This is a genomic window from Paenibacillus sp. fava2, from assembly GCF_058313675.1.
The window spans coordinates 6,785,687-6,843,357 of record NZ_CM177755.1 but is presented as its reverse complement, the minus strand read 5'-3'; the positions used below and the strand labels follow the sequence as shown (position 1 = coordinate 6,843,357).

General features: G+C 52.2%; 54 protein-coding genes and 1 riboswitch (2 of these 55 running past the window's edge). All 54 genes read left to right on the top strand.

The features are described 5' to 3' along the window. A protein-coding gene (locus AC4G46_RS30235; protein WP_491125875.1) for a phytoene desaturase family protein crosses the window boundary here: on the top strand, positions 1-442 show its 3' end. The gene continues 1,106 nt to the left of window position 1, outside the view; the window shows 442 of its 1,548 coding nt (coding positions 1,107-1,548); its start codon lies off the left edge, out of view; the stop codon is at positions 440-442. Further along, positions 439-1,950 carry a phytoene desaturase family protein gene (locus AC4G46_RS30230; RefSeq protein ID WP_491125874.1) on the top strand — a complete coding sequence of 504 codons (1,512 nt, stop codon included), beginning with the start codon at positions 439-441 and terminating at the stop codon, positions 1,948-1,950. Before AC4G46_RS30235 ends, AC4G46_RS30230 begins: the two co-directional genes overlap by 4 nt. Further along, positions 1,950-2,828: a phytoene/squalene synthase family protein gene (locus tag AC4G46_RS30225; RefSeq protein WP_491125873.1), complete on the top strand. Its 879-nt coding sequence runs from the start codon at positions 1,950-1,952 to the stop codon at positions 2,826-2,828. The genes AC4G46_RS30230 and AC4G46_RS30225 overlap by 1 nt, the downstream gene beginning before the upstream one ends. After that, positions 2,829-3,614 (top strand): carotenoid biosynthesis protein, encoded by a 786-nt coding sequence (locus AC4G46_RS30220; RefSeq protein ID WP_491125872.1) that lies wholly within the window; start codon positions 2,829-2,831, stop codon positions 3,612-3,614. Beyond that, positions 3,583-4,314 (top strand): lysophospholipid acyltransferase family protein, encoded by a 732-nt coding sequence (locus AC4G46_RS30215; RefSeq protein WP_491125871.1) that lies wholly within the window; start codon positions 3,583-3,585, stop codon positions 4,312-4,314. The genes AC4G46_RS30220 and AC4G46_RS30215 overlap by 32 nt, the downstream gene beginning before the upstream one ends. Further along, the gene (locus AC4G46_RS30210; RefSeq protein ID WP_491125870.1) at positions 4,314-5,531 is read left to right on the top strand and encodes a glycosyltransferase family 2 protein; all 1,218 of its coding nucleotides are present in this window, start codon (positions 4,314-4,316) and stop codon (positions 5,529-5,531) included. Before AC4G46_RS30215 ends, AC4G46_RS30210 begins: the two co-directional genes overlap by 1 nt. Then, positions 5,507-7,003: a phytoene desaturase family protein gene (locus tag AC4G46_RS30205; RefSeq protein ID WP_491125869.1), complete on the top strand. Its 1,497-nt coding sequence runs from the start codon at positions 5,507-5,509 to the stop codon at positions 7,001-7,003. The genes AC4G46_RS30210 and AC4G46_RS30205 overlap by 25 nt, the downstream gene beginning before the upstream one ends. Positions 7,004-7,225: 222 nt before the next feature. After that, on the top strand, positions 7,226-8,257 hold the full coding sequence (fni, locus tag AC4G46_RS30200) for a type 2 isopentenyl-diphosphate Delta-isomerase (protein ID WP_491129013.1): 1,032 nt from the start codon (positions 7,226-7,228) through the stop codon (positions 8,255-8,257). Between the two features lie 33 nt (positions 8,258-8,290). After that, positions 8,291-8,761, top strand: coding sequence for a GNAT family N-acetyltransferase (locus AC4G46_RS30195; RefSeq protein ID WP_491125868.1), 471 nt, complete (start codon positions 8,291-8,293; stop codon positions 8,759-8,761). A 431-nt stretch (positions 8,762-9,192) separates the two neighbouring features. Next, on the top strand, positions 9,193-10,437 hold the full coding sequence (locus AC4G46_RS30190; RefSeq protein ID WP_491125867.1) for a S41 family peptidase: 1,245 nt from the start codon (positions 9,193-9,195) through the stop codon (positions 10,435-10,437). A gap of 232 nt (positions 10,438-10,669) precedes the next feature. Continuing rightward, positions 10,670-11,770, top strand: a complete 1,101-nt coding sequence (gene ychF / locus AC4G46_RS30185) for a redox-regulated ATPase YchF (protein ID WP_491125866.1) — start codon at positions 10,670-10,672, stop codon at positions 11,768-11,770. Positions 11,771-12,055: 285 nt separating this feature from the next. Next, on the top strand, positions 12,056-13,123 hold the full coding sequence (gene prfA, locus AC4G46_RS30180) for a peptide chain release factor 1 (RefSeq protein ID WP_491125865.1): 1,068 nt from the start codon (positions 12,056-12,058) through the stop codon (positions 13,121-13,123). 25 nt (positions 13,124-13,148) lie between these two features. Continuing rightward, a complete protein-coding gene (prmC, locus tag AC4G46_RS30175; protein ID WP_491129012.1) occupies positions 13,149-14,105 on the top strand; it encodes a peptide chain release factor N(5)-glutamine methyltransferase in 957 nt (318 codons plus the stop codon). A gap of 249 nt (positions 14,106-14,354) precedes the next feature. Beyond that, a complete protein-coding gene (locus AC4G46_RS30170) occupies positions 14,355-15,539 on the top strand; it encodes an FtsW/RodA/SpoVE family cell cycle protein (protein ID WP_491125864.1) in 1,185 nt (394 codons plus the stop codon). Between the two features lie 201 nt (positions 15,540-15,740). Further along, positions 15,741-16,907 (top strand): FtsW/RodA/SpoVE family cell cycle protein, encoded by a 1,167-nt coding sequence (locus AC4G46_RS30165; protein ID WP_491125863.1) that lies wholly within the window; start codon positions 15,741-15,743, stop codon positions 16,905-16,907. Positions 16,908-17,003: 96 nt separating this feature from the next. Next, on the top strand, positions 17,004-17,753 hold the full coding sequence (gene spoIIR / locus AC4G46_RS30160) for a stage II sporulation protein R (RefSeq protein ID WP_491125862.1): 750 nt from the start codon (positions 17,004-17,006) through the stop codon (positions 17,751-17,753). Between the two features lie 148 nt (positions 17,754-17,901). Continuing rightward, positions 17,902-18,474 carry a manganese efflux pump MntP gene (locus tag AC4G46_RS30155; RefSeq protein ID WP_491125861.1) on the top strand — a complete coding sequence of 191 codons (573 nt, stop codon included), beginning with the start codon at positions 17,902-17,904 and terminating at the stop codon, positions 18,472-18,474. A gap of 51 nt (positions 18,475-18,525) precedes the next feature. After that, positions 18,526-19,113, top strand: coding sequence for a low molecular weight protein arginine phosphatase (locus AC4G46_RS30150; protein WP_491125860.1), 588 nt, complete (start codon positions 18,526-18,528; stop codon positions 19,111-19,113). 50 nt (positions 19,114-19,163) lie between these two features. Next, a riboswitch (ZMP/ZTP riboswitch) is annotated at positions 19,164-19,246 on the top strand. Between the two features lie 73 nt (positions 19,247-19,319). Continuing rightward, the gene (locus AC4G46_RS30145) at positions 19,320-19,973 is read left to right on the top strand and encodes a TIGR01440 family protein (protein ID WP_090713884.1); all 654 of its coding nucleotides are present in this window, start codon (positions 19,320-19,322) and stop codon (positions 19,971-19,973) included. 97 nt (positions 19,974-20,070) lie between these two features. Next, complete coding sequence (gene glyA / locus AC4G46_RS30140) at positions 20,071-21,321, top strand: serine hydroxymethyltransferase (protein ID WP_491129011.1); 1,251 nt, start codon at positions 20,071-20,073, stop codon at positions 21,319-21,321. Between the two features lie 438 nt (positions 21,322-21,759). After that, positions 21,760-22,389 carry a uracil phosphoribosyltransferase gene (upp, locus tag AC4G46_RS30135; protein WP_039877631.1) on the top strand — a complete coding sequence of 210 codons (630 nt, stop codon included), beginning with the start codon at positions 21,760-21,762 and terminating at the stop codon, positions 22,387-22,389. Positions 22,390-22,477: 88 nt separating this feature from the next. Continuing rightward, positions 22,478-23,614 carry a non-hydrolyzing UDP-N-acetylglucosamine 2-epimerase gene (wecB, locus tag AC4G46_RS30130; RefSeq protein ID WP_491129010.1) on the top strand — a complete coding sequence of 379 codons (1,137 nt, stop codon included), beginning with the start codon at positions 22,478-22,480 and terminating at the stop codon, positions 23,612-23,614. A gap of 183 nt (positions 23,615-23,797) precedes the next feature. Continuing rightward, the gene (locus AC4G46_RS30125; protein ID WP_491125859.1) at positions 23,798-24,031 is read left to right on the top strand and encodes an AtpZ/AtpI family protein; all 234 of its coding nucleotides are present in this window, start codon (positions 23,798-23,800) and stop codon (positions 24,029-24,031) included. After that, positions 24,024-24,401, top strand: coding sequence for an ATP synthase subunit I (locus tag AC4G46_RS30120; protein ID WP_491125858.1), 378 nt, complete (start codon positions 24,024-24,026; stop codon positions 24,399-24,401). The genes AC4G46_RS30125 and AC4G46_RS30120 overlap by 8 nt, the downstream gene beginning before the upstream one ends. A 26-nt stretch (positions 24,402-24,427) precedes the next feature. Further along, positions 24,428-25,195, top strand: coding sequence for a F0F1 ATP synthase subunit A (gene atpB, locus AC4G46_RS30115; RefSeq protein WP_491125857.1), 768 nt, complete (start codon positions 24,428-24,430; stop codon positions 25,193-25,195). Between the two features lie 105 nt (positions 25,196-25,300). After that, positions 25,301-25,513 carry a F0F1 ATP synthase subunit C gene (gene atpE, locus AC4G46_RS30110; protein ID WP_039877624.1) on the top strand — a complete coding sequence of 71 codons (213 nt, stop codon included), beginning with the start codon at positions 25,301-25,303 and terminating at the stop codon, positions 25,511-25,513. Positions 25,514-25,610: 97 nt separating this feature from the next. Further along, positions 25,611-26,099, top strand: a complete 489-nt coding sequence (gene atpF, locus AC4G46_RS30105) for a F0F1 ATP synthase subunit B (RefSeq protein WP_068728029.1) — start codon at positions 25,611-25,613, stop codon at positions 26,097-26,099. Beyond that, a complete protein-coding gene (locus tag AC4G46_RS30100; RefSeq protein ID WP_491125856.1) occupies positions 26,096-26,647 on the top strand; it encodes a F0F1 ATP synthase subunit delta in 552 nt (183 codons plus the stop codon). The genes atpF and AC4G46_RS30100 overlap by 4 nt, the downstream gene beginning before the upstream one ends. Positions 26,648-26,658: 11 nt before the next feature. After that, positions 26,659-28,170: a F0F1 ATP synthase subunit alpha gene (gene atpA, locus AC4G46_RS30095; RefSeq protein ID WP_068728027.1), complete on the top strand. Its 1,512-nt coding sequence runs from the start codon at positions 26,659-26,661 to the stop codon at positions 28,168-28,170. Between the two features lie 156 nt (positions 28,171-28,326). Then, positions 28,327-29,193: an ATP synthase F1 subunit gamma gene (atpG, locus tag AC4G46_RS30090; RefSeq protein ID WP_068728026.1), complete on the top strand. Its 867-nt coding sequence runs from the start codon at positions 28,327-28,329 to the stop codon at positions 29,191-29,193. An 87-nt stretch (positions 29,194-29,280) separates the two neighbouring features. After that, positions 29,281-30,681 (top strand): F0F1 ATP synthase subunit beta, encoded by a 1,401-nt coding sequence (atpD, locus tag AC4G46_RS30085; RefSeq protein ID WP_068728025.1) that lies wholly within the window; start codon positions 29,281-29,283, stop codon positions 30,679-30,681. 101 nt (positions 30,682-30,782) lie between these two features. Next, positions 30,783-31,199 (top strand): F0F1 ATP synthase subunit epsilon, encoded by a 417-nt coding sequence (locus tag AC4G46_RS30080; RefSeq protein ID WP_068728024.1) that lies wholly within the window; start codon positions 30,783-30,785, stop codon positions 31,197-31,199. 192 nt (positions 31,200-31,391) lie between these two features. Beyond that, entirely contained in the window at positions 31,392-31,649 is a 258-nt protein-coding gene (locus AC4G46_RS30075; RefSeq protein ID WP_198536636.1) for a DUF1146 family protein, read from the top strand. Positions 31,650-31,847: 198 nt separating this feature from the next. Continuing rightward, positions 31,848-33,215: a UDP-N-acetylglucosamine 1-carboxyvinyltransferase gene (gene murA / locus AC4G46_RS30070; RefSeq protein ID WP_491125855.1), complete on the top strand. Its 1,368-nt coding sequence runs from the start codon at positions 31,848-31,850 to the stop codon at positions 33,213-33,215. A 187-nt stretch (positions 33,216-33,402) separates the two neighbouring features. Then, positions 33,403-34,551, top strand: coding sequence for a stage II sporulation protein D (gene spoIID / locus AC4G46_RS30065; RefSeq protein WP_491125854.1), 1,149 nt, complete (start codon positions 33,403-33,405; stop codon positions 34,549-34,551). Between the two features lie 60 nt (positions 34,552-34,611). Next, on the top strand, positions 34,612-35,352 hold the full coding sequence (spoIIQ, locus tag AC4G46_RS30060; protein ID WP_491125853.1) for a stage II sporulation protein SpoIIQ: 741 nt from the start codon (positions 34,612-34,614) through the stop codon (positions 35,350-35,352). A 238-nt stretch (positions 35,353-35,590) separates the two neighbouring features. Beyond that, entirely contained in the window at positions 35,591-35,878 is a 288-nt protein-coding gene (gene spoIIID, locus AC4G46_RS30055; RefSeq protein ID WP_038597396.1) for a sporulation transcriptional regulator SpoIIID, read from the top strand. Positions 35,879-35,995: 117 nt separating this feature from the next. Beyond that, positions 35,996-36,994: a rod shape-determining protein gene (locus AC4G46_RS30050; RefSeq protein ID WP_491125852.1), complete on the top strand. Its 999-nt coding sequence runs from the start codon at positions 35,996-35,998 to the stop codon at positions 36,992-36,994. A 49-nt stretch (positions 36,995-37,043) separates the two neighbouring features. After that, positions 37,044-37,919, top strand: coding sequence for a flagellar hook-basal body protein (locus AC4G46_RS30045; protein WP_491125851.1), 876 nt, complete (start codon positions 37,044-37,046; stop codon positions 37,917-37,919). Positions 37,920-37,960: 41 nt separating this feature from the next. Beyond that, the gene (locus AC4G46_RS30040) at positions 37,961-38,782 is read left to right on the top strand and encodes a flagellar hook-basal body protein (protein ID WP_491125850.1); all 822 of its coding nucleotides are present in this window, start codon (positions 37,961-37,963) and stop codon (positions 38,780-38,782) included. An 8-nt stretch (positions 38,783-38,790) separates the two neighbouring features. Then, complete coding sequence (locus AC4G46_RS30035; protein ID WP_221796678.1) at positions 38,791-39,021, top strand: DNA-directed RNA polymerase subunit beta; 231 nt, start codon at positions 38,791-38,793, stop codon at positions 39,019-39,021. Between the two features lie 358 nt (positions 39,022-39,379). After that, positions 39,380-39,802 carry a 3-hydroxyacyl-ACP dehydratase FabZ gene (gene fabZ, locus AC4G46_RS30030; protein WP_068728016.1) on the top strand — a complete coding sequence of 141 codons (423 nt, stop codon included), beginning with the start codon at positions 39,380-39,382 and terminating at the stop codon, positions 39,800-39,802. A gap of 47 nt (positions 39,803-39,849) precedes the next feature. Beyond that, positions 39,850-41,568 carry a phospho-sugar mutase gene (locus tag AC4G46_RS30025; RefSeq protein WP_491125849.1) on the top strand — a complete coding sequence of 573 codons (1,719 nt, stop codon included), beginning with the start codon at positions 39,850-39,852 and terminating at the stop codon, positions 41,566-41,568. A gap of 105 nt (positions 41,569-41,673) precedes the next feature. Further along, positions 41,674-43,713: a DUF5693 family protein gene (locus AC4G46_RS30020; protein WP_491125848.1), complete on the top strand. Its 2,040-nt coding sequence runs from the start codon at positions 41,674-41,676 to the stop codon at positions 43,711-43,713. Continuing rightward, positions 43,686-44,825 (top strand): polysaccharide pyruvyl transferase CsaB, encoded by a 1,140-nt coding sequence (gene csaB / locus AC4G46_RS30015; protein WP_491125847.1) that lies wholly within the window; start codon positions 43,686-43,688, stop codon positions 44,823-44,825. The genes AC4G46_RS30020 and csaB overlap by 28 nt, the downstream gene beginning before the upstream one ends. Continuing rightward, entirely contained in the window at positions 44,826-45,587 is a 762-nt protein-coding gene (locus AC4G46_RS30010) for a WecB/TagA/CpsF family glycosyltransferase (protein WP_491125846.1), read from the top strand. A 116-nt stretch (positions 45,588-45,703) separates the two neighbouring features. Continuing rightward, the gene (locus AC4G46_RS30005) at positions 45,704-46,831 is read left to right on the top strand and encodes a glycosyltransferase family 4 protein (protein ID WP_090713900.1); all 1,128 of its coding nucleotides are present in this window, start codon (positions 45,704-45,706) and stop codon (positions 46,829-46,831) included. A 161-nt stretch (positions 46,832-46,992) separates the two neighbouring features. After that, positions 46,993-50,877 carry an S-layer homology domain-containing protein gene (locus AC4G46_RS30000; protein ID WP_491125845.1) on the top strand — a complete coding sequence of 1,295 codons (3,885 nt, stop codon included), beginning with the start codon at positions 46,993-46,995 and terminating at the stop codon, positions 50,875-50,877. A 269-nt stretch (positions 50,878-51,146) separates the two neighbouring features. Then, positions 51,147-51,413 carry a hypothetical protein gene (locus AC4G46_RS29995; protein ID WP_491125844.1) on the top strand — a complete coding sequence of 89 codons (267 nt, stop codon included), beginning with the start codon at positions 51,147-51,149 and terminating at the stop codon, positions 51,411-51,413. Positions 51,414-51,923: 510 nt separating this feature from the next. Next, positions 51,924-54,806 carry an Ig-like domain-containing protein gene (locus AC4G46_RS29990; RefSeq protein WP_491125843.1) on the top strand — a complete coding sequence of 961 codons (2,883 nt, stop codon included), beginning with the start codon at positions 51,924-51,926 and terminating at the stop codon, positions 54,804-54,806. A 74-nt stretch (positions 54,807-54,880) separates the two neighbouring features. After that, a complete protein-coding gene (locus tag AC4G46_RS29985) occupies positions 54,881-55,426 on the top strand; it encodes a hypothetical protein (protein ID WP_491125842.1) in 546 nt (181 codons plus the stop codon). 161 nt (positions 55,427-55,587) lie between these two features. Further along, a complete protein-coding gene (locus AC4G46_RS29980) occupies positions 55,588-55,857 on the top strand; it encodes an alpha/beta-type small acid-soluble spore protein (protein WP_491125841.1) in 270 nt (89 codons plus the stop codon). A 210-nt stretch (positions 55,858-56,067) separates the two neighbouring features. Further along, a complete protein-coding gene (gene metK / locus AC4G46_RS29975) occupies positions 56,068-57,270 on the top strand; it encodes a methionine adenosyltransferase (RefSeq protein WP_491125840.1) in 1,203 nt (400 codons plus the stop codon). Positions 57,271-57,500: 230 nt separating this feature from the next. Next, positions 57,501-57,671, top strand: partial view of an Ig-like domain-containing protein gene (locus AC4G46_RS29970; protein ID WP_491125839.1) — the 5' portion only. It continues 3,846 nt past the right edge of the window; the window shows 171 of its 4,017 coding nt (coding positions 1-171); it begins with the start codon at positions 57,501-57,503; the stop codon falls past the right edge of the window.

Below are 57,671 nucleotides of genomic sequence, written 5' to 3'. Positions count from 1 at the left end.
CGGCAAATCTTCCCTGTATGTGCTGATGCCCGTTCCCAATCTGCAGGCCGGTATTGACTGGCGGCAGGAGGGGCCGGCTGTGAGGGCGCAGATGATGGAGCGGCTGGAGCGTATCCCGCAGCTTGCCGGCCTGTCTTCCCGGGTAGAGGAGAGCAAATTCTTCTCGCCGCTGGACTGGCGGGACAATCTGGATGTATATAACGGCGCAACCTTCAATCTGGCCCATAACCTTGGCCAGATGATGTATCTGCGTCCGCATAATACCTTCCAGGAGGTGTCCGGCATCTGGCTGGTCGGCGGCGGAACGCATCCGGGCAGCGGGCTGCCGACGATCTTTGAGTCGGCGAAGATCAGTGCGCGCCTGCTTGAGGAGCATGACCGCGCCGCCCGCAGCCGGTCCGTTGCCGTAGCAGGCGCAGCGGGCAGCGGGGTGCCGCTGTGAGCCGCGTGGCTATCGTCGGCGGCGGCATCGGCGGGCTGACGGCGGCGCTGCTGCTGAGCCGCCAGGGGCAGCAGGTTGTGATTTATGAGCGCGCCCACCGGGTAGGCGGGCGAGTCGCCTTTGAAGAGGAGGGACCGTACCGGATAGATCAGGGGCCGACCATTGTGCTGCTGCCGGAGATGCTGAACGGCATTCTGGAGGAAGGCGGGCTTCCGCCCGGCAGCCTTGAGCTGCTGCGCTGCGATCCGCTCTGCCGGATTCACTTCCGGAGCGGGCGTGTGCTGACCAAGGTGGCGGGCCTGGAAGAACAGGCAGCGGAGATCGACCGCGAATTCCCCGGAGAAGGCAGCGGCTTCCTCCGGTTTATGAGCGATATGGCCGGGCTGTTCCCCCGGGGCAAGGCCTCCTTCCTGGAGCAGCCGTTCCACCGGCGGCGTGAATTCTTCAGTCCGGCGAATCTGCGGCTGATGAGCCGTCTGCGTGCCTACCGCAGCCTGCGGTCAGCGGTCGGCAGCTATTTCCGCAGTGAGGAGCTGCGGGACGCCTTCTCGCTGCAGAGCCTGTACATCGGCGGTGCCCCGTTCCGCACCCCGGGCATATACACGATGCTGCCGTATGCAGAGAGCGCCTTCGGCATCTGGATGCTGAAGGGCGGCTACGGGCAGCTTCCGCAGATTCTCTCCCGTGAGCTTCTCAGCCGCGGGGTTGAGATTCATACCGGTACAGAGGTTGAGGGCCTGTCCGTTGAAGACGGACGTTGCACCGGCATCACAGCCGGCGGTGTCAAACATTCGTATGATGCTGTGCTCTACAACGGCGAATTCCCGCAGCTGGAGGGGCTTCTGCCGGAGCAGCTGTTCACCGGAAATACAGCTGCCGGTAATACGGCTGTGCAGCGCAATTCAGGTGCAAGAGGCCGGATCAAGCGCGGACGGTACCAGCCCTCCTCGGGCTGTGTGCTAATCTATGCCGGAACGGACCGGCGCTGGCCGGAGTCCGAGACCCATCAGTTTTTTCTGCCGGACAGCCTGAACGACAATCTCCGGGAATTGTTTGACCAAGGCAGAATTTCACAGCTGCCGTCCTATTATGTATTTAACCCCGCTGCGCTTGACGGCACTGCGGCGCCGCCGGGACAAAGTGTGCTCTATTTCCTGATTCCCGTTCCGGCTGATCCGGGGCTGGACTGGGAGGCCATTGCCGGTCCTCTGGCTGAACGTGTCCTGGATGATGCTGAGCAGAGAGGCTTTCCGGGACTGAAGGCCAGTCTCCGGTGGAAGAAGATCCGTACCCCTGCGGATGCGCACAAGGATGGCCTGTATGGCGGCGGCAGCTTCGGTATTGCTCCGGTGCTCAGCCAGCTCGGGGTATTCCGCCCGCAGCCCCGGCCTTATCCGATAAAAGGCCTCTATGCCGCAGGCGCTTCCGTTCATCCGGGCGGGGGCGTGCCGATTGTCATGCAGGGAGCAAGGATGGCTGTCCATGAACTTATGAAGGAGATGAAATAATGATAAATGAGAGCATTATGCGTGAGTGTGAGGAACTGATGAAGAAGGGCTCGACCTCCTTTCATAAAGCGTTTGCCGGGCTGCCGAGCCCGCGCCGGGAAGCGGTGCATGTCATCTACGCCTTCTGCAGGATTATTGACGACAGTGTGGATGAGCCGGACAAGTCACCGTACACGATCCATGAGCTGCGCTGGCATTTTACGCGGCTTGAGGAAGCGGAGGGCCATTTCATCTGGCCGGCGCTGCGCTGGCTGTTCGCCAGCTTTCCGAAGCTTACGCATGAACCGTTCCTGCTGCAGATGCAGGGTCAGCTCGGAGATCTGACGTTCACCCATTATGAGACCATGGAGGAGCTGGAACGCTATTGTTACCTGGTGGCCGGCACTGTGGGCGAAATGCTGCTTCCGGTTCTGCGCGACGATTCGGATGAGGATGTGCAGGCGGCAGGCATAGCACTGGGTATCGGCATGCAGATAGTCAACATTATCCGTGATGTCGGCGAGGATCTGCGGCGGGGCAGGCGTTATGTACCGCTTGCGCTTATGCATAAGCACGGGTACAGCCAGGAGGAGCTGGAGTCGGGGGTAGTCAACCAGCGTTTTATCAATGTCATTGAAGAGCTCCGCCGGGAGGCACTGGGCTGGTTCGAGAAGGGCCTTGCCCACGTGGAGACTTATCCGCCCGAGAGCGGTCTGGCTGTGGAGCTGGCGGCGGCATTTTATGCGGCTATTCTGGATTCGGTGATTGAAGCCGGATACGATGTATTCAACAACAGGGCGTATGTCAGCGATGAAGCCAAGCTGCGGATGCTGGGACGCACAGCAGCGAGATATGCCTCAAGGCTGGGCAGCAGACCCGGTAAAGCGGCGGTACTATAGATGGTCAGGACTGTTTTCTGGGTCTGGTACGCTATTGGGGCAATGCTGCTGATTTTTTTCAGTGTTCCGCAAGGACTGCAGTTTTCAAATGGTCTGTTTCTGGTTTTTTATGCTGTTTATGCCGCTGAACTGTTCATCAAGGGATTTGAGCGCCCCATTGTGGCCGACCAGTCAGTCATTTTTTCGCGGCGGCTCCGCCCGCTCCATCTCCTCGTCTCTGCTGCACTTATCTGGACCGGCGGGATGGCTGTGGAATGGTTCGGCGTTCATACCGGGCATCTGTTCGGCAGCTACGGATATTCCGATATCCTTGGTCCGCTGCTCTACGGTGTGCCTGTAACGCTGGGCTTTGCCTGGATTGCTGTTGTCTGTAATGCTGTCCTGCTATGCCGGGATTTCGGCCAGTCCGGCTGGCGGCTTATGCTGCTGCGGGCGGTGCAGGTGGGCTTCTGGACCGTTTTGCTGGACCTGGTGCTTGATCCGGTTGCCCATGCGCGGGGCTTCTGGACCTGGGGGGACGGAGGCGGCTTCTACGGAGTGCCCGTGAGCAACTTCATAGGCTGGCTGATTGCCGGATCGCTGCTGTCACTCTTCATTCCGGCTGTCCGCCTAACCGGCAGGGCAGTGCGTCGCGGTACTAGGCTCTATCAGGCGGTAATCATCATGTTCGGTCTTGTCGGCCTGCGTGAAGGGCTTCCCCTGTGCATCATTATCGCCGGTATCGGGGCAGTTCTGGCAGAAGGGAGCCTGCGCTATGCTGGAAGCGGCCAAATCCCGAAGCTTTGATGCGCTGTTCAGCCGCTATAATACCTTCTATCTGCTGCGCAGGCACTTTCGCTTCATCGGAATATCAGGTGACCTGCAACCGGGTTCAGCGGGGAACAGGCCGGTGCTGTACATTATGAACCACAGCTCCTGGTGGGACGGTCTGCTGGCCTATCACGCCGCAAGAAGGCTGACCCGCCGCAGGCAGTATTTCATGATGGAGGAGGGGCAGCTGCGCAAATTTCAGTTTTTCCGCCGTTTGGGTGCTTATTCTATCAACCGGGATGAGCCGGCGGATGTCCGTGCCTCGCTGCGTTATACAGCCAGACTGCTTGGTGAAGGCGGCAGCGTGTGGATGTATCCCGAGGGGGAGCTTCTGCCGCTGGAGCGCCGCCCGCTGCAGCTCAAGGAAGGGGCAGCTATCGTGCTCCGCCTTTGTCCGGATGCGGCTGTTGTACCCGTGACCCTGTATCATGGACTGTTCTTCCATCCTAAGCCGGAAGCGACAATTCTGGCGGGGGAACCGCTGATGCAGCGGTGGAAGGAAATGGACAGGAGCAGCATTTCCGCGCTGCTGGCCTCCTGTCTGGAGGAACAGCTGGACAGTCACCGCCAGCTGATTATTGATCATAAGGGGCATATGCCGGCCTGCTTCACACCGCTGATCAAGACCGGAAACTCGGTTCATGAACGATACGATGCCTGGCGGAGGGGAAGCTGATGATTGCTGTTCTTCAGGGAATAACCGGAATGATCCTGCTGCAGCTGGCATTCGCCGTCTGGAATGCTTCACGGCTCCCGGTGCTCGGTGCACAGCATAGCAAGGAAGCGGCAGGTCTAAAGGAAGTAGATTACAGAAAGCTTCTATCAGTTCCCTCAGCTGCAGACCCCCAAAAAAATTTGGCGGAATCTGCGGCTTCACATAGCCCCGTCTTATCCGTGCTGATTCCGGCGCGTGATGAGGCGGCCAATATCGCCGGCTGCCTGAACTCCGTGCTTGCCTGCGGCACTGCTGCGAGCCGCATTGAGATTATCGTGCTGGATGACCGTTCAACAGACGGCACAGCAGAGCTTGCCGCAGCTGCGGGGGGCGCACGGGTGCAGGTGCTTGCAGGAGCCGGGCTGCCGGAAGGCTGGGCAGGCAAATGCCATGCCTGCGCCCAGCTGGCAGAGGCAGCTGGGGGAGAGTGGCTGCTGTTCCTTGATGCTGACATCCGCCTGCAGCCGCAGGCGCTTGAAGCAGCATTAGCCTCAGCAGAGGCACAGGGCAGCGGTCTGATCACCGGCTTTCCGCGGCAGCAGACCGGATCCTGGCTGGAACGCCTGGCGGTTCCGCTAATGGTGTTCACCATTGTCTGCCACCTGCCGGTTCCGCTTGTCCGCCGCTCCAGGGACCCGCGGTTTGTAGCCGCCCACGGCGGGTTTATGCTGATCCACCGGGACAGCTACATCCGCTGCGGCGGGCATGGCGGCATCCGCAACGAGCTGGTGGATGATATGGCACTGGCCAGAGCGGTCAAGCTTGCCGGTGAACCGGTAACCCTGGCAGACATTACAGGGTATACAGAAATGCGGATGTATCACAATGCCCGGGAGGTCTGGAAGGGCTACCGCAAAAATATTTACGCCGGCCTTGGGCGCAAACCGGCGCTGCTGCTGGGTGTACTCCTGTTCTATGCGCTTCTGTACGTATTGCCGGTTATTGCTGCGCTTTGGGCTGTAATTACCGGAGACACGGGCGCCCTGCTGTGGGCGGCAGCCGCCATAGCCGGAGGAGCTGCAGTAAAAAGAACAGCAGACAGGGCAGGCAGGCAGCCCTTCTGGTTCTGCCTGCTGCTGCCGGCAAGTATTGTAAGCCTGATTGCCATTGGAGCCGCATCCTGGCGCGGCAGTGTATCCGGCCAGGGCTATGAATGGAAAGGGAGGCGTTACCGTTGAACAAGCAGGCGGTTATTATCGGTGCCGGCTTCGGCAGCCTGTCCTGTGCAGTCACGCTGGCGGCAAAGGGCTGGAAGGTGACCGTGCTGGAGCGGCAGGATCAGCCCGGCGGCAAGCTGCAGCGGGTAACGGAGCACGGGTACACCTTTGACAGGGGACCCAGCACCATCACCATGCCGCATGTCTTCCGCTCGCTCTATGAGCTTGCCGGTGCCAAGATGGAGGACTATGTCGAGCTGTATGAGCTGGAACCGCGGACACGGAATGTTTTTGCAGATGGACATACGGTTGATTTATCCAGGGATACAGCGTATATGCGTGAACAGATAGCCGCCTACTCTCCTAATGACGCTGGCCGCTATGGGGAATTCATGGCCGAAGCTGAACTTTTGTACCAGCTGAGCGAGAAGCAGTTCCTGAACCGGATCCTGCTCTCCTGGAAAGATAAGCTGTCCCTGCCGCTGGTGCGGGATCTGCTGCGTGTCCGGCCGTTTCTCACCCTGCAGTCACTGCTGGAGCGATATTTCAGGCATCCGAATACTCTTGCTATGCTGGGACGCTACGCCACCTATGTCGGATCCTCCCCCTACCAGTCTCCGGCAATCTTTGCGATGCTCGGTCATGTGGAGGCCAAACTTGGCGTATACGGTGTAAAAGGCGGTACATATAAGCTCGTGGAAGGGCTGGTGGCGCTGGCCCGGAGGCTTGGCGTAGAAATCGTTACCGGAACCGAGGTTACAGGCATCGCCGTGGCGGGAGGGAAGGCTGAAGGGGTGGAGACTTCACGGGGCTTTTACCCTGCGCGGACTGTCATTGCCGGGGGCGATGTACTCAGCGTCAGCCGCCTGCTGCTGCCGGAAGCTTCCCGCCGGACGATGAGTGACCGAAAGATCGAGCGCTATGAGCCCTCGCTGTCGGGTCTGGTGACCCTTGCCGGTGTGAGGCGGAAATATGAGCAGCTGCTGCATCACACGGTATTTTTTCCGGAGCAATATGAGCCTGAGTTCACAGACCTTTTTGACAAAAGGCGTCCTCCGCAAAATCCGGCAGTGTACGTATGCTACTCCGGTTACTCTGAGCCCGGTATGGCCCCGGTTGACGGCAGTAATCTGTTTATTCTGGGTAACGCCCCATATCTGAACAGCGGCTGCGACTGGGCCAGAGAGACGGAGGTATACGGGCAGCGGATTGCAGAGACACTTAAAGGCTTCGGGCTCACGGGGCTTGAGCAGGCAGAGGTGCTTCAGCGGTATACCCCGCAGAACCTCGCCGCCGATACCCTCGCCCACCGGGGAGCGATATATGGCATTTCCTCGAATTCCGTCCGCCAGACCTTCTTCCGCCCGGCTAACCGTTCCAGGGATATTCAAGGGCTGTGGTATGTGGGCGGAACCACGCATCCCGGTGGAGGGACGCCGGTCGTATCCCTGTCCGGGAGGCTTGTAGGCGAGCATATTGCAGGCGGGGGCTAGCAGCTGCCTGCGTTTCTGTCATTTGCAGGGCAGCGATGCTATAATGAAGCGTGCTCTTGGCATAAGAGATGCCGGCCGGTCCGGCATTTTGCGGATATATACAAATTAGAAGCAAAGGGAGGGGACAGCATGGAACATTTGCCGCCAGAGACAACTCAATCCTTGACGGCTGAAGCGGGCGGGGACACGCTGCCGCCGGGCAGTACGGGGGAAAGGTCCCTTATGCCTTCCTCCACAACAGGGGAGCGCAAGCTTGAGCATGTGCGTCTCTGTCTGAATGAGGATGTGGGCGGCAGCGGAATTACGACCGGGCTGGAAGAATACAAGTTCCTGCACAATGCGCTGCCTGAGCTGAATTTCGACGACATTTCACTGCGCACGGTCTTTCTGGGGCGTGAGCTGCAGACACCGCTGCTGATCAGCTCCATGACCGGCGGCAGCAAGGCGACCGGCGCAATTAACGGAAGACTGGCTGAAGTGGCCGGGCGCCGGGGCTGGGCGCTTGGTGTGGGCTCGGTGCGGGCGGCGGTGGAGCGTGCGGAGCTGGCCGAGACCTTCCGGGTGCGTGAGCGGGCTCCGGGAATTCCGGTCATCGCCAATATAGGTGCCGTGCAGCTGTCCTACGGCTTCGGCGTGGAGGAGTGCCGGCGGGCTGTAGAAATCGCCGGGGCGGACTGGCTTGTTCTGCATCTGAACGGGCTGCAGGAGGTATTTCAGCCGGAGGGAAACACCGGCTTCTCCTCCCTGCTTGCCGCGATCGAGAAGGTCTGCCGGGCGCTGCCGGTGCCGGTCGGCATCAAGGAGGTCGGCTGGGGCATAGACGGCGGAACGGCGCTCAGGCTGTATAATGCCGGAGCGGCCTTCATCGACGTGGCGGGTGCAGGCGGCACCTCCTGGAGCCAGGTGGAGAAATTCCGCAGCACCGACCCTGTGCGGCGGGCGGCGGCGGAAGCCTTCGCCGACTGGGGCATTCCGACGGCCGAATGCATCCGCGGAGTGCGGGCGGCCGCTCCGCACGGCGCGCTGATCGGCAGCGGCGGCCTGAGACATGGCGTAGACGCCGCCAAAGCAATCGCGCTCGGCGCCGATCTGGCCGGCTTTGGCCGCAGCCTGCTCGGGCCTGCAGTGGAATCCGAGGAGGCGCTCGACCGGGCGCTGGCCCAGGTGGAGCTGGAGCTGCGGATTGCCATGTTCGGCATCGGCGCAGCCGACCTGTCTGCGCTCCGGGGAACGCCGCGCCTGCTCAAGCGGTAATAATGAATGAAGTACAAAGGAAGTGCTTAACAAATGATCAAGCTGGTACGGATGGACGAACCGACCTTTCAATTTTTTCTGAAGCAGTCGACCCGCGATTATGCGGAGGACAAAGTAAGAATCGGCGCCTGGGAGCAGGACACGGCGATGCAGTTGTCCCGGGACGAGATGAACCGTTATCTGCCGCAGGGGCTTCATACTGAAGGCGCCTTTTTATATTCTATTGTGGAGGACACCGGCAATACCCAGGCCGGCTATATCTGGTTCAACGTGGCTCAGGGCCGGCAGGGCAAGGAAGCCTTCATTTATGATTTCTATATCTTCGAGCCTTATCAGCAGAAGGGATATGGAAGCATGGCGCTGACGCTGCTGGATGAGGAGGCGCGCTCCATGGGTGTAACACGGATTGGCCTGCATGTTTTCGGTGATAATGACCGCGCCTTTAAGCTGTATCAGAAGATGGGCTACGGGATTACGGATATTACGATGTCCAAAAAGCTGTAGCGGAAGTTAAGCTAATATTGCAAAAGTATGGAAGGCTCCTTTGGGGTCTTTTTTGCTGTACGGAATCCTGCACGGGAGCCCGGTACCTCTAACGGACAGGAAAGCCTTTATTTCTGGAAAAGAACATTTCGTCAGGCTAACGGACCGTATTGTCCTTATTGTCCTCCAAGCAGCTGTTGTTTAGGTGAAGTTTAAATATATAGCCGCTGGAGTCCGTAAGGGCAACGCTACCTGGTATTTGGGTGGTGATAAGCTCATCTGGGTCCGTTAAAGGCAGAAAGTGTTCCTCGAAAAAATAAGGTTACCAGTATGTCAGCAGAACTGCAGTGCTTGAACATCAGTTGATTTAATGTGATATAAATCCTTTATATAGTATAAATGGTAATTTACTATGTGATTAGTTTATATCAGAGACCAAATGAGGGATTGTATTGAGGAGCAAAATAACACTGCTGCTGACAGCCGCCGGAATTCTCCTGAGTCTGGCAGGATGCAGCAGTTCGGGTTCTAAGCTGACGCAGGAGCAAAGAGCCGAAGATTTTGAATATATGTGGGCTATCATGGAGCAGAATTATCCGTTCTTTGAAGTGAACAGGCGGCTTACCGGAACCGACTGGCTGGCCAATAAAGAGGAGTATAAGAAACGGGTTATTGCGGCTGGGACAGACCTGGATTTTTTACGTATCATTGATGATGTGCTTGGGGAACTGCATAATAAACATACGCTATTATACGGAAGTGGAACGTACGATTATTATCTCGATTCGCTGTATACTAGTCCGGCAGCACAAGATCCCTGGTCCAAACTACTCTATCAGCCTGAAGTGCTAAAGCGATATGGCCGTTCTCCGGCTGCGGAGCAGGATAAATCGGCTAAGCCGGCAGGAGCAGGCAATAAAAGCGCATTGAATTCAGCTGCAGACAGCGGGGCGGAGGAGAATGTACAGCAGCGGATTATTGAAGCAGGACAAACAGCGTATATGGCTATCCACAGTTTCTCTTCTGAACATTTGACTCAAGACAGCACCGTAATCGGCAAATTTTTGGCGGAGGTTCAGGATTATAAGACGCTGATTCTGGATATCCGCGGAAATCCAGGTGGCAACTCTGCCTATTGGCAGGAGGTACTTGTGCCGCTTTTGATAACCGAATCGGTCCGCTATGATACGTACACGCTTTATAGAGGCGGGAGCTATGCCGGGCCTTTTCTGGAGGCACGCGGACTTGCTACGGGAATGCGCCCGATTGCTGAGCTGGCGGAGGAACATCTGCCTCTATTGCCGCCTGAAAGCCTGACTATGTTTGAAACCTATCAGAAATTATCCATGCAGATAAATCCGCGCAGCCGGGGCTTTCAGGGGAAGCTGTATCTGCTGGTGGATCAAGAAGTGTTCTCTGCTTCTGAAGGGCTGGCGGCTCTGGCCAAAAGCACCGGAATTGCTACGCTTGCAGGTGAACGTACGGGAGGCGACGGGCTGGGGATGGATCCTGTTATCGCCGTCATGCCGAACAGCAAGGCTGTGTTCAGCTTTTCACTGGAGATGGGCCTGATGTCTGACGGCAGTTGCAACGAGGAAATGAAAACGGTGCCTGATATAGAGGTCGACCCTGACCGTTCCAGGCCGCTTTTGGAGCAGCCGGCGATCCTGAAGATACTGGAGCTGGAAAAGCATTAATTAGGCAATGTAGATAAAAAAGGCATGCCCTCCATGAAAATCGTACATCGCCCCGTGCACATTCCTCCGAAGCGGCTGATGCGGATTATGTACGTGCCCCGCCTTTTTTCCGACACACCCCCCCGGACATCCGCTGTTGCTGGCGGTTTTGTTCTAATATATAATGGTTTAGATCACAAGTCGGTAATTATGCGGTGGATCAATACAACCGAAAATAGGAGTTGTCATATAAATGGCTTTGAAAGCTGGTATCGTCGGATTGCCAAACGTTGGTAAATCCACATTGTTTAACGCAATTACACAAGCGGGTGCGGAATCCGCCAACTATCCTTTTTGCACCATCGACCCGAACGTGGGTGTTGTGGAAGTGCCGGACGAGCGTCTCGATAAGCTGACTGAGCTGGTGCAGCCGAACAAGACGGTTCCGACTGCCTTTGAATTTGTTGATATTGCCGGACTCGTGCGCGGCGCGAGCAAAGGCGAAGGCCTGGGCAACAAGTTCCTCGCCCACATTCGTGAAGTGGATGCGATTGTTCATGTTGTGCGCTGCTTTGTGGACGAGAATGTAACGCATGTAGACGGTAAAGTAAATCCGATCAGCGACATCCAGACGATTAACCTTGAGCTGATTCTGGCTGACCTTGAAAGCGTAGAGAAGCGCATTGAGCGTTCCCGCAAAAATATCAAGGGCGGCGACAAGAAATACGCCCAGGAGGTCGAAGTGCTTGAGCGCGTAAAAGAAGCGCTGTACGAAGACAAGCCTGCGCGCAGCATTGAGCTGTCTGACGATGAGCGTCAGATCGTACGTGACCTGCACCTGTTGACCCTGAAGCCGGTATTGTATGCGGCTAACGTTGGTGAGGATGAAGTGGCGACTGCCGAAGAAAATCCTTATGTGCAGCAGGTACGCGAGTTTGCAGCTGCCGAGAATGCGGAAGTGGTGCCGATCAGCGCCAAGGTTGAGGCAGAGATCGCTGAGCTCGAAGGCGAAGATAAAGAGATGTTCCTGGAAGAGCTGGGACTGCAGGAATCTGGTCTGAACCGCCTGATCAAAGCGGCTTACAAGCTGCTTGGCCTGTACACTTATTTCACTGCAGGCGTGCAGGAGGTCCGTGCCTGGACAATCCGCAAGGGAACCAAGGCGCCGGGCGCTGCCGGCGTTATCCACTCCGACTTCGAACGCGGCTTTATCCGCGCTGAGGTTGTAGCCTACAGCGATCTTCTGGCTGCTGGATCAATGAACGGCGCCAAGGAACGCGGACAGCTCCGTCTGGAAGGTAAAGAATACCTGGTTCAGGACGGCGATGTTATGCATTTCCGTTTCAACGTGTAAATTGCACGGCTGCTAGCGCTTAAAGAGAGAGGCCATTTTGCGGCGGGTATCCGCTGCTGAAATGGCCTCTTTTTGCAGGAGCGGCGGAATAAATTACAAAGGGCTCTGCATACTATAGGGCGGCTGGAAATTTTTTTGCAAAGATATACGTATTAAGCACGCCGTACTGTAGCCAACTGACAAGAACGATGCTATAATATAAAGTCGTATATCTATTGTTAATGTAACTTGTAATTTTAAGTGTTTTTACGAAATAAATTGAATCAGGAGAGGTGAATTCCCTTGTTGTTGGACCGATTGCAATCATTGGCGGACCGCTATGAGAAACTCAGTGAACTGCTTTGTGACCCGGATGTTGCAAGCGACAGTAAGAAACTGAGGGACTATTCCAAAGAACAATCCGATCTGCAGCCGGCCTTTGAGGCCTATGCTGAATATAAAAATGTAATGGAAGAGCTTGAGGCAGCCAAGATGATGCAGGCCGAAAAGCTTGATGATGAAATGAAAGAAATGGTCAAAATGGAGATCGAGGACCTGTCCTCGCGCCAGACCGAGCTGGAGGAGAAAATCCGCATCCTGCTGCTGCCTAAGGACCCGAATGACGACAAGAACGTAATCGTCGAAATCCGCGGCGCGGCCGGCGGGGATGAAGCGGCGCTGTTCGCCTCTGACCTGTACCGGATGTACACCCGTTATGCTGATGCCCAAGGCTGGCGCGTAGAGCTGATGGATGTGAACACGAATGACCTCGGCGGCTTTAAGGAAGTTATTTTCCTGATTAACGGCCGTGGTGCATACAGCAAAATGAAATACGAAAGCGGCGCACACCGCGTACAGCGTATCCCGACTACAGAGTCCGGCGGACGTATTCATACCTCCACTTCAACGGTGGCGGTAATGCCGGAAGCGGAAGATTTTGAAATTGAAATTCATGATAAAGACATCCGCGTTGATACGTTCTGCTCCAGCGGAGCGGGCGGACAGTCCGTTAATACCACCAAATCTGCTGTACGCGTAACCCATATTCCTACCGGTATCGTTGCCACCTGTCAGGACGGCAAATCACAGAACTCCAATAAGGAAAAGGCGCTGCAGGTTCTGCGTGCCCGGATCTCCGATGTGAAACGGCAGGAAGAGGAAGCGAAGTATGCCGGAGAACGCAAAAGCAAAGTCGGTACTGGTGACCGCAGTGAGCGTATCCGCACCTACAATTTCCCGCAGAGCCGGGTGACCGATCACCGCATCGGCCTTACCCTGCACCGTCTGGAACAGGTCATGAACGGAGAGATTACCGAGATTATTTCAGCACTGTCAATTGCCGAGCAGGCGGAATTGATGGAAAAAGGAGAATAATGCTTTGAAACACGGCTTATATGTCATGCCTCATGTGCAAAGCATCCGGGAAGCCTTTGCGGAGGCTTCTTCTTTTTTGGACAAAAGCGGGTGCAACGAGCCGCAGCGCAGCAGCCAGCTGCTGCTGGAGCATGTGCTCGGCGTAAGCGGAGCCGCTTATTATATGGCACTGGCTGATCCTTTTCCGGCGGAGCTGAGAGAAGCCTGGGAAGCGGCCGTCAGCCGCCGGGCAGCTGGCGAGCCGGTGCAGTATATCATCGGCGAGCAGGAGTTTTACGGCCGGGCGTTCGAGGTAACGCCGGACGTGCTGATCCCGCGGCCGGAGACGGAGCTGCTCGTCGAGGCCATCCTCAAGTACGGCGCGGAGCTGTGGCCGGACGGGCTGGTATATGCGCCGGGTGAAGCGGCGCGGACTGGCATGGACGCTGCGGACGGACCTGCAGCGGCAGAAGCGGCTGGTGCGTACCAGCCGCGGCCGGTGGCCGCCGTCGACATCGGCGCCGGCAGCGGAGCCATCTCCGTCACGCTGGCGGCGGAAGCGCCGGCGTGGCGGGTCTGCGCCGGCGACATCTCGCCCGGCGCATTGGCCGTGGCCGCGCGCAATGCCCTGCGGCATGGCGCGGCCGTTGACCTGCGGCTCGGCGATCTGCTCGAGCCGTTTGCGGGGATGGAGACGGATATCCTCGTCTCCAACCCGCCGTACATCCCCGGCGGTGACATCGCCGGGCTGCAGCGCGAGGTGCGCGACCATGAGCCGCGCACTGCACTGGACGGCGGCGACGACGGGCTCGACCCGTACCGCCGCATGATGGAGCAGCTGCCGCTGCTGCCGGCAGCCCCGCGCCTGGTCGGCTTTGAGCTCGGCCAGGGACAGGCCGGCGAGGTGGCCGCGCTGCTGCGCGCGGCGGGCCACTGGAACGAGATCGTCACCATCGACGATCTCGCCGGCATTCCCCGCCACGTGCTGGGCATCGCCCGCTGAGTGCCTATCCGTCGCGCCGCACATAGGGCAGGACGCCGGCATTCCCCGCTGCGAGCAGGCATCACGCCCTAAGCGCCCCTCTGTGGCCTGTGCATTACGCCATGTAACTCCCATTATTTCACCGCACCGCTGTTAGACGAACAGCCGGCGGTGAAATTGTATTTTTGCTGCCCCTTCCTTTACAATAGAATGAACGGACTTCTACAGTTGTTGAAGTGGAAGCTGAAGTAACGAGTAAGGAGACAGAATATGCTTCAGAAGATTAAGAAGATTGATGGCGTTATTGTATTTATTCTGGTTCTGCTGATGGTCATCAGTATTTTCTCTATATATAGTGTAACCCATGGAAGGGATGGCCTGGACGGCAGTCATCTGAAGATGATCAAGTTCTATATACTGGGTCTGATTGCTTTTCTGGGTCTCACTTTTATCGATTACCGGCTGATCGTGAAATATGCGCTCTATATTTATATAACAGGAATCGGGATTCTGGTATTGGTCAGCTTTATCGGAAAAACCCAGAACGGGGCCCAGGGCTGGCTGAAAATCGGAGGCTTCAGCCTCCAGCCGGCAGAGCTGTTTAAGCTGATCCTGATTCTGTTTCTGGCTGCGGTGCTGTTCCGCAAAAATAAGAATAAGCTGCTGTTCTGGAAGGATGTCGTGCCGCTCGGGCTGTTTACCCTGCTGCCGTTTCTGATTGTTATCAGCCAGAATGACCTTGGTAATGCCTTGTCCTATATCGTGATTCTGGCCGGACTGCTGTGGATCGGAAATATCAAGTTCTCGCATGCGCTGATCGGGGTTCTGATTGTAGCAGGCACGGCGGTTGCCGGGATAATGAGCTATATTCATTATCATGACCAGTTCAAAACGTTCATGACCGATATCGGCCGCTCGCACTGGGTTGAACGGTTCGACCCTTGGCTCGTCCCTGAAAAGGCGACGGCCAAAGCCAGCTACCATACCAAAAATGCAAAGCTGGCCATCGCTTCAGGCGGCATGAGCGGGGAGGGCTATATGAACGGCAGCTCGGTGCAGACCGACCGTGTGCCCTATACGTATTCCGACTCTATCTTCGTACAGATTGCCGAGGAGTTCGGCTTTGTCGGCTCTGCGGTGCTGCTTCTGCTGTATTTTATACTGATTCACCGGATGATATTGATCGCCCTGGAGTCCAAGGACCGCGCCGGACCGTTTCTAATCGTCGGGGTTGTAGCCATGATCTTGTATCAGATATTTGAAAATATCGGTGCATTCATCGGGCTGATGCCGCTAACCGGGATTACGCTGCCGTTCATCAGCTTCGGGGGGACCTCACTGATGATTAATATGGCCAGCATTGGCCTGATCATGAGTGTACGCCTGCACGGGCGTGAGGTAGAGGAGGATCTGCCTGCTCCTGCTACTTACCCTGCTGCCGCAAAACAGGGTTAACTGCATATCGGATATGAAGGACTGCCGGATCTCAGGAAATGAGGCCCCGGCAGTTCTTTTTTTATGTTTTATGGTGGAAAGCGGAGATTTGTATTCGTACAGCGGATTGCATTAATATGGGAGTATAGGCTATTCCCTGTAAATTCCTGCGCTGGAAATTGTGGAATTCGCCGACTTCCTGTATGGATAGGAGTCTGACTGATGCTGCAGAGATTTAAAAAAATAGACGGAATTACCGTGATTGTGCTGCTTCTGCTGATGGGGATCAGTATTTTGTCGATATACAGCGTTACCCACAGCGGAGACGATAAAGGCATGCATATCCAGATGCTCCAATATTACGGGGCGGGCTTTGTTGTGTTTTTTGGACTGTCCTTATTTGATTACCGCCTGCTGGTCAAATACGCGCTTTATATTTACATCCTGGGGATTATCATTCTGGTGTTGGTCAGCCTGTTTGGGACCGTAAAGTTTGGTGCCAGAGCCTGGCTGCAGGTGGGGAGCTTCAGCTTCCAGCCGGCCGAGCTTTTTAAGCTGATTCTGATTTTGGCGCTATCTTCCCTGCTGGTTCGTCTCGGCCGCAGCCAGCTCCGGTTCTGGCGGGATGTTGCCCCCCTTAGTCTGATTGCCCTGCTGCCGTTCGGAATCGTTATCCTCCAGAATGATATGGGCAATGCGCTTAGCTTTGTGGTTATACTCGTAGGCCTGTTATGGATCGGGCGGATCAAAACATCACATGCACTGATCGGGCTGCTGATAGCCGGAGGCGCATTTGGGGCGTTTGTCTACAGCTATATTAACTATCACGAGAAAACGACAGATTTCCTAAGCGGGGCAATCGGCCGCGAGCATTTCATAAAACGTTTTGATCCCTGGCTGGTACCGGAGCGGGCAAGCAGTGATGACAGCTATCAGACGCGAAATGCGCGGATAGCCATAGGGTCCGGCGGGCTTAGCGGGGAAGGGTTCCTGAAAGGGAACTCTGTCCAGTCGGGCAAAATACCAGTGCTGTACTCTGATGCCATCTTTGCGCAGATCGCCGAGGAATTCGGATTTGTTGGCGCAGCAGTGCTGCTTCTGCTCTTTTTTGTCCTGATTCACCGGATGATTCTCTTCGCGCTGGAATGCAAGGATAAGGCAGGGCCTTTTCTGATTATCGGCATAATCGCGATGCTGATGTACCAGATTCTCGAGAATATCGGCGCCTATATCGGCCTGATGCCGCTGACCGGCATTACTCTGCCGTTCATCAGCTTTGGCGGTACCTCCATTCTGATCAATATGGCGAGCATGGGCATTGCCATGAGCGTGCATTTATACGGGCAGGATGTGGAGGAGGATCTGCCTGCGCCTGCAGTGTATTTTTGAGCAGCTGATAAACTTTTAATAGATTACTAGGTTTGCAGTCTCTCATTTCCGGACATACTGGGGGTATAAGAGGTTCAGGGAGAGGGGCTGCTGAAGATGAAGTTATTTTCGCCGGAGAGACAGGAAGCCTTAAGGGTTACTTTTAAGCATACTGCCATTTTATTTTCTTTTCTGATGGTGCTGATGATGGTCTGGGAAGGGCAAAAAAGCGATGCGGCAGTAGCGGAGTCTGCGATTCCGCAGGAATCGATCCGTCTGCGCATTCTTGCTAATTCTGACGGGGCCGGAGACCAGCTGGTCAAACGCCAGATCCGTGATGCTGTGGTAGAACAGATGAACCAGTGGGTAGCCGGACTGGAGGACCCGCAGAGCCTGGAGCAGGCCCGTTCCTTGATCAAAAGCCATCTGCCGGAGCTGAATGAGCTGGTTGCCCGGGAACTGCTGCAGCGGGGAATTGATTATGATTTCAAGGTTGAGCTTGGCGTTGTGCCATTCCCGACTAAACTGTATGGCGGAACGGTATATCCGGCCGGTGAATATGAAGCCGTGCGCATTACGCTTGGAGCAGGTAAAGGACAAAACTGGTGGTGTGTGCTGTTTCCGCCGCTTTGCTTCATCGATGCAGGCAGCGGCGACGCTGCCGCCAAAGGAACAGACGTTGCATCGGCTGCCGGTGCAGAGACAAGTGGAACAAATAATAGTACGGATAACAACAATAATAGTGTAATTAAGAATACTTCGGCGGGAACTTCAGACGGCGGAGAAGCGGAAGCTCCGGAGGTACGCTTCTTTCTATGGGATATGCTGAAGAATCTCTGGAGCTGGATCAGCGGGTTATGGTCCTGATCCCCGCAATACAAGCCGGGTAACAGACATACTCAAGCGGCTCTGTCCTGACGGAGCCGCTTTTTTGCTGCAATAAGCTCCTTTACAAGTCATGATTGTCCTAATGCCCGCATATCGTTGTTGTACAAGACATTCAGACTTTGGGGGTATGGGCATGGCAGGGGTTTATCCTGGCTGGGGCCAGATTGTAACGATTGCCATAATGGCAATTGCACTGGGGATGGATGCCTTTTCGCTTGGTGTAGGAATCGGGATGAAGGGCATCCGCCTGCTGCATGTGCTGCAGCTCAGCCTGCTGATTGCGTTTTTTCATGTGCTGATGCCGCTGCTAGGCTTATTCACCGGCAGTTACGTAGGCCATTTACTGGGACAAGTAACGACTTATGCCGCCGGCGGGCTGCTGATTCTGCTGGGCGGGCATATGGTCTGGAACACTTTCCGCAAAGAGGAAAGCGCCAGCCGTCCGATGGATCACCGTACGTTTTGGGGGATGCTGATTATCTCGCTGAGTGTGAGCATTGATTCCTTTTCCGTAGGTGTATCCCTGGGCATGTTCGTGGACAGCATCATACTAACCGTGCTGGCCTTCGGAGCCTGCGGCGGCTTCATGGCCATTACCGGCCTGCTGCTGGGCAGGCGGGTAAGCCGGGGACTGGGTGATTACGGGGAGGCGCTTGGCGGGGCGATCCTTTTGGGGTTTGGCTTGCTGTTCATCTTCTGATACAATAACGGCATCAGATTATTAATTGATCCTTTCATGGAGGTGGAAAGCATGCTGCACATTTTATTCGTCTGCACCGGCAATACCTGCCGCAGTCCTATGGCCGAGGGGCTTTTGCGGAAGCTTGCAAAGGAGCGGGGCATCGAGCTTGCAGTGCGGTCTGCAGGCGTTTCCGCCATTTCCGGCACTTCCGTATCCAGGCATGCCGCAGCGATTCTGCGTGAAGAAGGCATTATTGAGACTATGAGCTCCACCCAGCTTAGCAGGGAGACCGTGGACTGGGCGGATCTGGTGCTGACACTGACCGGCGGGCACAAACGCCATCTGCTGCAGTATTTTCCGGAGGCAGTATCCAAAACCCATACACTCAAGGAATATGTATATAACGAGGAGTCTGTTAACGGCGATATCAGTGAGCTGGACAGCCTGTATGCCGAGGCGGAGCTCAGCATCGCACTGGGCCGGGAGCCTAAACAGGCGGACCTGCAGCGGATTATTGAAATCCGGCAGCGGATACCGAGCTTCGATATCTCTGACCCGTTTGGGGGCTCGCGGGAGGATTACGAGCTTACAGCTGCCGAGATCCGCACTGCGCTCTACAGTCTGCTCGACAAATTAGAGTCCTTACGCCGTTTGTAAAGAAGGTTGATTTTTCGGAGGCTATCCATTAAGATGTAATAAATATTACCCGGTTCCGGTGTGACTGGCGACAAGTGTGGATGAAACCACGATGGAGCACTGGAATAAACGGCCGGTCGCCTGGGCAAAAGAGCACATCCGCAGCCACCTGCGGACTGCTCTTTTTTGTTTAAATCAGCAAGTAATGCTTGAGGGAGGCTTAAGCGATGGATGAGGTCATGAAGCAGGGCTCGCCGGAAGAACGCGCAGCCCGCATTATATCGGGGCAGACGGAAGTTTCGGCGGGTGCGGAACTTTCGCTTGCAGCAGCGACAGCTGCTATAGTGGGCGAGCTGGCGGAGGCCGGTAAGCTGGGACCCGGAAAAATCCTTGTTGTCGGAGCCAGCACCAGTGAGGTTGCAGGTGTGCGGATCGGCACCGGCGGTGCCCTGGAAGTGGCACAGCAGCTGCTTCAGGGAATACGCCGGATAGCAGATGAGCGTGGCTTCCATACTGTATACCAGTGCTGTGAGCATCTGAACCGCTCGCTGGTCATGGAACGCTCCCTGCTGGAAGCCTTGGGGCTCAGGGAGGTTTCGGCTGTGCCGATTCCCGGGGCAGGCGGCTCTATGGCCGCAGCAGCCTATGGTTCGATGGCTGATCCGGTTTTGGCAGAGACGGTGGAGGCCCATGCCGGCATTGATATCGGCGAGACGCTGATCGGCATGCATCTTCGCCGGGTTGCGGTGCCTTTCAGGCCAAGCCTGCGCTATATCGGTTCAGCCAGAGTGAATGCCGCCTTCAGCAGACCGCCGCTGATCGGCGGTGAACGTGCGGTTTACCGCACGCAGGAAACCAGCGGTTCTCCGCAGTGTGATTAAGAAATAGCGGGATTGAGAATTTATTGTGTCGTACATCAGCGGGCATGAGTTTTAAAGGATAAGAAAGTATATATTCCACTCAGGGAGGAAGTAAATAATCATGGAACAATTGCGCAAGAGTGACCCGGCAGTACTGGAAGCAATGGGACTGGAGCTGAGCCGTCAGCGTGCCAACATCGAGCTTATTGCATCGGAGAATATCGTCAGTGAAGCTGTAATGGAAGCAATGGGTTCTGTGCTTACGAACAAATATGCTGAAGGCTATCCGGGTAAACGCTACTATGGCGGCTGTGAGGATGTAGACATTGTTGAGAACCTTGCCCGTGACCGTGCCAAGCAGCTGTTCGGCGCCGATCATGCCAATGTTCAGCCGCATTCCGGTGCCCAGGCGAATATGGCGGTCTATCTGGCTGCGCTTAATCCCGGAGATACTGTGCTTGGAATGAATCTTGCCCATGGCGGCCACCTGACGCACGGAAGTCCGGTGAATGCCTCCGGTTTGCTGTATAACTTCGTAGCTTATGGTGTACAGGAAGATACATTCCTGATTGATTATGATGAAGTGCGCAAGGCTGCCTTCAAGCACCGTCCTAAGCTGATCGTTGCCGGGGCAAGCGCATATCCGCGGACCATTGATTTTGAAGCACTCGGTTCCATTGCAAATGATGTCGGCGCGCTGTTTATGGTCGATATGGCTCACATTGCCGGCCTCGTCGCTGCCGGATTGCACCCAAGCCCGGTACCGCATGCCCATTTTGTTACAACTACAACCCACAAAACGCTGCGCGGACCGCGCGGAGGGATGATTCTGTGCAGACAGCCTTGGGCTGCTGCAATTGATAAAGCCGTATTCCCGGGCTCCCAGGGCGGACCGCTGATGCACGTTATTGCTTCCAAAGCCGTATCCTTCGGTGAAGCGCTGCAGCCGTCATTTAAGACCTATGCCGAGAATGTAGTGAAAAATGCCAAGGTGCTTGCAGAAACACTGATCGGTGAAGGGGTTAATATCGTTTCCGGCGGTACGGACAATCACCTGATGCTGCTGGATACCCGTAATCTGAACATCACAGGTAAGGATGCAGAGAAGGTGCTTGATTCCATCGGCATTACCGTGAATAAAAATGCGATTCCGTTTGACCCGACCAGCCCGTTTGTTACTAGCGGAATCCGGATCGGTACGCCTGCGGTTACTTCCCGTGGAATGGACGAGCAGGCGATGACCGTCATCGGCCGCATTATTGCCAATGTGCTGAAGAATCCAAAGGACGAATCGGTGCTGGCTGAAGCGGCCCGCGAGGTAGCTGCGCTCACTGAGAAGTTCCCGATCTATCCTGGCTTGCAGTACTAATATCTGCCCGCTTCATGAAATGGAGCGTAGCCATGCCCCTGCAAGGACTGTTTTCTGAAGGTCTTAGCGGGGGCTTTTTCTATGCCGGACCTTAACGTTGCATAATGTTCACAATTAAAACGCGGAAATTGTCGATGGATTTCATGAAATATCCATGAAAGTTCATGGAATTTTCATTAAAAACAGTGAAAGAAATGTGAAAGGTATTAAAAATGTGAATTAGCATACACTAAGGCTCGATTTATAACCTGAGAGATTACGGATGGGGCTTAAACCTGCCTGCAGACCCTTATTTGAAGGGCGGCAGTTTATGCAGCTACTTTCCCTTCGGAGGTGAAATACACCTCCGGTGATGATATAATAGACAGGATTTAGCCACGGAAGCGGCAAAAGCGCTTTCTGCGGCTGACAAGACTTACATTTACCGGAGGGACAGAAATGGGAAAATTGGTGATTTGCGATCATCCTTTGATTCAGCACAAACTGACATTTATCCGTGATGTGCGGACCAACACAAAAGAATTCAGAGAGCATGTAGATGAAGTGGCTACGCTTATGGCCTATGAAATTACACGGGATATCCCGCTGGAGACAATCACCGTACAGACACCGGTGGCAGAAACAGAGAGTAAGGTCATCTCGGGCAGAATGCTCGGGCTGATTCCGATTCTCCGCGCCGGCCTCGGGATGACCGAGGGCGTCCTCAAACTGCTGCCTGCAGCTAAGGTAGGACATGTAGGCCTCTTCCGTGACCCGGAAACGCTCCAGCCGGTTGAATATTATATTAAGCTTCCTACAGATGTGCAGGAACGTGAACTGATTGTAATCGATCCGATGCTGGCTACAGGCGGCTCTGCCATTGCAGCGATCACCTCGCTGAAGAACCGCGGCTGCACCCAGATCAAAATGATGAACCTGATCGCAGCTCCTGAAGGTGTTGCGGCGGTACAGGCTGCCCATCCGGATGTAGATATCTATGTAGCAGCACTTGATGACCACCTTAATGATCACGGATACATTGTACCCGGACTCGGGGATGCCGGAGACCGTTTATACGGAACCAAATAAGAAGTAACAGAGTATTAACAGGGTAGCTCTACAAAATGCTATCTATATAGAAGAAAGGGGTGGGGAAGTGTCCAAGAAAATAAAGGTAATGACAATCTTTGGAGTACGTCCGGAAGCGATCAAAATGGCGCCGCTCGTACTTGAGCTGAACAAGCATCCTGAACATATCGAATCGGTTGTATGCGTAACCGCGCAGCACCGTGAGCTGCTGGATCAGGTACTGGAAGTCTTTAAAATCGTTCCTGACTATGATCTGGACGTTATGAAGGACCGGCAGACGCTTAATGAAATCTCCATCCGTGTACTGGAGGGGCTTGAGCCTGTCCTGCGTGAAGCGAAGCCTGACCTGGTGCTTGTCCATGGTGATACACTGACAACCTTCCTGGCGAGTTACGCTTCCTTCCTGCAGCAGATTCAGGTTGGACATGTAGAGGCGGGACTCCGGACCTGGAATAAGATGTCTCCATACCCAGAGGAAATGAACCGCCAGCTGACAGGCGTTTTGGCAGATCTTCACTTTGCACCGACCGACTGGTCGGCAGGAAATTTGAGACACGAGAACAAAAAGGAGTCAAGTATCTATATCACAGGCAATACCGTGACCGATGTGTTTCAATATACCGTACAGCCGGACTACCGGCATCCGGTGCTGGATTTTGCGGCGGGAAAAAGATTAATTCTGATGACGGCGCACCGCAGGGAGTCTCAAGGCGAACCGCACCGTCATATTTTCCGTGCTGTCAAAAGAATCGCTGATGAGTTTGAAGATGTAGCAATAGTTTATCCTGTGCACCCGAGCCCAGCAGTCAAGGAGCCGGCGCATGAGATCCTGGGCGGACATCCGAGAATCAAGCTGATCGATCCGCTGGATGTCGTTGACCTGCATAATTTTTATCCGCATACCCACCTGATATTGACCGATTCCGGCGGCCTGCAGGAGGAAGCTCCCTCCTTTGGGGTTCCTGTGCTTGTGCTGCGTGATACGACCGAGCGCCCGGAAGGGATCGAGGCCGGAACTTTGGAGCTTGTGGGAACGGACGAGGAGAAGGTGTATCAACGGACACATGCTCTGCTGACTGATCAGGCACTGTACCAGTCGATGAGCCGGGCCGCCAACCCGTACGGAGACGGCAAAGCATCTGAAAGAATTGTCAATGCGATTAAGCACCATTTTGGTGTAAATGCCGATCGTCCTGAAGAATTTCATAAAACGTTCACAAATTAAATTTTACGCTACAAAACCTGATATGCGACATTGGAAATACAGCATACAGTGAAACTGTACGGTTTGTATGGTTTTGAATAAAAATGCTGTGATTATTTTCATGTTTTCATGCACTTTTGGGCAATTTTCATTGAATTGACAAAGAGTCTGGATATTCAGTAAAATTAGTTGGGATTGTAGCCTATGAAAGAGCCTAAGCGTGAAGCCGGGCTGGGAAAAACCGCTCTGGTGATTGCAAGTGCAGGCACTTTGCTTGCCGCTTACATTATTATAGGTATTTTTACAGCAAGGTGGCTCCAACGCCGGATCGACGGCCCGGAAATCTGGGTTGCGGTCGGTGCGATTTCCGGTATGGCTCTGGGAATTATCAATGTCGCCCTGTTAATCAAAAAATTTCTGGGGGAGCAAAATGGATAATATGACTCCCATGATCAATGCCATAACAAGGGTCACATTTGTACTCATGGCAGGATTGCTGATGGGATATGCTCTTCATCATGAAACCCGTGCAGTCACACTAGGGATGACACTCGGTTTGGTTGCGGGTATTGTGAACTTCCGTTATCTTGCCGTAAAGGTACGGCGGGTAGCCGAATCGGTTGCGAATAATGAGGGGAAGGCTTTCAGTCTCGGGTTTGTCACGCGGATCAGCTTTGCCATTCTGGTGACCATGTTCTCGGTCAAGATTGAGCATTTCTCGCTGGAGGCTACCATTGCTGGAGTCTTTATTCCCCAGCTTCTCTCTATTCCGGTAGGGATTTATCTGAGTGTTAAGAACAAGCTTTAAGATTAAAGGGAAAGGGGGATGATACCATGCATGAAATGCCAATAATCTATCTTGGCAGCATACCAATTGATTTATCTGCCGTACTGACACTGCTAATCAGTTCCGTTATTGTTTTCGTTCTGGTGATGCTGTCTGTCCGCAATTTGTCTGTCGATAACCCGTCCAAACTCCAGAATTTTATGGAGTGGGTAGTTGAATTCGTACAAGGGGTTATCAGCAGTGCAATGGACCTGAAGAAGGGCAAGCCTTACATATCATTGGGATTGACGCTGATACTGTTTATCTTTGTCTCCAATCTCCTTGGTCTGCCTTTTTCCTTTATCACTGAGGCCCATGAGCCGGTGTACATTTTTGGGCACGTCATTGATGCGACCAAAAACCTGGCACACGGCGAGCATGTCGAGCTGCTCTGGTATAAGTCGCCGACAGCGGATATCAACATTACAGCCGGTCTCGCGATTATCGTTTTCGTACTGATGAACTACCTGGGCATCAAGCAGAACGGCAAGCATTATTTCAAGCACTATATTGAGCCGTTTCCGATTTTCCTGCCGCTCAACATCATCGAAAACCTGGCTAAGCCGGTTGCACTGGCTATTCGTTTGTTCGCGAATATCTTTGCAGGTGAGGTTCTGATCACTGTAATTCTCAAGCTGGGATTCTTAAGTATACCGTTCCTGGCAGTCTGGCAGGGCTTCAGTATTTTCGTCGGGGCGCTCCAGGCTTTCATTTTCACGATTCTGACGATGGTGTACATCGCACAGATGACCATTCACGAAGAAGAAGCGCATTAATGAACTACCGTGAGGCAGCGCGGCAATTGCCATGAGGGTTTCGCGGGAGATTTCAATATCATTAAAACACAAAAAATGAACCGAAATTAAAGGAGGATATTTTCAATGGAATTTTTGGCAGCAGCAATCGCGGTTGGTTTGGGCGCACTCGGCGCAGGTCTTGGTAACGGTATGATCGTCAGCAGAACGGTAGAATCCATCGCCCGTCAGCCTGAAGCACGTAACGCACTGCAGACTACAATGTTTATCGGTGTAGGTATCGTCGAAGTTATTCCGTTGGCGGCAACGGTTATTGCATTCTTGATCATGTTTTCTTAATAAACCGTTCCTACGGTTTGGCGGGGAGGGCTAGTGCCATCCGCGCCTTACTTTTGTATACATCCGCACACCGCGGTAACGGAAAGGAGTGACCACAGTGACTATAGTATGGACCAACATAGTATTTTCAATTGTCGCATTTGTAATCCTGTATATCCTGCTCAGTAAATATGCTTTCAGCAAACTGTTCGGAATTATGGAAAAACGCCGTGAGCTAGTGCTGCAGCAGATGGATGAAGCAGCTAAGACCAGGGAGCAGGCGGTCGCTTACGTGGAAGAGCAGAAGCAGGCTTTGCAAAAGGCGCGCGAAGAGGCCAAGCAGATTATTCAGCAATCGCAGGCTACCAGCCTCAACCAGGCTGACAAGCTGATCGACCAGGCTAAAGTTGAAGCTGCCCGTCTCAAAGACGAGGCTGTCCGTGATATTGCAAACGAAAAGAACAAGGCAGTGGAAGCGCTGCGCAGCGAGCTCGGATCTGCTTCAGTCCGTATCGCATCCAAGCTGCTTGAGAAAGAAGTTAAGGCTGACGGTGAACAGGAGCAGCTCGTTGACCAGTACCTCAAAGAGGTAGGAGGCCGATCATGAGCGGCAGTGCGGTAGTTGCCAAGCGTTACGCCAAGGCCCTGTACAGTGCCGCGGTGGAGAAGGGCAATACGCTTGAAGTGGAAGAGCAGCTGAAGACACTGGTAACGGTGCTTCATTCTGATGAAGAGGTAAAACGGTTCATTCTTGCGCCGCGCATCTCCCAGTCCGATAAGCTCAAGGTGCTGCGCACTGCACTTCAGGATAAGCTCTCCGAAGCGGTGCTTAACACGGTTGAACTATTGGTGGAGCGGGGCAGAACCGATATTTTTGCTGATCTGCTGGAAGCGTACGTGAAAATAGAAGGTGAAGCCCTGGGTATCGGTGATGCAACGGTATACTCCACATATGCGCTGAGCCAGGAAGAACAGGAGCATGTGGCTCAGGAGTTCAGTCAGCTTACGAACCGCAAAATCCGGGTTACGAATCTCGTTGACAAGAGCCTTCTGGGCGGACTGAAGGTCGTTATCGGCGATACGCTGTATGACGGCAGCCTGTCTGGCAAGCTTGCACGTCTTGAGAAATCTTTTAATGATAAGCATAGAAGATAGGGGTGAGGATATTGAGCATTAGACCTGAAGAGATCAGCAGTTTGATCAAAAGTCAAATTGAGCAATATAAAGCCGATATTGAAGTGGCCGAAATCGGCACCGTCATTCAAGTCGGCGACGGTATCGCCCGTGTCTACGGTCTGGAAAACGCGATGGCAGGAGAACTGCTGGAGTTCTCCAACGGAGTAGTGGGCATGGCGCTCAACCTGGAAGAAAGCAACGTCGGTGTTGTTATCCTGGGTGAGTACAAGGAAATTCGCGAAGGCGACCAAGTTAAACGTACCGGACAAATTATGCAGGTACCTGTAGGCGAAGCCCTTCTGGGCCGCGTAGTGAATCCGCTGGGTCAGCCGCTTGACGGCAAGGGCCCGATTGCAACAACAGAATTCCGCCCGGTTGAAAGCAATGCACCAGGCGTTATCGACCGTAAATCGGTTCATGAGCCTATGCAGACAGGTCTTAAAGCCATCGACGCGATGGTGCCGATCGGCCGCGGACAGCGCGAGCTGATCATCGGTGACCGTCAGACCGGTAAAACGGCAATTGCCATCGATGCGATCATCAACCAAAAGGGCAATGGCATGAAATGTATCTACGTTGCCATTGGCCAGAAGCAATCCACAGTTGCACAGGTTGTGGAAACCCTCCGCCGCCACGGTGCGCTGGAATATACAATCGTAGTAACGGCATCGGCTTCCGAGCCATCCCCGCTCCTGTATATTGCTCCGTACGCAGGTTGTGCGATGGGTGAATACTTCATGTACAAAGGCGAGCACGTTCTGGTTATCTACGATGACCTTTCGAAGCAGGCTTCCGCTTACCGCGAATTGTCCCTGCTGCTCCGCCGTCCACCGGGCCGCGAGGCGTTCCCTGGTGACGTATTCTATCTGCACTCCCGTCTGCTTGAGCGTGCAGCGAAGCTGAGCGATGAGCTTGGAGGAGGTTCATTAACCGCCCTGCCGTTCATCGAAACACAAGCTTCCGACGTATCAGCTTACATTCCTACGAACGTAATCTCGATTACAGACGGCCAAATCTTCCTTGAATCCGACCTGTTCTACTCCGGTCAGCGTCCGGCGATCAACGTCGGTATCTCTGTATCCCGTGTAGGCGGTTCGGCGCAGATCAAAGCGATGAAGAAGGTTGCCGGCTCGCTCCGTCTGGATCTGGCCCAATACCGTGAGCTTCAGGCGTTCTCCCAGTTCGGCTCCGATCTCGATAAATCTACGCAGGCCCGTCTGAACCGCGGTGCCCGGATGATGGAAATTCTCAAACAGGGCGTTAACCAGCCGCTGTCTGTAGAACATCAGGTTATCAGCTTGTATACAGCTGTCAAAGGCCACCTTGATGACATTCCGGTCAAAGACGTTAGACGCTTCGAGAAGGAATTCCTGGCCTTTGTGGATACCAACGGTGCTGCAATCGTTCAATCCATCACTGATACCAAGGACCTGACTGCAGATAATGAGGCTGCCCTCAAAGAAGCTATCGACAAATTCAAAAGAGGCTTTGCGACCAGTTAATCGTTAATACACATAGAATGACAGTCTGAACCGGAGGCCCGGTGTGAGCCCGGGCTCCGGCAGGCTCTTATGAAGATAGCTTTGACTTCGTCAAAGCTTGGTAGATGCTTACGAAGATAGCTTTGACTTCGTCAAAGCTTTAAGGTGGTGAAAATCATGGCAAGAAGCATGCGTGATATCAAACGTCAAATCAAAAGCGTTCAAAACACCAGACAGATCACCAAGGCGATGGAGATGGTAGCCGCTTCGAAGCTGCGCAAGGCGCAGGAGAAGGCAGAGGCTGCCCGTCCGTACTCGGAGAAGCTGAAAGAGGTTGTATCGAACATTGCCGCTGCCACCCAGGATGTGACCCATCCGATGCTGGTGAGCCGTCCGGTGAAGAAGACCGCCTATCTCATTGTTACATCCGACAGAGGTCTCGCCGGCGGATACAATGCCAATATTCTGCGTAAGCTGACCATGCTGCTGGCAGAAAAGCATAAATCCAAGGATGAGTACGCCCTGTTCGTAATCGGCCGCAAAGGCCGTGACTTCTTGCGCCGCCGCGAATATCCGATTGTGGAGGAAGTAACCGAGATGTCAGATTCACCTAAGTTCTCTGACATCAAATCGATTGCTTATTCTGCAGTGCAGCAGTTTGAAACGGGTGTCTATGACGAGCTGTACATCTGCTATAACCGGTTCGTCAATGCGATCAGCCAGGTTCCAACTGTTGACCGGCTGCTGCCGATGGATGCGGTAAGCGGAGGACACCATGAAGCGAGCGCAAACTACGAGTATGAGCCTTCTCCTGAAGGCGTGCTCGGAGTATTGCTTCCGAAATACGCAGAAACGCTGATTTACAGCGCCGTTCTGGACGGCAAGGCCAGTGAGCTGGGTGCGAAAATGACAGCGATGGGCAGTGCAACGAAGAACGCGTCGAAGATGATCGGCGAACTTAGACTTACTTATAACCGTGCCCGTCAGGCGGCAATCACTCAGGAAATTACCGAGATTGTGGCCGGAGCGAACGCGCAGTCTTAAAGATCAGGAAACGGGGGCCTACGCCGCAGGTGAAGGTATTCTCCGTTTCTTCTCAATGCAACAGCTTTCGAGGAGGGAAATAATAAGATGAACAAAGGACGCGTTGTAAGCATTATGGGTCCGGTTGTCGATATTGAATTTGAACGCGGCCAGCTGCCCGAGATTTTCAACGCTATCAAGATTGTAACCAGCTTGGAAAACGGCCGTGCCATTGATTTGACCCTTGAGGTATCCAATCACCTGGGTGATAATCTGGTTCGTTGTATTGCTATGTCATCCACTGACGGACTTGTCCGCGGAATTGAAGCCCTTGACCAGGGCGGTCCAATCTCCGTTCCGGTTGGTGCAGCTACACTGGGCCGCGTGTTCAACGTGCTGGGTAACCCTATTGATAACGGTGCTGAAATTGTAGCAGCTGAGCGTAACCCGATTCACCGTCTGGCTCCGACCTTTGATGAACTGTCCACACAGGCAGAAATCCTGGAAACAGGAATCAAGGTTATCGACCTTCTGGCACCATATGCCAAGGGCGGTAAGATCGGCCTGTTCGGCGGTGCCGGTGTTGGTAAAACCGTAACCATCCAGGAACTGATCAACAACATCGCGCAGGAACACGGCGGTATCTCCGTATTCGCCGGTGTTGGTGAACGTACCCGTGAAGGTAATGACCTGTATCATGAAATGACGGATTCCGGCGTTATCAAGAAAACCGCAATGGTATTCGGACAAATGAATGAGCCGCCGGGCGCACGTCTTCGTGTAGCTTTGACCGGTCTGACCATGGCGGAGTATTTCCGTGATGTGGAAGGCCGCGACACGCTGCTCTTTATCGATAATATATTCCGCTTCACCCAAGCGGGTTCCGAAGTATCCGCCCTGCTCGGCCGTATGCCTTCCGCGGTAGGTTACCAGCCTACACTGGCTACAGAAATGGGTCAGCTGCAGGAGCGCATCACTTCCACCAAAAAAGGCTCCGTTACCTCGATCCAGGCGATCTACGTACCGGCGGATGACTATACTGACCCTGCTCCGGCTACGGCGTTTGCCCATCTGGATGCAACGACTAACCTTGAGCGTAAGATTTCCGAGAAAGGGATTTTCCCTGCGGTTGATCCGCTGGCATCCAGCTCGCGTATCCTTGCTCCTGAGATTGTCGGCGAAGAGCACTACAACGTGGCACAGGGCGTTAAACAGCTGCTGCAGCGTTATACAGAGCTTCAGGACATCATCGCCATCCTGGGTATGGATGAGCTGAGTGAGGAAGACAAGGTTATCGTGGCACGTGCCCGTAAAGTTGAACGCTTCCTGTCCCAGCCTTTCCACGTAGCTGAGCAATTCACCGGATTCAAGGGCAAATACGTGCCGATCAAGGAAACTGTACGCAGCTTCAAGGAAATTCTGGATGGCAAGCACGATGATCTTCCGGAAGCAGCTTTCCTCTTTGTAGGTACGATTGAAGAAGCGGTTGAAAAAGCGAAATCCCTGTAATAGTTAAGATCTAGCTTTCGATAGCGAACTTCACTTCGTAAAGCTAAAGCCTATGCTTTCGATGCGAGCTTAACGAAGTTAAGCTTTTAGGAGGAATGAAAGTGAATACCTTTCTGCTTGAAATTGTCACACCGGAGCGCCTTGTTTACTCCAAGCAGGTTACCAGCCTGACTGTACGCGGAGTCGACGGGGAGCTGGGCATTTTGCCGGGACATATTCCGCTGGTGACACCACTTCAGGTTGCTCCGCTCACTGTGAAATCGGAAGGTCTTACGACCACTATCGCTGTTCATGGCGGGTTCGTGGAAGTGCATAAAGACAAAGTAACGGTTCTGGCCGAAAGCGCCGAGCTGCCTACCGATATTGATGTTGAACGCGCCGAAGCGGCTAAGGAACGGGCTCAGCGCCGTCTTCAGTCACGCAGCAAACAGGATGAAATTGATCACCGTCGTGCGGAGCTTGCGCTGCAGCGCGCCGTTACACGGATCAAGGTGTCCACCGGAAAAGGACAACAGTAATCAAACCGCGGTCAAGCCTATGGCTTGGCCGTTTTTTTATGAGGCTTAGTGGCAAATATTATGAAAATCTCGTAACAATCCAAGCTATCTGGGCATGTAATGTTTAAAACTTTGTAAAAGTACTGGATTCTTTTGACCTGCGCAAGTATGATATAAGAGTCGATTTCCAAGTAACTTACACGGAGGTTTTCCATGGATCAAATATTGGTTGAAGATTTGTCCAGTGCGGTCGGTACCAGCGGTCTGGTATCCATGATCGTTTCTTTGCTCTGTGTAGTCTTATCTTGGTGGGCACTTCAGAACCTTAAGCTCGATCTGGTCATAAGATATCCCAAGAGCCCGCAGGGCCGACTGCTGCATTTACTGCTGGCAATCGTCCTTGGTCACTTCGTGGCAGGCTTCTTGCTGGATTACCTGGGCTGGAGCGGGCAGATCCGCAACATGTTTTAATGGCAGGTGGTTTGGTTATATCTGTCATAGGCCAGGTGGCAAAAATGGTGTCGAATAATAAGGTTTTATTATGTCAACACTGATGTTTAAGGAACGTGCCCGCACATCGGGCGCACTGACGGAATATCCGATATTTTAACAGATGCATCTTACCTTAAAAATTAATTTCAGAAATAATGGACGCGGAGGGAAACCGAAATGAGCAAATTTATCGTCCGCGGTGGCAACAGATTGACCGGGAGCGTGAAAGTTAGCGGCGCAAAAAATTCCGTACTACCGATCATAGCCGCCTCTCTATTGGCAGAAGAAGGAGTCAGCGTTATTGTGGACGCTCCTCCGCTTGACGATGTAATGACGATCAGCAAAGTGCTGGAATCTCTGGGTGCGGGCGTTACATACCAGAACGATATCATCGAGATAGATGCCAGAAGCATATCCTCCTGTGAAGCGCCTTATGAATGGGTGCGCAAAATGCGTGCATCCTTCCTAGTCATGGGCCCGCTGCTGTCCCGTATGGGGCATACCCGTATTTCACTGCCGGGTGGCTGCGCTATTGGAACAAGGCCGATTGACCAGCATCTCAAGGGCTTTGAAGCGCTGGGTGCAGAGATCAGTCTGGGCCAGGGATACATTGAAGCCAAATCTAACGGCCGTCTGCGCGGCGCCAAGGTCTATCTGGATGTGGCCAGCGTAGGGGCAACTGAGAATATAATCATGGCCGCGGCACTCGCGGAAGGTGTTACTGTAATTGAGAATGCAGCAAAGGAGCCGGAGATTGTCGATCTGGCCAATTATATTAACGGCATGGGCGGGATTGTCCGCGGTGCAGGAACAGGCGTAATCCGTATTGAAGGCGTTGAGCGCCTGCATGGCGTTAAACATCATGTCATTCCAGACCGGATTGAAGCAGGCACCTATATGGCGGCTGCAGCGATTACCGGCGGTGATGTCTATGTCGAAGGCGCTATTGCCGATCATCTCGGGCCTGTGATCGCCAAGATGGAGGAAATGGGCGTAACCATTCTTCCTGACGAGAACGGCATCCGTGTCATCAGCGACAAGCCGCTGAAGGCGGTTGATCTTAAGACTCTGCCATATCCGGGCTTCCCGACCGATATGCAGTCGCAGATGATGGCACTGCTGCTTCGCTCGGAAGGCACCTCTGTCGTTACCGAGACTGTGTTTGAGAACCGCTTCATGCATGTGGATGAGTTCCACAACATGAATGCTGAAATCAAGATTGAAGGCCGTTCCGCTATCGTAACCGGCAATGCCCAGCTTGTGGGCGCCAAGGTATGCGCGACGGATCTGCGTGCAGGAGCTGCGCTTATTTTGGCGGGTCTTGTTGCCGAGGGCACTACGGAAGTCAGCGGAACCCATCACATTGACCGCGGTTATGTGAATCTGGCCGAGAAGCTGTCGGGGCTTGGTGCGGACATCTGGCGGATTTCGATGCAGGAATCAGCTGCTCCGGCGCCGGCCGCAAAAGAAGAAGCCGTTAAGCCTGAAGCTTCCAAAAGTGAAGAGCTGAAGCCGCGCTTCCAGGTTCAGCCGACCTGGGTATAATTATTCTACTTTGAATGCTCTAGACTGCTCCGCTTATGCGGGCAGTCTTTTTTGCAGTTTTTGGGCGGTATGTGCAGGGAGCCGCAGATTCTCTTACTCTCAAAATTAACGCTCTAGCGTTCTAGCAGCTTCCGTAAATTCATATCTATAAGAATCACCAGTGCCTACGGAAGGAGCCATAGAAGAGATGAGAGAGTTCCGCTACCTGAAACGCAGAATGAAGTTCCGGCGCGCTGCACGGCCGCGCGCTCCCAAGATCAGGCGGCTCGCCCCCGCCGCCTGGCTGGCAGCCCCGCTGCTCGCGGGGCTGCTGCTGCCGCTGGCTCTTGTCCCGCTGCGCGGAGGACATGAGCCAGCCCGGGAGGCCGTGCCGCAGGCCACGGCCTCGCCGGCGCCGCCGGCAGCGGCTGCTGCGGAGGCCCCGCAGCCGGAAGTGACCGTCTATTTGTCGCAGAGCGGACAAATAGAGACCCTGCCGCTGGAGGACTACGTCAGCGGCGTGCTGGCGGCCGAGATGCCGGCGGACTTTGAGCTCGAAGCGCTCAAAGCGCAGGCCGTGGCCGCCCGCACCTTTATCGTCCGCCGCCTGCTGGCCGGCGACCACAGCGGGGTGCCCGTTCCGGAGGCCGATGTCAGCGATACGGTAAGCCATCAGGCTTACATCTCGCAGGCCGTGCTGGAACGGGACTGGGAGCACGGCGGCAAGAGCGCCGGGCTGGCCAAACTGCGCCGCGCGGTCCTTGAAACGCGCGGGGTGATCATGACTTACAAAGGGCAGCCGATTACGGCGTCCTTCTTTGCCTCCAGCGGAGGCTATACCGAAAATTCGGAAGACTACTGGAATGTGGCCGTTCCTTATCTGCGCAGCGTCTCAAGTCCCTGGGAGCTGGAGATTACACCGAACCTTGCTGTGTCGGTCAGCTTCAGCACCTCCGAGCTGCTGAGCAAGCTAGGACTGGACGCAGCAGCACTGCCTGCTTCACAGACCCTTGCTGCTTCAGGCAAAGTGAAGCCCGTATCCTCGTCCTCCTCAGCACTGCCGGCAGTAGTGCTGTCGCTGACAGCGGGCCACCGGGTAAAGGAAATATCGATTGGGGGAACGGTTTTCACCGGCCGCGAGGTCCGCGAGAAGCTTGGGCTGCGCTCCAGCCAGTTCACCTGGAAGCGGCAGGGCAATGAAGTGCTGATTATCACCTACGGCAACGGGCATGGAGTCGGCATGAGCCAGTGGGGGGCAAACGGGATGGCGAAGGAAGGGGGCACAGCCACCCAGATTCTCAAACACTACTATAGCGGAGTCCAGTTTACCCAAGTCTCAACTCTCCTGAAAAAATAACTTAAAAGATACGTATAAAAGCGAACCGCCCGGTAACACTGGTTACTGAGGTGATAAACTATGAATGAACAAGACAAAAACAAGCAAACCCATGATGAATCTCTCAAAAACAAGCAGGGAGATTCAGGCGCGAAGCCTTCTTCATGGAACAGAGCATTATCCAAACGCTGGGTATTCCCGGCAGTCTACACGGCGGCAGCGGCTCTTATCCTAACTTTGGTGTGGTTCTATCAGGATGCCGGCCAAAAGCCGCTTAATCCTGACACCGCCGCTGTAGTGTCCCAGGACGTCAGCGGTTCCGGCAATGAAGCCGGTACACCGGCTGATCCGGAAGCGCTCGAAGTTGTCGCGTCGGCAGAAAGCCTGGCCTGGCCGGTAGCCAGTCCAAGTGAAGTGCAGGTTGTTAAGCCTTTCTACGACGAGAACGGTACGGAAGAAAATCATGTGGCGGCTATGGTGCAGTACAATGATACCTTCGTGCCGAATGTCGGCATTGATCTCGCCCGTGAAGACAACAAAACCTTTGATGTCAAAGCCGCACTCAGCGGTGAAGTTACCCGGGTCGAAGAGGTTGCTGTATTCGGTAAAGTCGTGGAGATTACCCATCCGGGCAATCTGAAGACCGTGTATCAGAGCCTTGGCGATGTAAAAGTGAAGCAGGGCGATGAAGTGAAGCAGGGCGATACGCTGGCAACGGCGGGACGCAGTGAGATCGAGAAGGATCTTGGCAATCATGTACACTTCGAAGTGTACGAGGACGGTAAAGTTGTTAACCCGTCTGATCTGCTGGCTCAGCGCTAAATATCTGCAGGGGACAGGGGGCGTAAGCACCCTGTTTTTTGCGTTTGCGTCAGGGGAGTAACTTTAATGCTTATTATTTTAAGCACAACTTTAGTCCTATTTTTCAAAATCATCAGCTCAAACGGTTGTCCCGGAAAGAAAATGGGCTTTCATAGGCTTGTCACGTCCTGAAAGCGCGAATATATAGGCCCGCCCCTCATATAATGTACCAAACTATCCACAGTTGGGAGGCGGGAGCGTGCACGATTACATCAAGGAACGGACGATCAAAATCGGACGCTGCATCGTGGAAACCAGGCATACGGTCCGGACCATAGCCAAGGAATTTGGCGTTTCAAAGAGCACGGTGCATAAAGATTTAACCGAACGGCTGCCGGAGATTAATCCGGATTTGGCCGATCAGGTAAAGCACATTCTCGAATATCATAAGTCGATCCGGCATCTGCGGGGGGGAGAAGCCACTAAGATCAAGTACAAAAAAACGACAGGCAAGAAACGCGAGGTTGCCGTAGCCGCAAAGCCATGATTTTTTCAGTTTTTTAAGGAATAATTAAGGTTTAGTGCATTGTATACTTCCCCTAAAGTATGGTATTTTTAAATTTGGTACACTCATTTAAAATAACACTTTGGGGGCTCTTTCATTATGCTTAGCAAGGATATCGGAATCGATCTCGGCACTGCCAATGTGCTCATACATGTTAAAGGGAGGGGAGTCGTTCTGGATGAACCCTCCGTGGTCACACTTGAAAGTGATACGAAGCGGGTCCTTGCGGTAGGTGAACAGGCACGCCGGATGGTCGGGCGCACACCGGGCAATATTACAACGATCCGTCCGCTCAGGGATGGTGTTATTGCTGATTTTGCCATTACGGAAATGATGCTGAAATACTTCATCGACCGTGTGGGCGGACGTACCTGGTACTCCAAGCCCCGCATATTGATCTGTGCCCCCACAAATATTACCTCAGTTGAGCAGAAATCAATCCGGGAAGCTGCCGAGCGGAGCGGAGCGAGGGATGTATATCTGGAGGAAGAGCCCAAAGCCGCAGCAATCGGAGCAGGCATGGATATTTATCAGCCAAGCGGAAATATGGTCGTCGATATTGGCGGCGGAACGACGGATGTAGCAGTCCTGTCTATGAACGACATCGTTACCGCCTCCTCCATTAAAGTGGCAGGAGATAAATTCGACGAGGCCATTTTAAAATATATCAAACAGAAGTATAAGCTGCTCATCGGCGAACGCACTGCTGAAGATATTAAGCTTTCTATCGGTTCGGTCCGGCCAGGCGGTATGAAAGCTGAGATGGATATCAGAGGCCGGGATATGGTCAGCGGACTTCCCCAGACGCTCACTATTACCTCAGGAGAGGTAAAAGAAGCGCTGTGGGATCCGGTCTCCATGATTGTGGCGGCAGCCAAATCCGTGCTGGAGCGTACACCGCCTGAGCTTTCGGCAGATGTTATTGACCGTGGTGTGGTTCTTACCGGCGGCGGCGCGCTGCTAAACGGGCTGGACGAGCTGCTCTCTGAAGAGCTGCATGTTCCGGTTTGGGTAGCCGAGGACCCGATGCACTGTGTGGTAAAGGGAACAGGTATCCTGCTGGATAATTTGGACAAAGCCGTTAAGAAAAAATTCTAGCCTGCCGATATAAGGGATAACAGCAGATTGAGGAAGGGGAATTGCCCGCATGATCAGAGGATTGTATACGGCCGCTGCCGGTATGGTGACACAGCAGCGCAGACACGATACGGCGACGCAGAACATTGCCAACTTAAATACTACGGGGTACAAGCAGGTTAATACGGTAACCCACGCCTTTCCCGATGTATTAATCTCGGCAATGAGCGGCGGTACAGCGAAGCAGATCGGCCGTCTCAACACGGGGGTATTCGCTGAGCAGGCTGTTTCCCAATATTTGCAGGGCGATTTGATTGAAAGCGGCAAGCCGTTTGATTTTGCGCTGTCTGATGATTTGCGGATTCAGGATCCGGCAACCGGAGCGGACATGCTGTTCGACGGATCGGGCAAGCATGTGAACGAGGACGGCGAGGTTACTTACAAGCCGCAGGCTTTTTTTACCGTACAGGATAATGAAGGAAATAACTTATATACAAGAAACGGCAGCTTTACTGTTAACGCAGCAGGAGAAGTGCTCAGTTCCGGAGGGTTCCGGGTGCTGGATGCGGCAGGCAATCCGCTTGTGCTGACAGAGCCTATGGATGATCTTGCAGTGGACGGGCAGGGTAACCTGCTGGATCCGGCTACCGGCCTTCCTTCCGGAGCAAAAATCGGCATCAGTATCGTTACAAGACCGCAGGAGCTGGTGCGTGACGGCAATGGTGTTTTTCACGCTGACGATGCAGATGCGGCAGAGATCCGTTTTGCGGAAGACGGGGACAATCTCCTGCTGCGCCAGGGCTATATTGAAGGCTCCAATGTTGATGCTACCCAGGTAACTGTGGATATGAATGCCGCTTACCGGGCTTATGAGGCCAATCAGAAGGTAATTCAATTTTATGATACGAGCCTGCAGAAGGCTGTTAATGAAGTAGGCAGAGTATAGCCGGGAACAAGGCAGACAAGCATTTTAGGAGGGAATGACCTGTGAACAATTCGACGATCGGTGCTGCCGTTTCCATGTCCAGCCTGCAGCAACGTCTGGATATCATTGCGGACAATATCGCGAACATGAGTACGAATGGCTACAAAAGCAAGGAAGGTTCTTTTGAGGATGTGCTGACCCGCGTCCAGCAGCAGTCCAAGGATTATGACCAGCCTGGCCGCAGTATGCCGCTCGGCTTCAACATCGGGTTCGGAGTCCGTGTAGCTTCGGTAACCAGCAACTGGGAAGAAGGGCCGCTGCAGGAAACCGGAATACCGACAGACCTGGCGCTGCAGGGCAACGGGCTGTTCGGCGTGCAGGTTAACGGGGATACGGCGTATACCCGTCAGGGTAATTTCCATTTCACTCCTGATCCGGAGGATGCCCAGCAGATGATGCTGGTGGATAATACAGGCAATCCGGTGCTGAACACAGAGGGCAACCCGCTCAGGGTGCCGGCTAATGTCAGTGCAGCGATAGATGAGAAGGGCCGGGTACTCACCAAAACGGGCGAGAATGAACCCGTGCAGTTGGCGGGCACAATAATGATTGTTGAACCGCTCAGCAAGACGGCTTTGCAGGCTGTAGACGGTAATTTTTATGTACTTCCTGATGGCGTAACGGAAGGGCAGGCCTTTCTCCAGCGGCAGCCTGGTGAAGAGACGGCATTCGGCGTGCGATCCGGATATCTGGAGCAGTCCAATGTGGATTTAAGCAAGGAAATGACGGAGCTTATGCAGCTTCAGCGGACTTACCAGCTGGCTGCCCGTGCGCTTTCCTCCAGTGACCAGATGCTTGGCCTGGCCAATAATATGCGCGGGTAGGTGAAGGAATGAGTGCTCAGAATAAACCAAAGCCTGAAGAGGACAAGCAGCAGCCGGTCAAACGGCGCGGCGTATCCAAATGGACCATTATCCAGTGGTTTCTGATTCCTCTCCTGCTGATCGCTGCGCTCGCCGGCGGTCTGGTTGCAGGATATGTCATCATCGGCAAACGGGAACTCAGCGATGTACTCCAGTGGAGCACATGGAAGCATGTCTATGATCTGGTCTTTGCACCTTAATTTATGCGTTGTTTTGAAACTCCCTTGTTGTACAGGGGAGTTTTCTTTTTTATACTGGAAAATGTATAATGAGTGGGGACTAAGGGACAAGCGGACCCTTAACAGGGAAGCTGTTTAGAAGCTTTGCGGAGACCGCGGATCTAAACCTTCCGCAATCCAAAAAGGGCCCTCTCCGTCATGCTGCCGCGTGCGGCGGAGAAAGCCCCTTATCTTAACCTCCACTGCTGCAGGTGGTGAAGGATAATTATAGTTTTTACCGGAGCAGTCCAACTTTATGCAGGGTTCGGCAAGATTACAGCTGCAGCCTGCCGGAGGACTGTCCAATGACGCGGTTAAATCCGAAAGGAGCATTGCTTAGATGCTGAATATCAATGAAATCCAGGAAATAATCCCCCACCGGCCCCCATTTCTGCTGGTGGACAAAATTATCGAAATTGAAATGGGCAAACGGGCTGTAGGCATCAAGAACGTAACGGTAAACGAGCCTTTTTTTGCAGGCCATTTCCCGGGTTATCCGGTTATGCCGGGTGTGCTGATTACTGAAGCGCTGGCCCAGGTTGGTGCAGTAGCTATTCTCGGGGTTGAAGCCAACCGCGGGAAAATCGGTTTTCTGGCAGGGCTGGACGGCTTCCGCTTCCGCGGCCAGGTTGTTCCGGGAGATACGCTTACCCTTGAGGTAGAAATCACCAGACTTAAAGGCAGCATCGGAAAAGGCCAGGCTACCGCCAAGGTGGACGGCAAGGTTGTGGCTTCCGGCGAAATTATGTTCGCGCTCAGCTAATCCCAGTTATACTACCCTAAATTATAGATGGAGAAGGAGAGATTCATATGACTCAATTAAGCCCGAAAGCCGCAGAAACATTAAGCCGCTGGCTGCAGGACCCTTCTGTTGACGAGAACACCAAACAAGAGCTGAACCTTCTGGCGGATGATCCGCAGGAGCTGGAAGAACGCTTTTACAGAGATCTGGAATTCGGTACAGGCGGTCTCCGCGGAGTAATCGGCGCCGGCAGCAACCGCATGAACCGTTATACTGTGGGCAGAGCCACTCAGGGCTTCGCCAATTATATTCTTGAGAATCACAAGGGCGAAGGCCGGCCATCCGTCGTAATCGCCCACGATTCACGCCGGTTCTCACCGGAATTCACGCTGGAAGCAGCGCTGGTTCTGGCCGGTAACGGGATTGAGGCGCATTTGTTCTCTTCCCTGCGCTCCACGCCGCAGCTGAGCTTTACTGTACGTCATTTGAAGGCTTCAGGAGGCGTAGTTATTACTGCGAGCCATAACCCTCCGGAATATAACGGCTACAAGGTGTACAATGCCGACGGCGGACAGCTTGTACCGCATGAAGCGGAAAAGGTGATTTCATACATATTGGAGGTTGATTCCTTCAATGGTGTTAAACGTCTTTCCCGTGAAGAAGCGGAGAGCCAGGGCCTGCTGCACTGGCTGGGAGAGCAAGAGGATGAGGCCTTCACAGATACAGTGGCAGCCGTCAGCGTTGCCCGTGAGGAGATTACTTCCACACTCGGCCGTGATTTCAAGATCGTATATACCCCGCTGCACGGGACAGGCAACCTGCCGGTCCGCAGCGTTTTGAAGAAAATCGGCTTCACGGAGGTACATGTAGTACCGGAGCAGGAACAGCCGGATTCCGAATTCTCAACTGTGAAGTCACCGAATCCCGAAGAGCGCGAAGCCTTCACGCTGGCGATCAAGCTGGGCGAAGAGCTTAACGCCGATCTGCTGATCGGGACAGACCCGGATGCGGACCGCATGGGAGCCGTTGTCCGTGATAATGAGGGCAATTTCGTAGTACTGTCCGGCAACCAGTCCGGAGCGCTGATGATCCATTATTACCTGAGCCGTCTGCAGGAGCAGGGCAAACTGCCTAGCAACGGTGCTGTAGTCAAAACCATCGTTACCAGTGAGATGGGAGCGGCTGTCGCTTCCCATTATGGCGCTACAGTATTCAATACGCTGACCGGCTTCAAATATATCGGGGAGAAAATGACCCAGTTCGAGCAGTCCGGTGAATATACCTATCTGTTCGGATATGAGGAAAGCTACGGATATCTGGCCGGCAACTATGCCCGCGACAAGGATGCCGTGCTTGCCTCCATGCTGATTGCCGAAGCGGGTGCTTATTATAAAGCGCAGGGCAAGACGCTGTATGATGTGCTTCAGGAACTGTATGAACAGTTCGGCTACTTCCTGGAAAGCCTGGAATCACGTACTCTTAAGGGCAAAGACGGTGTAGCCCAGATCCAGGGGATTATGAGTGACTGGCGCAGCAACCCGCCTCAGGAAATTGCCGGAGCTTCCGTTACCGAGGTGCTCGACTATTCACTTGGCCTTAACGGGCTGCCTAAGGAAAATGTGCTCAAGTATCTGTTGTCTGACGGTTCATGGTTCTGCCTGCGCCCATCCGGCACAGAGCCGAAGATTAAAGTATACTTTGCGGTTCGCGGAGAATCGCTGCAGAATGCAAAAGACAAGGTGGCTGCCCTTACAGAGCAGGTTATGGCCCGCGTCGACGGGAAATAATAATCCTGCACGATATGAAGCTTTCTCACAGAAACGGATACTGCTCCTGACAGGACGCGCATCCGTTTCTGCTTGAGTTAGGAAGTGAAAGAGGAGGTACTTTTGGTGCACCAGAAATGGCAACAATGGAATATTACTTCACGCAAGTGGTTATGGATTCTCGTAGTAATCGGTGTTCTGTCTGCTCTCCCGGTTGTCTATGACCGTCTGCAGACCGAGAAATCTTCCAAGACAGTTGAGTTTGTATTTGATTACCGTGATCTGGTGGAGGTAGCCAGCTACCGTGTGAATCCCAAAGATTACATTTCACAGCAGCTTGACCGCCTCAAGGAAGCCGGCGTTCAGAGCATGGCTATTTATGAGAGCACGCTGGAGGATTACCGCAAGGCCCGCCGTCTGATGATGTGGGGGGCAACGGATATTGCCAACCTGACTGATACTGTAATTCCCGAGAATGAGAACTATACATACGTCCTCTTTACGAGCACGGAGAATAGTTCGGTGCTGGCACCGCTGATTAAGGATGCTTTTGATGTGCTTGGCATTGACACTGAAAATTGGAGCTTCCGCGGGCAGCAGGGGCTGATTATCAAAACCCCGCTGGAAGATGCTACCTTGAAGCCGCTCCAGCCTGACCCGTTCAATCTGGAGATGCTGCATGAGAAGGGCTTCAGCATTGTTCCTCGTCTGGTGGACTCTCTTGCTTATAATGAAGAAGCCGTTACGAAGCTGCTGGACCGCTATCAGGAGCTTGGCGTCAAACGCATACTGTTCGAAGGAGAATCGGTTAAAGGATTCACGGATGATGCCGATACCGGCAGCCTTACCGCGTTTGCTGATCTCCTTAAGGAACGAGGGATGGGGATAGCGGCCATCGAGAATATCAAGGCCCAGCAAAAGGGCTTTGGTAAGCTGGCTTATCTGCTTGATTATAATGTGACACGCCTGTATTCCCTTAGCGAAGGCGATTCCGGGCTGTCTCCGGAAGTCATTGCTGACAGGTTTGCCCTGGCTACCAAGGACCGTAACATCCGGATGCTGTATCTCAATACCATCCCTTCCCGGGATACCACTACAGCTCAGATTAAAGATACCTTGGACAACCTGGTGACCAGCCTAAGCGGACCTGACGGGGCCGTACAGAAGATTGAAGATAACGGATTTACACTCGGTCAGGCTGAGGCCTTTGATGTCGTCGATTCCTCCTACCAGCGCTACTTCAAGCTGGGGGCTGTTATCGGCGCTGTATCCATGGTAGCCCTGCTTGTGTCGTACTTCATTCCTTGGCTTACCCTGGCTGCCTGGATTCTGGGACTGGCCGGTAGTGCCGGTCTGATGCTGCTGAAGCCGGAGCTGTTTGAGCAGGCACTGGCGCTTGCAGTCGCTATTAGTGCACCGACAGTTGCGACTGTGCTGGCTGTCCGCAAGATCAACGAGCAGGGGCCGCCGCTGCGGATGAACAAACTGACTTATGCAGTTATGAGTCCCGGGCGCCGGCTGGCGCATAGCCTTGTGCTCTATATCAAGACTGCACTTATCTCGCTGAGTGCTGTGCCGTTTGTTATTGCCCTGCTTAACAATATTACTTACAGTCTGGTGCTTAACCAGTTCCGCGGCGTCAGTCTGCTGCACCTGGCTCCTATTGGACTGACCGCCTTGTATGTACTCTTATACCGCGGAGAATTTGCCTTTAACAAGACCGGCAAGCTTCTGCGTACACCGGTTACCCTGGCCATGGTCATCGCCGCCGGTGTTCTCGGTGTGCTGGGCATGTACTATTTAAGCCGTACGGGCAACAGCGGCAGCGTCAGCTCCATTGAAATGACTTTCCGTACCTTCCTGGAGAATACAGTTGGCGTGCGGCCGCGCAATAAGGAGTTCCTGCTGGCCCATCCGCTGTTTATATTGGGCGCCTTTATGGCCTATAAATACCGCAATGCCGCCTTTATTATGATTGTTGCGGTCATCGGCCAGCTGTCCATGGTTGATACCTTTGCCCATATTCATACTCCGGTGCTGATCTCATTGATCCGCGGACTCCTTGGATTAGGTCTTGGGCTTATTATCGGCCTGATTGCCGTAGCGGTCTGGCAGATCGCGGAAAGGTGTTGGAAACGATGGTCGCCTCTGCTCAAAAAATTGTAATATCCGGCTACTACGGCTTCCGCAACAGCGGGGACGAAGCCGTTCTGCAATCGATTCTGAATGCGTTGCAGAAACAGTCGCAAGCCGCCGGCATAACGATTGAACCTGTCGTATTATCCATAGACCCGGAATGGACAACTGCCACCTACGGGGTCAGTTCTGTCCACCGGATGAAGCTGGGCGAGGTTCGGCGGGCTATTGCCGAAAGCGCCGGGCTGATCAGCGGAGGGGGGAGCCTGCTGCAGGATGTGACCAGTTCTAAGACCATACCGTATTACCTGGGCGTCCTGAAGCTTGCCCAATGGATGGGGAAGCCGACCTTTATTTATGCCCAGGGGATCGGTCCGGTTAACCGCAAGCTGTTCCACCCGCTGATCAAGTCCGTATTCCGTAAAAGCGCCTATGTGTCCGTGCGGGACGAACAGTCCCGCAGCCTGCTGGAGAGCATGGGGCTGATTCAAAATAATATCCAGGTTGTGCCCGATCCTGTGATGGGTCTCGAGCTGCCGCAAAGAGCGGAGTCTCCGGGCGCATCCTCTGCTGAGACAGTCTCCGGACTGAAGACTGTGGGGATTTCCGTCCGTTTCTGGGAGGAGTCACGGCATGAGCTGAATGCAATCGCTGAAGGCCTGCTGAAGGCCTGTGCTCAAACACCGTTTCACCTGCGTTTTCTGCCTTTTCACCACCCTATTGACAATGAAGCCTCGCGTTATGTTATGCAGAAGCTGGAGAAAGAGGCTGCTGCATTAGGAGGAAGCGTCAGTATACGTGAAGATGCACTGCATCCGCAGCAGATGCTGCGCGAGGTTGCAGAGTGCGATGTGCTTATCGGCATGCGCCTGCACAGCCTGATTTATGCCGCCGGCAGACGGGTGCCGCTGATGGGTGTCTCCTATGATCCGAAGATTGACCACTTCCTGGAGCGGATCCGCTCCAGACCTGTCGGGTCGACGGGCACATTGGAGGCGGATAAGGTTGCTGCGGAAACTCTCTTGCTTCTTGAGCAGGGGGAAGCCTGGAAGCAGGAACGGGAACCGCTGATCGCCTCACTGGCCCTAGAAGCTGAAGCACCGGCCCGCCGGATTGTAGAATATTTACGCCGTAAAGGATGAGTGAACGTGAAAGCAGATAGTATTTTGCCTACTGTACCGATTTTTGGTATACGTGTTTCCAAAGCCGATATGCAGGCTACAGTCTCCTATTTGACCGATGCCGTACGTAACCGTGAGCCGCATCAGGTCATTACTGCCAATCCCATTATGGTTATGGCTGCACTGGAGAACCCTTCCTACATGGAGATAATGAAATCGGCAGAACTGGTGGTCCCTGACGGGACTGGCGTAGTGTGGGCTGCTGAGTATTGCAAGGAGCCGGTGGCTGAGCGTGTAGCGGGATTCGACCTTTTACATGAATTACTGCGTCAAGGCGAAAGCTATAACTGGAAAGTGTATCTCCTGGGTTCGACGGCTGAAGTGATTCGGGCGACCGTCTCCCGGTTACAATCTCAATATCCGCGTATCGTAATTGCCGGCTGCCGTGACGGCTTCTTTGGTCCGGAAGCAGACGAAGCTGTTGTGGCAGATATTGTGAAGTCCCAGCCTGACCTGCTGTTTGTCGCCAGAGGGGCGGACAGCCAGGAGCCATGGATTGCCAAATACAAATCACAGCTGAATATTCCTGTAATGATGGGAGTAGGCGGAAGCTTTGATGTGATCTCCGGCAAGAGCAAACGGGCACCTGTTGCGTTCCAGAAACTGCGGGCTGAGTGGCTATATCGTCTTCTGAAAGAACCAACACGATATAAAAGAATGCTTGCGCTGCCGAAATTTGCAGTAAAAGTGCTGCGTGAGAAAGATAAAGTGACAAAAGCCTGAAAAAACGAGCTAATTTACCGGGAATATCCGAACAACAGCCTAAAAACGGAATTGGAATTTGCTTTTAGTTCAGCGTATAATTCAATGCGGTAGAGAAATGGGGGTCGACTTTTCAAATGTTAATCATATACATCGCCGGATTTATTGTGTGCATGGGGCTTGCACTTCTCCTGACACCGCTAGTGAAGAGATTCGCTATCAAGATTGGTGCCACAGATGTGCCGAATGCCCGAAAGGTGCATACGAGAATTATGCCCCGCCTCGGCGGACTTGGTATTTTTCTGGCGTTTGTGTTAGGCCTGCTTGCCGTATTGCCGATTATTCCATACGATTTCACTTCGCGGGAGACTCATTTCATCAAAGCACTGCTATGCGGCGGTGGACTGATTGTTCTGATCGGCGGACTTGATGACCGTTTCGAGCTCTCAGCCAAAGTGAAGCTGCTGGGTCAGATTGCTGCAGCATGCATCGTCGTTTTCGGTTTTGGCATTACTGTTGATTTCGTAAATATTCCATTTAATAATACGTATTCCTCACTGGAGAGCTGGATTGCGGTACCGCTGACGATTTTCTGGATTGTCGGCGTCACCAATGCGGTTAACCTGATTGACGGCCTGGACGGGCTGGCTGCTGGAGTATCAGGTATAGCAATTGCTACAATTGCGGTTATGGCCTTCCTGATGGGTAATACAATGGTTGCGCTTCTGTGCCTGCTGCTGCTTGGCAGTATTTTAGGGTTCTTGTTCTTCAACTTTCATCCCGCCAAAATCTTTATGGGTGATACTGGCTCACTGTTTCTCGGGTTCTGTCTGGCACTGCTGGCGTTGCTCGGATTCAAACAGATCGCTGTCGTTTCCTTTATTACACCACTCCTGATTATCGGAGTTCCTTTATCAGATACCTTCTTTGCAATCGTTCGCCGCAAGCTGCAGAAGAAGCCAATCTTTGCACCGGACAAAGGGCATTTGCATCACTGCCTGCGCGAGCTTGGATTCAGCCACCGCCAGACGGTGCTGATTATTTACGGGATCGCCGCCTTCTTTGGTGTACTGGCTGTCATTCAAACGTCTGCTTCCCTGTACGAGGCCAACTGGGTTACTTTTGTGGTGATCTGTGTGATGCTGTTCTTCCTGCAGATCGGTGCGGAAATTACCGGCGTTATCAGCAAAACCAAACGTCCGCTTATTGATTTATTCCTGAGAATGCGCCTCAAGCTTGCACCGGAGCGCAGCTCGAAATCTTAGTCTACCGCTCTTATTCAGACTTTTATTGTTAAATTAACAAAACTCATCCTTTTTAAGGATGAGTTTTTTGCTGTTCTCCCTAACAAGATAGCCGGAAACAACCGATAAAGAAAAAAGTGAAGGTCACGAAGAGAACTTTAACTCAAAGGAGAGATATACACATGCAACGCTTTAAGAGACCATTTGTCTGGGTGCTGCTTGCGGCTCTGATCGTTTCTATGTTCCCGGGCAAATATATGCCTCAGGCGGCTGCGGCGACTGCAGTCACAACTTATTTTACTCCCGATGATCAGACATTGCGCTCCACAGTAGTGCTGGATCCAAGCGCCCTTTCAGGGGATGCTAATGCTATCACCCGTGATAAGGTTTTTTTGACGAGTAATCAGACGCTTAATATAACCGGTGTTTATTCACAAGTAACGTCCACCACAATGAAGGTTGTCGTGGAGCAGCTGTCGCAGGATAGCTTAGGCAGATGGGTAACCGATTCTACACGGCTGACTACAGGGACAGTGACAACGGATGCGAACAGCCCCGGCAACCGCTTTACAACTAGCGGTGTAACCTTGTATTCCGGCTTTAACAAAATCACCTTCTCCGGACTTCAGGGGAATCTGACGCGTTCTGAGTCCTTTTATGTCCTGTATGACAGAGTACCCTATGTGACCTCGCTCCAAGTGCTGGGCGGACCGGCTGCCCTCAACCTGAATGAAGGCACACAGGTGGTCGTTCCTGTATCTTCAATTACGCTGCAAGGTAAAGTAGCCAACGCTACCAAGGTAACCGTATCACTTAATGGAGGAACAGCGCTTCAGACCTCCCTGCTGGAGGATGGAACCTTTTTCACTCCGGCCCTGACGCTGCAGCCGGGTCTAAGCTCACTGCAGATTATTGTCCAGAATGCCTCCGACAAAATTACGATTGACCGTAATGTATACTTTTTCGATACAGACCAGCCTTACGCTTCCCTGGATCTGGTCCATGCGGGCAGCAAGTACTCTCTGATTAATAATACGCCGACGCTTTCGGTAAAAAATACATTTACCGCCGGCTTGTCAGGGGAAGTTTTGCTTCCATACAATGCTTCCGCTTTCGGCGGGAATTCAGGTACAGGTAAGCTGACCATTAATGCGGGTACAACAAGTGAAGTTGCCATCAGAACTATCACAACTACTCAAGAGCAGACCATTCCGGGACCTGACGGTATTACACCGGCATACAAGCTGGTGAAGTTCACAACCTCGGAGGATGTTCCGATTGCTACAGGCAGCAATGACTTTACGCTGACCGTAACATTCGGCAGTTATACTGCATCTCTTGTGAAATCTTACTATTACGTTCCCGGTGAAACGGTAATTGATAATATCTACTACCTTCCGGATTATGCAACAGGCAAAAGCATTGCTGATGTGTCCAAGCTTCCGTTAAACGGACAACAGATGGAAAAAGATAATTTCTACATCCTGGTTGAGACGAATGTTGCGCCCACCGACGCTTTGACCGCGATGTATCTGCCGCTGAGTACCAAAGGTCTGCAGCTTGAGAAAGTTGCTGCAACCGGACTTGATCCTGACGGTACCCAAGAGGTATACAGAATTACCGGATTCTCGAACGGCCAGCAGAAGGTTCAGTTTAAATATGGCACATCCAATTCGGTGTTCAATGTAAATGTCTCTTATGTATCGAAGAATTATATCTATGTCAGCAACCTGCAGGATGGCCAGACAATCGAGTATAACTCCAATTCATCCACAAGCATTACTGTAGAGGGAGAATATATCGGTTTTGAAAATATCTCCGGAGCCCAGTTCCAGATAAACGGCAGGGACAGCAACTCGTGGGATGTGCCGCCAGCAAATCCGCAGTTTAATGTCACCATGCAGGCACCAAAATTCAAAGTCACTTTGAAGATCGATCAGGCCGGTCCGCTGGTATACGGGGAAAATACGCTGATGTTCACGGGGATTTCCATGGACTCTTCAGGCAACCAGCGTGTGATTACCAAAGAGCTGCGTATCTATATTATTGATACAAACGTATCCAATCTGACGCAGTTTCATCCGGTACTGGTAACAAACCGTCCGGCATTCGAGACGGATTCCCGTACGAATGATGCCAAGCGTAATGCAATCCTGGCTCTGCCGGCTGAGATTACCTATACAGACGGTAAGTATGTAACTACAAGGGATAATTACGATCTGGTACTGCAAGGCGGAGGAGCTACAACGCTTAATCTTTACAGAGGCTCTGATTTGGTTTTCACGACTGTAGGTGATACCAAGATGCTCAAAGAAAACAGCAAGGATGATCATACATCACCAGGAACCTATGGCTCAGTACTCTATGATTATGTCGGAACAACCAAGGACTTCCTGCTGCGGATCCGCGATCTGAAGTTCGATGCTCCGGGAAGCCATGTCTATACGCTGGAGCTGATCAATAAGACCGGCGCGAGAACGACACAAAGAATTGAAATTGTCCGTGAAGTGCTGCCTTACCGTATCCTGGCTCCAGTAGCCACTGTCGGAAACCAGATTGTTGTAAATAAGAACTTTGTACGGTTTGATATTGAAGCTGAGGGCGCAACAAAGGTTATGATCGACAAGTATGAAGCGATCCCCCGTTCTGACCTGGCGAACCGTTTTACCTACGACTTTGTAGGACTCAAACCGGATAAGGCAACAACGATTAAGATTCAGATTGTACGTAAGGATTCAACCCTTAATGATACAGTAACGGTTTATTACGCCAGTGCAGTGCAGATTGATACGCAGTACATGGCTGAGAAGGTAGCAACAAAGTATAGTGTTTTCAACAAGCAATTGGAGCTCAATTTCCCTAAAGGCACATTGATGAAGGGATTTACCAGCTCAGGAGCTGCGAAGTATTATCCTGACACCAAGCTGCTATTCGGGATTGCTGACCCTAATGACGGGGTTGTAGAGCGTACTAACGATTACGGCAACATCATTAATGTCAGTCCGGTTGATGAAAGATTTGTAGGTGTTCAGAAGCAGCTCGTCATTCTGCAGGAGCTGGTTCTCCGGTTCACCTCATCAGCGACCAACAGCAACTTTTCCAGAGTATCGGATATTTACTGGCTGAGCGGTGGTCTGGGTGAGGTAGGCACCAAGGGAAGCAGCAGTTATGTGCCTGCGACTAACGGGGTTGCCCCATATTCCATCGAGGGTAACTTCACGCAGATCAGCCAGTCCCGCAAAATCATACCTTCCCAGCGCGGGGAGCTGACGCTCAAATTTAGTCCAAACGTTGTGGATGAGGTAGGTTCAACCGTTACAGTGTTCCGTTACACGGATGCTGGTAAATGGGAAAACATCGGCGGGGAAGTCGATACCAAGAATCATACCGTAACCGTTCCATTTGATGAGTTCGGCTACTACACTGTTATGAAACTTCGCCGCGGGTTTACGGATATTACAAATCACCCGTGGGCAAGAAATATTCTGAACGGCCTGTATTCCAAAGGCATTATGACCAACCTGCGCGCCGACGCTTTCGGGGCCGATGATACAACAACCCGCGGTGAATTCGCTACACTGCTGGTAACCGGTCTTAATATTCCGCTTGATTATGATACTAACAAGCAGACCTTCTTCGATATCGTGCCGGAAGCAGTATCTACAACCTGGAATTTTAAGAGTATAGAGACTGCGGCAAGAGCGGGTATTATCACGGGCCTGAGCGACGGATTCTTTGGTCCGGACCAGGCGCTCACCAGAGAGCAGGCGGCGGTTATGATTGCCCGGGCACTCAAACTCAAAATGTCAGCCAATGATGCCAAGCTGCTGGCTAGCCTTAACAAATCATTTGTCGACGCAGGCAGCATGGATTTCTACTCCCGTCCGGCGATCGAAGCTGTATCCAAGGCTAAGATTATGGAGGGCAGTGCAGTTACTGTTACCGGTCAGACCAAGCCGGTATACAATTTTAATCCAAAGGGTAAGCTAACCAGAGCGGAAGCCGGCAAAATTGCGGTAGCCCTCTTACAGAAGAGCACCAGCATCTTCCCTAAGACCTTCAATTAATTAAGTACCGCCGGGCTGCGACAACTGTTCGCGGCCCGGTTATTTTGTACAGAAGAGGTTATACTTTATTTATTGAATGTATGTCCGCCTATTTGAAGGAATTTACATACCGCCGACATTAACTTTGTAATCTGCACTGTTTTACGTTACAATAACTTAGAAAATAATTTTTTTCTGAAAGGTGAAAGCCATCGATGAAACCGATTTTATCTAAAGCGCAACTGGATTACACGAAAGCAAAGAACCTGTTTGAGAATAGAGCTAAAGTTTTGGAAAAGGAAATTGCCGCAAAGCGCGCACTGCAGGAGATTACACAGGAAGTAATGGAAGAGCTTGTGCAGGCTACCGGATTCCATGATGCATACAATGATCTTGTTATCGCGGAGAATGCTTTAATTGAATGGTCCCATACAACCATTAAGCATGAGAAGGCCTACCGCGAAAACCGTTCGGCAATTGATGCAATGTACGAGAATGTCAATTCCAGCCCGGAGAAGCGCCAGGAATTGATTCAGCTATCCATGAAGATCCGTTAGGATATGTTTATAGAAGGAAAGCGCCGCAAGCGGCGCTTTTTTTGTTGGCCGGTCGGCCAGGATTTGGGTTTAAAATAGGTTAATTATGTTTATTTACTTAACAAATATTGCTTAATGACGTTGTGAAAGGCACTATGCTATACTAATTCCCGTAGCTGCCCAAGATTAACAATAGTTAGTAGAAGATACAAAAGTATCTTCTAACGGGTCGGGGAGCACCACACATAATTTTTTTAAAAAACTTTTGAACCAAGCGCAACTTTTTAAAAACTTCTGCGTTTAAGATGTAGAGTCAATTACACCAGGCATTTGCCATTATCCTGAAGGGTTCAGGTAATGCGTATGGAAAAATTAACTTTACGTGACTTGAGGCACATTGTATAATACTTAGGTAGAATTAGGAATCTAGTATTAGTCTGCCTTAAACCTGTTTACAAGTTTCTGTGATACCCGTCACAGACATTATTTATACTTAATATGCTCAACTCGGGAAAGGGGGTGCATCGGCTAATGAGTGACATGAGCTACCCAACTAAAGAAAATTCTCAGTTCATGAATGTCCAAGGAGGAGAAAAAAAGGTTATGAAGAAAATTTTATCCGTAGCATTATCTACAGCAATGGCATTCTCGATGTTTGCCTCTGTAGCATTTGGTGAAACTGCAACAACTCCACAAGCTAAATTCGACGCTTTGGCAGCTAAAGGTATCCTGAACGGCTACCCAGACGGTCAAGCTCATCTTGAAAAAGATCTGACTCGCGCTGAGTTCGCTAAGATCGTTACTAAACTCTTCGGTCTTACTGAAGTAACTGGTAAGCTGTCTTACAAAGACAAAGGCTACACAGCTACTAACTGGGCAGTTCCTTACATCGAAGCTGTTACTGCAGCTAACCTGATGCAAGGTAAAGATACTGTTAAAGGTATCTTCGATTACAACGGTAAAGTAACAGTAGAAGAAGTTGCGGCTGTATTGTTCCGCGCTCTGAAACTGGAAACTCCAGCTACAACTGATAATTCCGCATCCGCATGGGCTAAAGGCTATGCTCAAGCAGTTATCAACGCTGGTCTGGTTGCTCAAGGCACCAACTTCAAAGCTAACGCTACTCGCTCTTTGGTAGTAGAAGCAGCTTATGCAGTTGACAACCTGCAAACAGTTCCAACTGTAGTTTCCGCTGAAGCGCTGAGCCCAACTAGCGTATTCGTTACTTTCTCTGACAAAACTACTACAACTGTAACTCTGACTACTGCTCTGGTTCAAGGCGTTGAAACTACAATCAACTTCAAGAACAATGGTCATGACTACACTGCTAAGGTAACACTTGCAGCTCCTAAGGTTGTATCCGTTACTACACCTAACGCTAAGCAACTGGTTATCAAATTCAACCGCGCTATCGATGCTGATACTGTAATCGCATCCGACAAGTCCCTGGTTGATAACAATATCGCTGTTACAACACTTACTGGTGCTGAAACAGTAAACATCAACACTGCAAATGCAGTATTGTCTTCTGACAAAACTGAATTGACGTTGACTCCAGCAGGCAGCGAATACTTCAAAGGCCAGTATACAGTTACTGTAACTAAGTCTGTGAAGACTGACGCTGGTGTTGAAGTGACTCCGTTCACTCAGCTGATCACTGTAGCTGATACTACTGCACCTACAATTGCATCTGTAACTTCTACAGCTAAAGCAACTACAAACAAAGTTGTAGTTAAATTCAGCGAACCAGTAGTTTCTTCACCAACCGGCGTTATTGTTGCTTACGTAGACGGCGTAGCCGCACCTGCAACAACTGGATCCAGTCTGGATGAAGTGATTCTGACAACCACAACAACTCTGGTTACTGGAAAAACTTATGACGTATCGTTCCTGAACGTTAAAGATTACGCTGGAAACTTCATCACGCCGAACCCAACTAAGACTACTGTAACAGTGGTGGCTGATGTCGAACTTCCAACAATTACAAGCTTTGCTGTATCCGGCGAAAATACTGTTAAAGTTGTATTTAGCAAAGCTGTTGACATTACTTCCTTGTACAACGTCTTCACATTGCTGAACTCGAGTGGTGTTAGCCAAGGATTCTTGGTACCATCTGCTGGAAGCGACAGCAAAACGTTCACTTTGACTACTTCAACTACTCCAGCTTGGTCTAGCGGTGTGTTCAACGGAACTATTACTATTGCTGCAGGTATCAGAGACCTTCTGGGCAATGCTACCACTGCTACTTCGTCTCAAGCAGTTACCTTCACTAAAGATACTGTGGCTCCAACTGTGGCGAGTGCTACTTATGGATCGACAGGGCTTGTTGTGAAGTTCTCTGAAGCAGTAAATGTATCTGGAACTAGCTTCACACTGGTTAATGACTCAACTGGTGTTGCTAACCCTGTTACTATTATCGGTACTTCCGGCACTCCTGCTCCTGTAACACAAGCTACTTATGCTTACAGCGACAGCAATGCTACTGTAACATTCAAAGTAACTGGTTTGACTGCTGGAAACTACACACTGCGCCTGCCTGCAAACTTGGTTAAAGATAAGTCTGCACAATTAAATGGCAATGCTGCATCAGTGCACTCTGTAGCTATCACAGCTACTGCAACTACAGATTCCAGCCAGCCGGTGTTCGTAAGTGGTCCAGTGAAGGTTGCTCCAGTTACAGGAGCAACTGATCAAGTCATCACTTATACAATCCAAGACTCTAATGGTTTGAATCTTAGCACTGTAACTAACATCAACAACTACACTTTGGATGCAAAAGCTCTGCCAGCTGGTTCTTATGTAACAACTAACTACAGTGGTACAGCTAGTGCTGACTTGGTAGTTAAGGTTTACATCCCTACAAGTGGTATCTCTGCTTCTAAGGGTTATGACTTCCTGATCACTGGTATTCAGGATTCCGTAGGTAACACAATCACACCTAAGCTTACACAGGGAATTGCTCTTGCTGATGGCGTAGCTCCTAAGCTGTCCTCCGCTTCCGTTTCCGTGGATGATGCTACGAGATTGATTGTTAATTTCACTGAATCCGTAACTGGTTTGAGTGCAAGTGACTTCGTAATCAAAGTGAATGGTATCGAAGCCAAGGGTCTTGACAAAAATGGTGCTCCTGTCGTGAAAATCACTTCCGGTTCCGGCAGCAAATACTTTGTCTCGGTTTCTGCACTCCAAGGTAAATACACCGTTAACGGTGCTGATGTTCTGTACTTTGATAAGAATGGTTCTGGAACAGTTGAAGCTGACGAAATCATCGCTTACACTTCTGCTGCTGCAGGTGAGATTGACTTGAGCGCTGCTTATGTAAGCAACGTTACGGTAACTCTTATCGATAACTCCGGTGTAACTGACGGATCTTCTAATGATATCGATAACAGTGTAACTCTTACTGCTAAGTAATTCGCTTCTCCAACGAAGCACAGAATAGCCTCTTCGGAGGCTATTCTTTTTTTATATAGAAAAGGAGGACGCTAATGAAAACGGTATGGAAAATATCCTTAGCAACCGGGGTACTGGCAGGCAGCCTGTGGGCTGGTTCTCTGCTGAATGTTACTGCTGATGGTGCAGGTGTTGGTTCCCAGCCAGGTACGGCTGATGATCCGGTGGTCACCAAAAGCTATGTTGACCAGCAGATTCAAAAAGCTCTTCAAGGCGTTGGTACAGCAGCAACTCAAGCACCTGTGGCTACTGCTACACCTGCAGCTACGGCCGCACCGGTTGCAACAGCAGCCCCAGTTCAGAGTGGAGTGGCTGTAGAAATCGTTGATGTTAAACCGGGCCAGTTTTTAATTGCCGGAGCTGGTGCTGAATTTATTGTACGGGCCGGCAAAGCCGTTATTTATTCGCAGGACAGCAATGGTGTTGCTGATCTGACAGCTGGTGCAGATCTTCTTAACGGAACTGCCGCACCATCCAATCATTTATTATCTTTCCCGCGTGATGGCCGGGGAATATCTGTTCAAGAGGGCCAGACGCTGGGACTGGTCGTTATGGTTCGCGGACCGTACACTCTGAAATAACTTTTTTTGTTCTTACTATATAATAAGAATGCCCGGCAGGATAAATTTTATACCCCGGAACTCTTTCCCACACCTGACAAACATTAACCCGATTTAAAGCTATGGTTCAGGTACACAATACTTCCTGTAATTCTAAACAATCATTCAGGAGGTGCTGTATTATGGCACGTACTAATCGCACAGTAGTACCGGAAAGCCGGGCGATGCTGAAACAAATGCAATATGAAATTGCAGCAGAATTCGGGTTATATGGTCATTCTTATGGCGGAGGAGCAGATACTGAATTTGCTTCTGAGCTGGGAGCGCTAGGAGGATCCGGCGGGGTAGATCGGACTCCATATCTGGGTCATCTGACTTCCAGAGATAACGGATCTGTAGGCGGAGAAATTACAAAGAGGCTTGTGAAGCAAGCTGAGCAGTCTCTTTTCTGATCATAGCGAAACTTGCCTTTAATTGACACCATACGGCAAATAAGATAATATGACTTTTGAGGAAAGCCTTAAACCTTTTCCATATGGAAAAGGTTCATTTTTTGAACTGGCAGTAATTCATTATAATAATATTTATAATTATTTGACCTGTTATTTGTTAAGGAGCCCCCTTATACAGTGTCAGACTAACAATATGGGAGGTTGAGGTACATGTCTATTAAAGGACGTCATTTGTTTACTTCCGAGTCTGTAACGGAAGGGCATCCGGATAAAATCTGTGATCAGATTTCTGACGCGGTTCTGGATGCCTTTTTGGCTAATGATCCGAATGCACGCGTAGCCTGCGAAGTGGCTGTGGCCACCGGCCTTGTACTGGTCATCGGCGAGATCAGCACCAAATCGGAATATGTCGATATTCCATCCATCGTCCGTAATACCATTAAAGAGATCGGCTATACCCGGGCAAAATTCGGTTTTGACTATAATACCTGCGCGGTATTAAGCTCACTGAACGAGCAGTCTGCTGACATAGCACAAGGTGTTAATGCTGCACTTGAAAATCGCGATCCTGCACAGGTTGCTGAGGAAACCGCAAATATCGGTGCCGGAGACCAGGGGCTGATGTTTGGTTTTGCAACAAATGAAACACCTGAGCTTATGCCGCTGCCGATTGCATTGTCACACCGGATTGCCCGCCGTTTATCCGAAGTCCGCAAAGACGGCACTTTGGAGTATTTGCGTCCGGACGGCAAGACACAGGTTACCGTCGAGTACCAGGATGAAAAGCCTGTACGTGTTGATACCATTGTAGTGTCAACTCAGCATGCTGAGGAAATGACGCTCGAGCAGATTCAGGCAGATATTAAAGAGCATGTTATTTTGCCGGTAGTTCCTGCTGAACTGCTGGATGAGAATACAAAGTACTTTATCAATCCTACAGGACGTTTCGTTATTGGCGGTCCTCAAGGGGATGCCGGTCTAACCGGACGCAAGATTATTGTAGATACTTATGGCGGTTATGCCCGTCATGGCGGAGGCGCATTCTCCGGTAAGGATCCGACCAAAGTTGACCGTTCAGCCGCTTACGCTGCCCGTTATGTAGCGAAGAACCTGGTAGCTGCCGGACTTGCGGACAAGTGCGAAATTCAACTGGCTTATGCAATCGGTGTAGCTAATCCTGTCTCGATTAATGTGGATACATACGGAACAGGCAAAATCAGTGAAGAGAAGCTGGCTGAGCTGATCAGCAGCAGCTTCGATCTTCGTCCTGCCGGCATTATCTCCATGCTGGATCTGCGCAAGCCGATCTACAGACAGACTGCAGCTTACGGACATTTCGGACGTACTGATGTGGATCTTCCATGGGAACGTGTAGATAAAGCAGATATGCTGAAAGCAAAGGCCGGAGTCTAGACTTTTTATAAGATAAGAAGATATTTGTTTCATTCAATACAGACAAGCTCGCAGACGGTACTTCTTTGAAGAAGACTACTGGCTGTGGGCTTTTTTGCGTTATTGATGAGCTGAACGAGGCTGAAGCGGCCGGAAAAGCAGATGCCTTCTAAACTTTGGAAGCCTGGAAGCCGAAATATAAGGATATGTATACAGACGAGAAAGTATGGCTTGAGAGGAGTCTTTAGCGCATGAAAAGGAAAATTACAATCTGGACAGCACTTATTCTGGCTGGAAACCTGCTGCTCAGTACCGGTTACCCGTCTATTGGGTTTGGCAGCCAGACGGCACATGCCGCAAATGAATTTAACGTCGGAATCTCCCCGGCCCAGGGAGAGATGAATGTAAATGTTAGCTCAAAT

What these genes read in the sequence shown, in the direction of transcription:
- AC4G46_RS30205 (WP_491125869.1), top strand. Translation starts at nt 5,507, where the DNA reads ATGGAAAGGGAGGCGTTACCGTTGAACAAGCAGGCGGTTATTATCGGT.
- csaB (WP_491125847.1), top strand. Translation starts at nt 43,686, where the DNA reads ATGGTCGCCTCTGCTCAAAAAATTGTAATATCCGGCTACTACGGCTTC.
- AC4G46_RS30215 (WP_491125871.1), top strand. Translation starts at nt 3,583, where the DNA reads ATGCTGGAAGCGGCCAAATCCCGAAGCTTTGATGCGCTGTTCAGCCGC.
- AC4G46_RS30220 (WP_491125872.1), top strand. Translation starts at nt 2,829, where the DNA reads ATGGTCAGGACTGTTTTCTGGGTCTGGTACGCTATTGGGGCAATGCTG.
- upp (WP_039877631.1), top strand. Translation starts at nt 21,760, where the DNA reads ATGGGAAAATTGGTGATTTGCGATCATCCTTTGATTCAGCACAAACTG.
- AC4G46_RS30210 (WP_491125870.1), top strand. Translation starts at nt 4,314, where the DNA reads ATGATTGCTGTTCTTCAGGGAATAACCGGAATGATCCTGCTGCAGCTG.
- AC4G46_RS30100 (WP_491125856.1), top strand. Translation starts at nt 26,096, where the DNA reads ATGAGCGGCAGTGCGGTAGTTGCCAAGCGTTACGCCAAGGCCCTGTAC.
- AC4G46_RS30145 (WP_090713884.1), top strand. Translation starts at nt 19,320, where the DNA reads ATGGATGAGGTCATGAAGCAGGGCTCGCCGGAAGAACGCGCAGCCCGC.
- spoIIQ (WP_491125853.1), top strand. Translation starts at nt 34,612, where the DNA reads ATGAATGAACAAGACAAAAACAAGCAAACCCATGATGAATCTCTCAAA.
- atpB (WP_491125857.1), top strand. Translation starts at nt 24,428, where the DNA reads ATGCATGAAATGCCAATAATCTATCTTGGCAGCATACCAATTGATTTA.
- AC4G46_RS30045 (WP_491125851.1), top strand. Translation starts at nt 37,044, where the DNA reads ATGATCAGAGGATTGTATACGGCCGCTGCCGGTATGGTGACACAGCAG.
- prmC (WP_491129012.1), top strand. Translation starts at nt 13,149, where the DNA reads ATGCCTCATGTGCAAAGCATCCGGGAAGCCTTTGCGGAGGCTTCTTCT.
- spoIID (WP_491125854.1), top strand. Translation starts at nt 33,403, where the DNA reads ATGAGAGAGTTCCGCTACCTGAAACGCAGAATGAAGTTCCGGCGCGCT.
- AC4G46_RS30120 (WP_491125858.1), top strand. Translation starts at nt 24,024, where the DNA reads ATGGATAATATGACTCCCATGATCAATGCCATAACAAGGGTCACATTT.
- ychF (WP_491125866.1), top strand. Translation starts at nt 10,670, where the DNA reads ATGGCTTTGAAAGCTGGTATCGTCGGATTGCCAAACGTTGGTAAATCC.
- AC4G46_RS30050 (WP_491125852.1), top strand. Translation starts at nt 35,996, where the DNA reads ATGCTTAGCAAGGATATCGGAATCGATCTCGGCACTGCCAATGTGCTC.
- wecB (WP_491129010.1), top strand. Translation starts at nt 22,478, where the DNA reads ATGACAATCTTTGGAGTACGTCCGGAAGCGATCAAAATGGCGCCGCTC.
- AC4G46_RS30165 (WP_491125863.1), top strand. Translation starts at nt 15,741, where the DNA reads ATGCTGCAGAGATTTAAAAAAATAGACGGAATTACCGTGATTGTGCTG.
- AC4G46_RS29990 (WP_491125843.1), top strand. Translation starts at nt 51,924, where the DNA reads ATGAGTGACATGAGCTACCCAACTAAAGAAAATTCTCAGTTCATGAAT.
- AC4G46_RS30155 (WP_491125861.1), top strand. Translation starts at nt 17,902, where the DNA reads ATGGGCATGGCAGGGGTTTATCCTGGCTGGGGCCAGATTGTAACGATT.
- AC4G46_RS29985 (WP_491125842.1), top strand. Translation starts at nt 54,881, where the DNA reads ATGAAAACGGTATGGAAAATATCCTTAGCAACCGGGGTACTGGCAGGC.
- AC4G46_RS30005 (WP_090713900.1), top strand. Translation starts at nt 45,704, where the DNA reads ATGTTAATCATATACATCGCCGGATTTATTGTGTGCATGGGGCTTGCA.
- AC4G46_RS30075 (WP_198536636.1), top strand. Translation starts at nt 31,392, where the DNA reads ATGGATCAAATATTGGTTGAAGATTTGTCCAGTGCGGTCGGTACCAGC.
- AC4G46_RS30225 (WP_491125873.1), top strand. Translation starts at nt 1,950, where the DNA reads ATGATAAATGAGAGCATTATGCGTGAGTGTGAGGAACTGATGAAGAAG.
- metK (WP_491125840.1), top strand. Translation starts at nt 56,068, where the DNA reads ATGTCTATTAAAGGACGTCATTTGTTTACTTCCGAGTCTGTAACGGAA.
- AC4G46_RS29980 (WP_491125841.1), top strand. Translation starts at nt 55,588, where the DNA reads ATGGCACGTACTAATCGCACAGTAGTACCGGAAAGCCGGGCGATGCTG.
- AC4G46_RS30125 (WP_491125859.1), top strand. Translation starts at nt 23,798, where the DNA reads ATGAAAGAGCCTAAGCGTGAAGCCGGGCTGGGAAAAACCGCTCTGGTG.
- AC4G46_RS30000 (WP_491125845.1), top strand. Translation starts at nt 46,993, where the DNA reads ATGCAACGCTTTAAGAGACCATTTGTCTGGGTGCTGCTTGCGGCTCTG.
- fabZ (WP_068728016.1), top strand. Translation starts at nt 39,380, where the DNA reads ATGCTGAATATCAATGAAATCCAGGAAATAATCCCCCACCGGCCCCCA.
- murA (WP_491125855.1), top strand. Translation starts at nt 31,848, where the DNA reads ATGAGCAAATTTATCGTCCGCGGTGGCAACAGATTGACCGGGAGCGTG.
- spoIIR (WP_491125862.1), top strand. Translation starts at nt 17,004, where the DNA reads ATGAAGTTATTTTCGCCGGAGAGACAGGAAGCCTTAAGGGTTACTTTT.
- AC4G46_RS30195 (WP_491125868.1), top strand. Translation starts at nt 8,291, where the DNA reads ATGATCAAGCTGGTACGGATGGACGAACCGACCTTTCAATTTTTTCTG.
- AC4G46_RS30025 (WP_491125849.1), top strand. Translation starts at nt 39,850, where the DNA reads ATGACTCAATTAAGCCCGAAAGCCGCAGAAACATTAAGCCGCTGGCTG.
- fni (WP_491129013.1), top strand. Translation starts at nt 7,226, where the DNA reads ATGCCTTCCTCCACAACAGGGGAGCGCAAGCTTGAGCATGTGCGTCTC.
- AC4G46_RS30170 (WP_491125864.1), top strand. Translation starts at nt 14,355, where the DNA reads ATGCTTCAGAAGATTAAGAAGATTGATGGCGTTATTGTATTTATTCTG.
- atpE (WP_039877624.1), top strand. Translation starts at nt 25,301, where the DNA reads ATGGAATTTTTGGCAGCAGCAATCGCGGTTGGTTTGGGCGCACTCGGC.
- atpG (WP_068728026.1), top strand. Translation starts at nt 28,327, where the DNA reads ATGGCAAGAAGCATGCGTGATATCAAACGTCAAATCAAAAGCGTTCAA.
- atpD (WP_068728025.1), top strand. Translation starts at nt 29,281, where the DNA reads ATGAACAAAGGACGCGTTGTAAGCATTATGGGTCCGGTTGTCGATATT.
- AC4G46_RS30035 (WP_221796678.1), top strand. Translation starts at nt 38,791, where the DNA reads ATGAGTGCTCAGAATAAACCAAAGCCTGAAGAGGACAAGCAGCAGCCG.
- AC4G46_RS30150 (WP_491125860.1), top strand. Translation starts at nt 18,526, where the DNA reads ATGCTGCACATTTTATTCGTCTGCACCGGCAATACCTGCCGCAGTCCT.